The organism is Rhizobacter sp. P2_G4 (assembly GCF_056403575.1).
In genome coordinates, this window is sequence record NZ_JBFUFG010000002.1 from 973,141 (window position 1) to 1,030,811 (window position 57,671).

General features: G+C 66.2%; 49 protein-coding genes and 1 pseudogene (2 of these 50 only partly in view). 21 read left to right on the top strand and 29 right to left on the bottom strand.

Annotated features, from left to right (window positions below; translation table 11 throughout):
• The 23 genes and pseudogenes from AC1DYS_RS10910 to AC1DYS_RS11020 form a co-directional block, all read right to left on the bottom strand.
• On the bottom strand, window positions 1–1,392 hold the start of the coding sequence (locus AC1DYS_RS10910; protein ID WP_477898853.1) for a contractile injection system tape measure protein. It extends 1,716 nt beyond the left edge of the window; only the first 1,392 of its 3,108 coding nucleotides appear in the window; its start codon is at window positions 1,390–1,392; its stop codon lies off the left edge, out of view.
• Window positions 1,389–4,046, bottom strand: a complete 2,658-nt coding sequence (locus AC1DYS_RS10915; protein WP_477898855.1) for a hypothetical protein — start codon at window positions 4,044–4,046, stop codon at window positions 1,389–1,391. Before AC1DYS_RS10915 ends, AC1DYS_RS10910 begins: the two co-directional genes overlap by 4 nt.
• Before the next feature lie 7 nt (window positions 4,047–4,053).
• The gene (locus AC1DYS_RS10920; protein ID WP_477898857.1) at window positions 4,054–4,866 is read right to left on the bottom strand and encodes a hypothetical protein; all 813 of its coding nucleotides are present in this window, start codon (window positions 4,864–4,866) and stop codon (window positions 4,054–4,056) included.
• Window positions 4,863–8,906: a baseplate J/gp47 family protein gene (locus AC1DYS_RS10925; protein WP_477898859.1), complete on the bottom strand. Its 4,044-nt coding sequence runs from the start codon at window positions 8,904–8,906 to the stop codon at window positions 4,863–4,865. Before AC1DYS_RS10925 ends, AC1DYS_RS10920 begins: the two co-directional genes overlap by 4 nt.
• Before the next feature lie 70 nt (window positions 8,907–8,976).
• A complete protein-coding gene (locus AC1DYS_RS10930) occupies window positions 8,977–9,399 on the bottom strand; it encodes a GPW/gp25 family protein (protein ID WP_477898861.1) in 423 nt (140 codons plus the stop codon).
• A gap of 5 nt (window positions 9,400–9,404) precedes the next feature.
• Window positions 9,405–9,704 carry a PAAR domain-containing protein gene (locus AC1DYS_RS10935; protein ID WP_477898863.1) on the bottom strand — a complete coding sequence of 100 codons (300 nt, stop codon included), beginning with the start codon at window positions 9,702–9,704 and terminating at the stop codon, window positions 9,405–9,407.
• 85 nt (window positions 9,705–9,789) lie between these two features.
• Entirely contained in the window at window positions 9,790–11,580 is a 1,791-nt protein-coding gene (vgrG, locus tag AC1DYS_RS10940) for a type VI secretion system tip protein VgrG (protein WP_477898865.1), read from the bottom strand.
• A gap of 9 nt (window positions 11,581–11,589) precedes the next feature.
• The gene (locus tag AC1DYS_RS10945; protein ID WP_477898867.1) at window positions 11,590–12,285 is read right to left on the bottom strand and encodes a CIS tube protein; all 696 of its coding nucleotides are present in this window, start codon (window positions 12,283–12,285) and stop codon (window positions 11,590–11,592) included.
• 33 nt (window positions 12,286–12,318) lie between these two features.
• The gene (locus AC1DYS_RS10950) at window positions 12,319–12,489 is read right to left on the bottom strand and encodes a DUF5908 family protein (protein WP_477898870.1); all 171 of its coding nucleotides are present in this window, start codon (window positions 12,487–12,489) and stop codon (window positions 12,319–12,321) included.
• A 3-nt stretch (window positions 12,490–12,492) separates the two neighbouring features.
• A complete protein-coding gene (locus tag AC1DYS_RS10955; RefSeq protein ID WP_477898872.1) occupies window positions 12,493–12,984 on the bottom strand; it encodes a phage tail protein in 492 nt (163 codons plus the stop codon).
• Window positions 12,956–13,414 (bottom strand): phage tail protein, encoded by a 459-nt coding sequence (locus AC1DYS_RS10960; protein WP_477898874.1) that lies wholly within the window; start codon window positions 13,412–13,414, stop codon window positions 12,956–12,958. Before AC1DYS_RS10960 ends, AC1DYS_RS10955 begins: the two co-directional genes overlap by 29 nt.
• 62 nt (window positions 13,415–13,476) lie before the next feature.
• Window positions 13,477–15,045, bottom strand: coding sequence for a phage tail sheath family protein (locus AC1DYS_RS10965; RefSeq protein WP_477898876.1), 1,569 nt, complete (start codon window positions 15,043–15,045; stop codon window positions 13,477–13,479).
• 22 nt (window positions 15,046–15,067) lie between these two features.
• Window positions 15,068–15,934, bottom strand: a complete 867-nt coding sequence (locus tag AC1DYS_RS10970; protein WP_477898878.1) for a hypothetical protein — start codon at window positions 15,932–15,934, stop codon at window positions 15,068–15,070.
• 7 nt (window positions 15,935–15,941) lie between these two features.
• A complete protein-coding gene (locus AC1DYS_RS10975; protein WP_477898880.1) occupies window positions 15,942–16,517 on the bottom strand; it encodes a Pvc16 family protein in 576 nt (191 codons plus the stop codon).
• Between the two features lie 120 nt (window positions 16,518–16,637).
• On the bottom strand, window positions 16,638–17,081 hold the full coding sequence (locus tag AC1DYS_RS10980) for a response regulator (RefSeq protein WP_477898882.1): 444 nt from the start codon (window positions 17,079–17,081) through the stop codon (window positions 16,638–16,640).
• A gap of 110 nt (window positions 17,082–17,191) precedes the next feature.
• Window positions 17,192–17,923, bottom strand: a complete 732-nt coding sequence (locus tag AC1DYS_RS10985) for a response regulator (RefSeq protein ID WP_477898884.1) — start codon at window positions 17,921–17,923, stop codon at window positions 17,192–17,194.
• A 7-nt stretch (window positions 17,924–17,930) separates the two neighbouring features.
• Window positions 17,931–18,734, bottom strand: coding sequence for a sensor histidine kinase (locus AC1DYS_RS10990; protein ID WP_477898886.1), 804 nt, complete (start codon window positions 18,732–18,734; stop codon window positions 17,931–17,933).
• A gap of 313 nt (window positions 18,735–19,047) precedes the next feature.
• Entirely contained in the window at window positions 19,048–19,248 is a 201-nt protein-coding gene (locus AC1DYS_RS10995; protein ID WP_477898888.1) for a hypothetical protein, read from the bottom strand.
• Window positions 19,249–19,286: 38 nt separating this feature from the next.
• Window positions 19,287–19,442 (bottom strand): annotated as a pseudogene (locus AC1DYS_RS11000) (DUF6088 family protein); the annotation flags it as partial.
• A gap of 707 nt (window positions 19,443–20,149) precedes the next feature.
• A complete protein-coding gene (locus tag AC1DYS_RS11005) occupies window positions 20,150–21,265 on the bottom strand; it encodes a hypothetical protein (RefSeq protein WP_477898890.1) in 1,116 nt (371 codons plus the stop codon).
• Between the two features lie 317 nt (window positions 21,266–21,582).
• Entirely contained in the window at window positions 21,583–22,734 is a 1,152-nt protein-coding gene (locus AC1DYS_RS11010) for a prenyltransferase/squalene oxidase repeat-containing protein (protein ID WP_477898892.1), read from the bottom strand.
• 112 nt (window positions 22,735–22,846) lie between these two features.
• Entirely contained in the window at window positions 22,847–24,514 is a 1,668-nt protein-coding gene (locus AC1DYS_RS11015) for a DUF8696 domain-containing protein (protein WP_477898894.1), read from the bottom strand.
• Between the two features lie 868 nt (window positions 24,515–25,382).
• Window positions 25,383–25,742: a hypothetical protein gene (locus AC1DYS_RS11020; protein WP_477898896.1), complete on the bottom strand. Its 360-nt coding sequence runs from the start codon at window positions 25,740–25,742 to the stop codon at window positions 25,383–25,385.
• Between the two features lie 474 nt (window positions 25,743–26,216).
• Here AC1DYS_RS11020 and AC1DYS_RS11025 point away from each other — a divergent pair, with 474 nt between their 5' ends.
• From AC1DYS_RS11025 to AC1DYS_RS11035, 3 genes are all read left to right on the top strand, one after another.
• Window positions 26,217–26,786 carry a hypothetical protein gene (locus tag AC1DYS_RS11025; protein WP_477898898.1) on the top strand — a complete coding sequence of 190 codons (570 nt, stop codon included), beginning with the start codon at window positions 26,217–26,219 and terminating at the stop codon, window positions 26,784–26,786.
• Complete coding sequence (locus tag AC1DYS_RS11030) at window positions 26,783–28,027, top strand: hypothetical protein (RefSeq protein ID WP_477898900.1); 1,245 nt, start codon at window positions 26,783–26,785, stop codon at window positions 28,025–28,027. Before AC1DYS_RS11025 ends, AC1DYS_RS11030 begins: the two co-directional genes overlap by 4 nt.
• A 272-nt stretch (window positions 28,028–28,299) precedes the next feature.
• Complete coding sequence (locus AC1DYS_RS11035; protein ID WP_477898902.1) at window positions 28,300–29,061, top strand: hypothetical protein; 762 nt, start codon at window positions 28,300–28,302, stop codon at window positions 29,059–29,061.
• A gap of 148 nt (window positions 29,062–29,209) precedes the next feature.
• On the opposite strand, the gene AC1DYS_RS11040 is transcribed toward AC1DYS_RS11035, so the two are convergent.
• Window positions 29,210–30,874, bottom strand: coding sequence for a glycoside hydrolase family 5 protein (locus AC1DYS_RS11040; RefSeq protein WP_477898904.1), 1,665 nt, complete (start codon window positions 30,872–30,874; stop codon window positions 29,210–29,212).
• Between the two features lie 223 nt (window positions 30,875–31,097).
• Complete coding sequence (locus AC1DYS_RS11045) at window positions 31,098–31,568, bottom strand: beta-xylosidase family glycoside hydrolase (RefSeq protein WP_477898906.1); 471 nt, start codon at window positions 31,566–31,568, stop codon at window positions 31,098–31,100.
• A gap of 484 nt (window positions 31,569–32,052) precedes the next feature.
• Here AC1DYS_RS11045 and AC1DYS_RS11050 point away from each other — a divergent pair, with 484 nt between their 5' ends.
• Window positions 32,053–33,000, top strand: coding sequence for a SphA family protein (locus AC1DYS_RS11050; protein WP_477898908.1), 948 nt, complete (start codon window positions 32,053–32,055; stop codon window positions 32,998–33,000).
• A 99-nt stretch (window positions 33,001–33,099) separates the two neighbouring features.
• The gene (locus AC1DYS_RS11055) at window positions 33,100–34,848 is read left to right on the top strand and encodes an amidohydrolase (RefSeq protein WP_477898910.1); all 1,749 of its coding nucleotides are present in this window, start codon (window positions 33,100–33,102) and stop codon (window positions 34,846–34,848) included.
• A gap of 22 nt (window positions 34,849–34,870) precedes the next feature.
• Here AC1DYS_RS11055 and AC1DYS_RS11060 read toward each other — a convergent pair whose 3' ends face one another.
• Both AC1DYS_RS11060 and AC1DYS_RS11065 read right to left on the bottom strand, forming a co-directional pair.
• Window positions 34,871–35,980, bottom strand: a complete 1,110-nt coding sequence (locus AC1DYS_RS11060; protein WP_477898912.1) for a helix-turn-helix transcriptional regulator — start codon at window positions 35,978–35,980, stop codon at window positions 34,871–34,873.
• 56 nt (window positions 35,981–36,036) lie between these two features.
• Complete coding sequence (locus tag AC1DYS_RS11065) at window positions 36,037–37,215, bottom strand: ABC transporter substrate-binding protein (RefSeq protein ID WP_477898914.1); 1,179 nt, start codon at window positions 37,213–37,215, stop codon at window positions 36,037–36,039.
• 303 nt (window positions 37,216–37,518) lie between these two features.
• On the opposite strand from AC1DYS_RS11065, the gene AC1DYS_RS11070 reads away from it, so the two are divergent.
• A complete protein-coding gene (locus tag AC1DYS_RS11070) occupies window positions 37,519–38,958 on the top strand; it encodes an APC family permease (protein ID WP_477898916.1) in 1,440 nt (479 codons plus the stop codon).
• A gap of 416 nt (window positions 38,959–39,374) precedes the next feature.
• Window positions 39,375–40,298, top strand: coding sequence for an IclR family transcriptional regulator (locus AC1DYS_RS11075; RefSeq protein WP_477898918.1), 924 nt, complete (start codon window positions 39,375–39,377; stop codon window positions 40,296–40,298).
• 33 nt (window positions 40,299–40,331) lie between these two features.
• Here the strand turns inward: AC1DYS_RS11075 and AC1DYS_RS11080 are convergent, their stop codons facing one another.
• Window positions 40,332–41,318 carry a Bug family tripartite tricarboxylate transporter substrate binding protein gene (locus AC1DYS_RS11080; protein WP_477898920.1) on the bottom strand — a complete coding sequence of 329 codons (987 nt, stop codon included), beginning with the start codon at window positions 41,316–41,318 and terminating at the stop codon, window positions 40,332–40,334.
• Between the two features lie 190 nt (window positions 41,319–41,508).
• On the opposite strand from AC1DYS_RS11080, the gene AC1DYS_RS11085 reads away from it, so the two are divergent.
• The 10 genes from AC1DYS_RS11085 to AC1DYS_RS11130 are packed head-to-tail and all read left to right on the top strand — an operon-like array spanning window position 41,509 to window position 51,919.
• Window positions 41,509–43,080 carry an acetolactate synthase large subunit gene (locus AC1DYS_RS11085; RefSeq protein WP_477898922.1) on the top strand — a complete coding sequence of 524 codons (1,572 nt, stop codon included), beginning with the start codon at window positions 41,509–41,511 and terminating at the stop codon, window positions 43,078–43,080.
• A 23-nt stretch (window positions 43,081–43,103) separates the two neighbouring features.
• Window positions 43,104–43,913 carry an SDR family NAD(P)-dependent oxidoreductase gene (locus AC1DYS_RS11090; RefSeq protein WP_477898924.1) on the top strand — a complete coding sequence of 270 codons (810 nt, stop codon included), beginning with the start codon at window positions 43,104–43,106 and terminating at the stop codon, window positions 43,911–43,913.
• Between the two features lie 17 nt (window positions 43,914–43,930).
• Window positions 43,931–44,968 carry a WD40/YVTN/BNR-like repeat-containing protein gene (locus tag AC1DYS_RS11095; protein WP_477898926.1) on the top strand — a complete coding sequence of 346 codons (1,038 nt, stop codon included), beginning with the start codon at window positions 43,931–43,933 and terminating at the stop codon, window positions 44,966–44,968.
• A gap of 13 nt (window positions 44,969–44,981) precedes the next feature.
• The gene (locus AC1DYS_RS11100; protein WP_477898928.1) at window positions 44,982–45,485 is read left to right on the top strand and encodes a VOC family protein; all 504 of its coding nucleotides are present in this window, start codon (window positions 44,982–44,984) and stop codon (window positions 45,483–45,485) included.
• Between the two features lie 47 nt (window positions 45,486–45,532).
• Window positions 45,533–46,138, top strand: a complete 606-nt coding sequence (locus AC1DYS_RS11105) for an amino acid synthesis family protein (RefSeq protein WP_477898930.1) — start codon at window positions 45,533–45,535, stop codon at window positions 46,136–46,138.
• Between the two features lie 25 nt (window positions 46,139–46,163).
• Window positions 46,164–47,045: an alpha/beta fold hydrolase gene (locus tag AC1DYS_RS11110; protein ID WP_477898932.1), complete on the top strand. Its 882-nt coding sequence runs from the start codon at window positions 46,164–46,166 to the stop codon at window positions 47,043–47,045.
• Window positions 47,042–48,676 carry a bifunctional 3-(3-hydroxy-phenyl)propionate/3-hydroxycinnamic acid hydroxylase gene (locus AC1DYS_RS11115; protein WP_477898934.1) on the top strand — a complete coding sequence of 545 codons (1,635 nt, stop codon included), beginning with the start codon at window positions 47,042–47,044 and terminating at the stop codon, window positions 48,674–48,676. Before AC1DYS_RS11110 ends, AC1DYS_RS11115 begins: the two co-directional genes overlap by 4 nt.
• Window positions 48,677–48,696: 20 nt before the next feature.
• Window positions 48,697–49,020 (top strand): NIPSNAP family protein, encoded by a 324-nt coding sequence (locus AC1DYS_RS11120; protein ID WP_477898936.1) that lies wholly within the window; start codon window positions 48,697–48,699, stop codon window positions 49,018–49,020.
• Window positions 49,017–50,462 (top strand): NAD-dependent succinate-semialdehyde dehydrogenase, encoded by a 1,446-nt coding sequence (locus AC1DYS_RS11125; RefSeq protein ID WP_477898938.1) that lies wholly within the window; start codon window positions 49,017–49,019, stop codon window positions 50,460–50,462. The genes AC1DYS_RS11120 and AC1DYS_RS11125 overlap by 4 nt, the downstream gene beginning before the upstream one ends.
• 32 nt (window positions 50,463–50,494) lie before the next feature.
• Window positions 50,495–51,919 (top strand): NAD-dependent succinate-semialdehyde dehydrogenase, encoded by a 1,425-nt coding sequence (locus tag AC1DYS_RS11130; protein WP_477899616.1) that lies wholly within the window; start codon window positions 50,495–50,497, stop codon window positions 51,917–51,919.
• 335 nt (window positions 51,920–52,254) lie between these two features.
• On the opposite strand, the gene AC1DYS_RS11135 is transcribed toward AC1DYS_RS11130, so the two are convergent.
• On the bottom strand, window positions 52,255–53,226 hold the full coding sequence (locus tag AC1DYS_RS11135; RefSeq protein WP_477898940.1) for a helix-turn-helix domain-containing protein: 972 nt from the start codon (window positions 53,224–53,226) through the stop codon (window positions 52,255–52,257).
• A 242-nt stretch (window positions 53,227–53,468) separates the two neighbouring features.
• On the opposite strand from AC1DYS_RS11135, the gene AC1DYS_RS11140 reads away from it, so the two are divergent.
• The 4 genes from AC1DYS_RS11140 to AC1DYS_RS11155 form a co-directional block, all read left to right on the top strand.
• Window positions 53,469–54,920: an aldehyde dehydrogenase family protein gene (locus tag AC1DYS_RS11140; RefSeq protein WP_477898942.1), complete on the top strand. Its 1,452-nt coding sequence runs from the start codon at window positions 53,469–53,471 to the stop codon at window positions 54,918–54,920.
• Window positions 54,921–54,935: 15 nt separating this feature from the next.
• On the top strand, window positions 54,936–55,553 hold the full coding sequence (locus AC1DYS_RS11145) for a nitroreductase family protein (protein ID WP_477898944.1): 618 nt from the start codon (window positions 54,936–54,938) through the stop codon (window positions 55,551–55,553).
• A 132-nt stretch (window positions 55,554–55,685) separates the two neighbouring features.
• Window positions 55,686–57,002 carry a DUF1329 domain-containing protein gene (locus tag AC1DYS_RS11150; RefSeq protein WP_477899618.1) on the top strand — a complete coding sequence of 439 codons (1,317 nt, stop codon included), beginning with the start codon at window positions 55,686–55,688 and terminating at the stop codon, window positions 57,000–57,002.
• A 23-nt stretch (window positions 57,003–57,025) separates the two neighbouring features.
• Window positions 57,026–57,671 carry the start of a DUF1302 domain-containing protein gene (locus AC1DYS_RS11155; protein ID WP_477898946.1) on the top strand. It continues 1,004 nt past the right edge of the window, so the window shows 646 of its 1,650 coding nt (coding positions 1–646); its start codon is at window positions 57,026–57,028; its stop codon lies off the right edge, out of view.

The window sequence follows — 57,671 nt, forward strand, 5'->3', positions numbered from 1 at the left end:
CTCGCTGCGCTGCTGCAGCATGTCGTCGAGGTAGTCGGTGGCGTTGAACAAGGCGGGCGCGGGGTGCAGCAGCAGGTGGGACAGCGTGAGCTCCCAGCGCTGCGCTGTCTCGGGCGCGGCCGAGCCCTTGCCCCACAGCGCGGTGCTGGGCAGGGCGGCCAGCAGCAGGCCTTGCTCGGTCGGACCCAGCCACAGGGCCGTCAGCGCCAGCAAGGTGGCAGGCGGCAGGGCCTGGGCCATGCGGCGGCGGGCCTGGGCGCCGCGGCCGAGCAGCAGCAGGGTCTGCCGGGCCCAGGAGGGCTCGGCGCGCAGCAACGCCAGCCAGGGCGCGATGTCATCGTCTGGCGTGTGCGGGTCGAACCAGGCGTGCAGGCGCAACTGCAGGCGTGCCAGCTCGTCGCTGCGCGAACCGGAGTGAACCGTTCGTTCATCCCCTGGCTTGCCGGTCTCGGCCAGCGGGGGTAGTTGCGCGGCCAGGCAGGTGCGCAGCAGCTCATCGCCCAGGGTGGCGGCGGGCGCGGGTGGCGTGCCATCCACGGCACGCCGTGCGACGGCCTGCAAGGCGCGCCAGACGGTGAGCTCTTCATTCGTGCTCGTCGCGACGGCCAGCACCATGGAGTGCAGTGGCTGGCTGCGGTCGACGACGCCGGCGTCGGCCCACAAGGCCGTCAGCAGGCCCTGCCACAGCAGGTGGGGGGGTGGGGACGAAGGCAGGTGGCTCTCACCCCACAGGGCCGCGAAGCCCTGGACCCAGGCCTCTGCCTCGCGTCCCCAGCCGGCGGCCTCGCCCACACCGAGGCTGCGTGCCATTTCCTTGGACAGCCTCGCCAGCCAGGTCGGCGAGAACTGGCGTGCCGCGCGCTGCACCATGGCCGGCGCCTCCGGGTATTTGCGCCAGGCGGCCACCAGCGCCGGGCCGCTGTCGCGCAGCACCTCGTGGGCCAGTTGCTCGATCGGCGAGGCCAGCGCCTGGGCCTGCGGTGCATGCCAGGGCAGGTGACCACGCCGCAAGAAGTACAGCAAGGTCTCGAGCTGCGCTTGCTCCCGGCTGCGGTGCGCCGCAGGCGACGTCGGATCGGGGCCGCCCGCTGCGGCGCCATCCTGCGCCGCCTGCTGTTCCTGCAGCGCCTGCGCCAGGCGCTCGCGCAAGCGGGCTTCCCATTGCTGCTCCAGTTCATCGTGCTCGACGTGGCCGAGGTCGATCTCGAGCGACGGCAGGCACCAGACCTGGCCGGCGCGCGAGAACTGGTCGAACACCTCGTCGATGATCTTCGGCGCCCGCGCACGGGCGAATGCGGCGACGCGGTTGTGTTCTTCGAAGGCGTGCTCGGCCGAGCCGAAGTCGACCTGGAACTCCAGGTTTTCGATGCAGTGCGCGCCAGCGTGTGTCATGAGAGGGGCCACACCGTGCTCAGGCACTCGATCACGGCGCAGGCCGCCTGGTTCAGCCGGTCGACGGTGCCCGCCGCGGCACGCGATTCGTCGAGCTCCGATCCGGCGGCCTTGCAAAGCGCGATGCGCGCGTCGAGCCATTCGGCGTAGCAGTTCTCGAAGTGGCCCATCTGCTCATGCCCCAGCCACAGGCAGCGCGCCGCCACGTGGGCGGGGCAGTTGATCTGCACCGTTTCTTCGGCGAGCCGCTGAAAGTTGGGCTGGACGAAGCGCGCCGTCCAGGCCGGGAAGACGGCGGTCAGGCGCAGCGGGTAGAAGTCGGCCCTCAGGCCACTCAATCTGGCGTGCGTCGGGCTGTCACCGACGGGGCGCAGCAGCACGTGCTCGACCACGTGCAGGCCTTCGCTCTCCTGGCTCAGGTGCATCAGAAAGCGGCGCATGCTGTCGGCCGCACGCGCTGCGGCCTCGACGCTGGCGAAGTGGCCGAGCGGCCACCAGCGGCCGGTCTCGTCGGGGCCGAGCACGAGCTGTTGCGGGCCTTGCGGAGCGGGTGTGCCGGCGTGATCGTGCGGCGCTCCCAGCAGGCGGTAGCGGTCGCGGTAGAGGCCGCAGCGCAGCACCGCTTCGCTGAGGGACTCGCCGCGCAGCGGCTGCATCGCCGACAGGTCGGCGCGCAGCTCGTCTTGCGTGAGCTTCCGTCGGTGCGGCCGCAGTGCCTGCGTCTCGCCCACGTGGCGGACGGCGCCGAGCACGCTGTCATCGCCCACGGTGCGCAGCACGCGCCTTTGCTGGCTGAACGCCAGCAGGAGCGAGCGGGTGTGCGCGTGCCGAAGGCCCAGCAGGTGGCTGACGCGCCGTTGCAGGCCGGTGCCGCTGCCGAGCTTGTTCCACGAGGGCTTTGCATAGTCGAGCCCGGCTCCTCGCTCGCGGGTGAGGCTGACGATGTCCTTGAGAAACGCCGCCTTGTTGTCGAGCAGCGCGGTGTCGAGTTCGGCCGGGCTCAGGTAGTCGCAGAACTGGCGCATCGAGTTCTGGGAATAGGTCTCGCCTTGCAGCGCCAGCAGGTGGTCCAGTGCGCGCGACTTGCGCTCGGCCTGCGGGTCGCGTGTCCCGTAGACCTTGGCCTGCACCTGTGCACGCACCGTGTCGGCATCGAGGTTGGCATCCAGGCTGGCGGTTGGCGCGCCGGCGCGCGGCAGGTAGAGCGCGTCGAGTCCCGGGATCGTGCTGCTGTCGAGCATGTTCCACCAGTAGCTCGGGCCGCGCATGTCGTTGGCAGAAAACAGGTCGCGCAGGTGCTCGATCTGCGCGGCGCTGTGGGCCATGACCTGCTCGAACAGCGCCAGATAGGTTTGCAGCTGGCGCACCTGGGCTCGCTCCTGAGGCGTGGCCGACGCGGGCAGGCCGTGCCGGCCCAGGCCATAGACCTCGGGCAGGTCGTTCTGCAGCGAGAAGTAGCGCTGCATGTCGCGGTACTGGCCCATGGGCATCGGTACCGACTCGCTGGCCGCTGCCTCGCGGCGTCGCGTGCGGCCGGCGGCGTACAGGTCGGCCAAGCGATGGGCCAGGTCGACCGGCGAGACCGTGATTTCGGCGCCGCGCCGGCGCAGCTTCACCTGGCGCTGCAGCAGTTCGGCCACGGCCTCGGGCGCGCGCACGTCGGCCGTGAGGCCGGGTACCCGCAGGCGCAGCGCCCAGGTGTCGCCACGCCAGCGCAGCGCGCTGCTGTACGCGCTCTCGCCATCGCGCTGCAGGCTGAGCGAGCGCACGTCGTGCACGCCTTCCACGCCCTTGGCCAGCGCGGTCAGGTCGCTCACGAACAGCAACTCGCCGGCCGGTCCGTCGCCCTGGGCCACGAAGCCTCGTTCCGCGACCGGCCCGGTGTAGATCTGCTCCAGCGTTTCGCCGCGCGCCATCAGTGCCCCCAGGCTGTAGAAGACCAGGCCTTGCGCCATGTGGCGGGCGCAACGTGCATAGATGTCGGCGAGCACGTCGACCGCGTCGCGCGGGCCGGAGAGCTCCACGTCGAGCTGCAGGTTGCACAGGGCGTCGTCGATCAGACTGACGCGGGCGTCGATGTCTTCGCACAGGGTGCGCCGCGCGCGGTAGGCGGCGCGGGCATCGGCCACGCGCGTGTCCGGTCCGCTGGTCACGCCTTGCGAGAGCTTCAGCTGCAGCCGGTACAGGCCGCGCCGATCGCCCAGGGCCACGCCAGCGGAATCGGCAGACGGACCGGCGGCGAGCGTGGCGTCGTCCAGGCCCGGCACCTGGTCGAGCAGCACGCGGCGATAGTCCGCTGCGCTGGTGGCGCGGCAGGGAAAGGCCTGGTCCGGCGGGTGAAGCGACCGGCCGGAAAAATCGATCTGCGCTGCGCCGGGCGCCTGCAGGTGGTCGGCCACCGGGAAGTCGGCGCGGTAGACCAGGTCGGTGAGCGCATAGCAGAGCGCCTCGAGCAGGGTAACGCCGGGGTCATGCAGGTTGTAGTCGGTCCACGTGCCGCCCGACAGGGCCTGCGACAGGCGCAGGCCTTCAGCGCGCAGGCTCTCGAAGCTGAGCTCGGAGTCGGCCGCGCTGCCGCGTGCGGCCCGCCGTCTGCGCGGAATGACGGCGGGCATCACGGTGCCGCCCTCGCGGTCGATGCACTGGCTGGACAAGAGAGCGTCATGGCTCGGTCCCTTGCGTGGTGTCGTCGAACCAGAGCCGCGTGACGAGCACCTTGATCAGAGCGCTCTTGCCACGATCGTCCTTGCCATAGTCGCAGCCCGTCTTGATCCGCAGGCGGTAGGCAGCGTTCTTGCCACTCGAGCCTTCCCAGCGCAGCTGCAGCTTGTCGCAGCGGCGGCCGTAGTAGGCATGGTGCGGTGTGATGCGCTTCCTGCGCGAGAAGAAGTCGAGCCAGCCGGCGGTGGGGTTGTAGGTGTTGAGCGCGATCGCATGCATCAGGGCGAAGCGGCCCTCGCCGGGGTGGCCCGCACCGGCCATCACTTCGAAGCCCTGGCAACCGCTCAGGGTGTCGGTGATGTCCTGCCATTCGCCATTGGCCAGGATCGGCACCGCTTCCATGGGCTGGTAGGTGCCGCGGCGGCCGGTCGATGCCACCACGCCTTCCACGTCGAGCGTGTGTTTCGGGGTGCCGGTGTTCACGCCCACGCGGGGGGGCTGGGCACCGAGCGCCAGCACAGGGGGACGCCCGCGCGCGGCGGAGGCGCTCCCCGGCTGGACGTGCAGCATGTCCTGGCCGCCGCCATAGCTCACCGACCACAGCGCCGACTTGGGCCGCTGGTCGCGGTAGAAGCTCATCAGCGCGTCGTGGCCAATGGGCGTGGAGATCTCGACGCCGTTCTCGGCCGACTTGCGGAACCCCTCATCGCTCATGTTGAGCATGGAGTCGATGAGGTCACCGAAGTGGTAGCGCGTGGGCAGCTTGCCGTCGCCGAAGTAGTTGCGCAGCGTCTCGCGGTTGCGGATGGTCATGACCCGGCCCCGCCCACGATGAAGGTGCCGCTGACGCCCAGGCGGGCTATGCCGGTCACTTCGGGCCGTTCGTCGCTGCTGCTGTCCACCGCCCTCAGCATGTGCTCGCGCATGGGCAGCGCAATGCTCCAGGGCGAGCGCGGCCGCACCCGGGTGGCGAGTTCGGCCTGGCCGCGTGCGGTATCGCTCAGGGTGTAGATGCGCTCGTCGCTTTGCGCCACATGCAGCAGTGAGAGCTGGGTGACGAATTCCACGCAGTCGAGCGAACGCACGTGGGCTTCGATGTCCTCGCAGCGCACCGTCCAGTCGAAGCTCGGTTGGCAGCCGCCGTCACGCCAGGGTGAGATGTAGTCGGTGAGAGCCTGGTTGATGCGCCGCAGCGCCTGCCCGGCCTGCGCGCCGCGGGCCAGCTTGACGGTGCAGCGCACCTGGATGCGCTCGTACACGGCGTTGCGCACCTGCAGCTGCGCGAACGGCGACGACAGGCCGCGCAGGTACTCCTGGATGCGCGCCAGTTCCACGGCATTGAGGTGCGGCTCGGCGGTGGCCGACAGCACCGGCGCCTCGCGCTCGGTCGCGGCTCGGGCCACCGGCGGGGCCGGCACCACCACCACCAGCACGTCGCCCGGACTGGCTTGCGTCGTTCGCGTGGAGAGGTGCGGAAAGCACTTGACCTTGAGCACCGACGGAAAGCGCTCCAGCACCAGGCGTTCGTAGTCCCAGGGCGTGCAGGCGCGCTGCTTGTGCTGCAACCGTTCGCCGACGCGGATGCGCATCTGCCGCCGGTCTTCGGCCGCGCGCATGCCGAATGAAGGGCCGATCTGCATGACCCCGGCCAGGCCGAACACCGTGACCGACGGCTCCTTCACGCTGCCGGCCAGCAGCGGCTCGGCGTTGAACACCGTGCTGCCGTCGATGACGCGGCTGGCGCGCAGGGCCTGCGTGCGCACTCCGTACAAGCCGGCAAAGCTGTCGAAGCCGCCGTCCACCGACAGGCGAAGCCAGTACCAGTCCGCCGACAGGATGGTGTTGTTGCGGTCGATCTGGGCCGGCACGTCGAGTGTGACGATGCCCGAGGTGAGGAAGCCGCAGGTGGTGTCGGCCATCACCTGCAAGGGAGTGAGCGCGCTCCACTGGTTGGACGCGAGATAGGCCCAGGTGGTCTGCGGACGCGGCTCGCCGTCGAGCGACTCCACCGCGGCTTCGTCTCTCAGGTGGAAGTGCAGTGTGAGCACCCCCGACAGCTCCTCGGCGGCCAGGCCGATGTAGAGGTTGCCGTCGTGCTGGAAGCGAGGCCAGAGATTGGGGCTGGCGCCCGCCTCGCCGGGGTAGATGCGCGAGATGCCGTAGGGGTGCAGGTGCAGCACCTGCTCGGCGTCGCTGCCGTCGTCGGTGTTGTTGCGCTCGCGGCCCAGCACGATGTGGCTCTGGGCTTCGTAGTCGAGCGTCAGCCGCTCGACCAGAGGGGTGTACGGCGCCAGAGGCAGAAGCAGGGGGCGCTTGCGGCGGCGAAGGGTGTTGGCCGATACCGCCTCCGTGAGCAGGCCAGGGTAGGCGGCATGGCCAAACCCGATGGCCGGGCTGTCGAGCTGGATGCGGTAGAAGCCATTGCGCGCGCCGAGCTGGAAGTCAAGTGGCTCCAGCGTGGCCCGCCCGTGGGCGCGCAGGGCCGGCTCGCCGATCACCCAGCGGGCTTGCGAGCGCAGCCGGCCGCCGGCGTCGGCCGTCTCGAACAGGGCCACGCTGCCCCGGCTGCCGGCCTCGTGCCAGAGACCGTCTCGCAAGATGCTGGGCGTGACGGTGAACGAAGCGTTGCCGATCTCGGCGTCGTAGCCGGCGTAGTAGCGGCCGAAGCCGCCTTCTGCGACGGGCAGGCCCGACCACTCGACGTTCACGCTCAGGCGAGTGACGTTCTTGCGTGCGATCTCCGGGGCGCCGAACACGCAGTACGAGGCGGTGCTGGGTAGCGGGCCGAAGGGCATGAAGGGCTTGGACGGGTCCAGCCGCCCGAGGTTGTTGTGCATCACCACATCGCGCAGGCCTTGCACGCGCACCGTCAGCGCCACCTCGGCGAGCAGCGTCTCTTCGAGCAGCGAATAGGGGTACAGGCGTCCTTGCGGGCGCAGCTGGATGCGCAGCACCGGCTGTTCGGTGGGCCAGCCGGCACCGTGCACCGTGACGCTGCAGCCCACCACGGGCGGGTCCTGCGGGCGCAGGCGCAAGACGATGCCCACGCCCGCGAAGGGGGTGGCGCGAGTGGCGGTGTCATCGGCGGTGACGAAGAAATCGTTCACCGGCATCCAGCCGGACGAGGTGGTGAGGCTGAAGCTGAAGATGCTGTTGAACAGCTGGCCGAAGATCAGCGCGCGCTCGGGCCGGTTCGGTCCCTGCAGCAGGCAGCGCGGATCGCCGGCCACCGGTGCCGGGCGGTCGCTCTCGTCGAGCAGGCGGCTGGCGGTTTCGCGCAGGGCCTGCAGGCTGCCGTCCGAGAGCCAGTCGGTGCGCGCGAGCAGCCAGCGCGAGAAGAGCTTGCCCAGTCGCGCGAAGAACAGCGTGCGGGTCGGCGCGCGCACCGTCAGCTCGACCAGGAAGAGCTCGTAGTAACCGGCCGCCCGAGGGCTCGTTACGGTGCGTTCCAGCGCTTGCCGGGTCAGGCGCAGCGCGGTGGCGTTGATGTCGCTCAGTTCCATGTCGCTGAGCAGCCCCGGTGCCAGCAAGAGGTAGCGCTTGAAGAGTGCGGGCAGCCTGCGGCGGATGGATCGGGCTTCGCTGCCGACGAGGTCGGCCAGGTGCTGCAGCCGGCGGTCGGACTCGACCGCATGGCCGAGTTCGAGCGTGAGCTCGATTTCTCGCTGGCCTTCTTGCAAGGCGAGGAGCGGCGAGGCGATGGCCAGGCCGAACTCGGCGTCCTTGTGCACGCCGTCGGAGCTGCTTTGCGTGCTGCCGCCGAACAGCGGCCAGTGGGGCAAGGGCGCATCGGCCTGCGGTGCGGCGGCCGCCGGCCACGGCAGGCGGGCCGCCTCGGCGCGGGTCACGTAGCCGAACTCGCGCTCGGGCGAGATGAGGCTGTCGCGGCTGAGCTTGAGTGTGATCAGCGCGGCCACCTGGCAGTCGGTGACGAGCAGGCTCTCGTCGGCACGGAATTCGATGGGCCGGCCCTGTGCGTCCTTGCCGGCGAGGAACGGGGTGCCGCGCGCAATCACCACCTCGCGCTTGGCCCGCGGGTTGCGCTCGCAGATCAGGTGGACGGCATCGGGCACGGCCGGCAGCGGCCGCATGCGCAGGCATTCGTCGTAGTAGAAATCCGCGTGGCGGTCGGTGAAGCGGTTGACGCGCTTTTGCACCGCCTGGTGCAGTTGCAGGAAGGCCATCAAGAGCCCGGCAGCCGGTGCATGGGCCTGGCTGGTCAGCGATTCCGGCAGCAGCTCGCGCGCCAGGTCCTGCACCCGCTCGATGGCACTCACGAACGAGAAGAAGCGGCGGCGCAGCATTTCGCGGTCGCTGCGGTGGGCCGAAGCCTCGTGCAGGGACTGCTGCCCGAACCAGGCAGGGTCGAAGCGCTTCCTGGCGTGATCGATGCGCTGCGCCTCCCATGGATGGGCGCCGAAGCGTTCCAGCACCCACTGCAGGTCGTCACCCAAGGGCTGCGCGAGCAGGTGCTCGATGCGCGCGCACAGTCGGCGGCCGGCGGGGTGCTCGCTCATCTTCAGGGACTTGAGCCAGCCGTCGATCCGCTTCGCGAGGGCCATCACGTGCTCCGCCAGCACCGTCAGCGGGGCGCCATCGGCGTCGCGCACGAAGTCGGCTTGGGTCTCGCGCAGGTCGGTGGCGATGATGCGCGCCATGACCAGGGCCTCGTCCCCGTCGAACAGCTCGCCCCAGTTGCCCATCTCGTTGTGCGCGTGGTCGATGAAGCGCAGGTGCGAGGCCAGCCCGCTGCTCATGGCCACCAGCGTTTCGAAGCCGAGTTCGTCCGCCCGGAAGTAGCCTTCGCCCAGGGCAGTCGGGAAGCGCTCGCGCTGCTCGCAGCCGTCGCTCATGGGGGCACTCTGCGCACGTCGGGTTGTCCCGCCGAGGGGCAATGAGCCTTTTCGGGGAGGAGGGCGGCGCTCATTCGGGCAGCCTCAGGTTGGTACCTTCACGCAGGTACAGCGGGTAGACCATGTTGGTTCGCGTGTTGGTGGTGCGCACCGTGTAGTCGAGCTTCAGGCGCAGCACGCCATTCAGGGCGTCGGTCCAGTCGATGTCGATCTCGTGCAGGGTGATGCGCACTTCGAAGAAGAGCACGGCCTTGGTGACGATGTCCTTGATCTCGGTGATCGTGCTGTCGTTGACGGTCTCGAACACCATGCGCTTGATGCCGCAGCCGTAGGCCGGCTGCATAACGCGCTCGCCCGGGACGGTGCCGAGCAGGATGCGCAGGCTCTGCTCGATGTCCTGCACCTGCGACACCAGCAGCGCTTCCTTGCTGCGCCAGTCGAAGCTCGGCGGGAAGGCCCAGCCGGTGCCCAGGAACTGAGTCTCGGTGGTCATGCCTGCTAGCCCCCGATCATCACCGTGGGAAAGCCCATGACGATGCTGCCGCCATGCGCCGTGGTGTCGCCCACGCGGGCTGCCGGCTTGCCGCCGATCATCACCGTGGCCGAGCCCTTGACGATGGCGTCGGGCGGGCCCACACACACCGCGTTGTCGCCCAGCACCGCAGCCGGCAGCTTGCCGATGAGCACGGTGGGCACGCCGGGGCCGATCACCGGCCCGCCCACGTGCGGGATCGGTGGCAGGCCCGGCGTGACCATCGGGCAGGCGTGCATGTCGGTGAGGCGGGCGGCGGGGGGCATGGGGTTGTCGTGACGGAAGGATTGCCAGAAGTGAAGTGCCTTCAGGAGGCCCCGGTGAACGATGAAGTTGTCTTGACCATTTGAGTCAATTGATCATCACCATGGCCCCCTTGACCACGGTCTGCCCGGCTGCCGACAACTCCGCACTCGCGTTGCCCTTGGCCGTGAACCCCACCTGCGCTTCGCTGCTGATGTTGAGACCGGCGCTCTTCACGTCGGCCTTCGACGTGATGCTGATGGCGTTGACCGCATCGAGCGTGATGCCGCCCTTGGCCGTGAGCTTGATGTCTTTGGGGCTGTCGAGCGTGATGCCGCCGGGGTTGAGTTCGATCTTGTTGTTGTTCTGGTCCTGCAGCAGGATCGACTTGCCGTCGTCGCTGATCACGATCTTGTTGGTGCCCGGTGTGGTGATGGTGATCACCTTCTTGTCTTCGTCGAACTCGATCTTCGACTTGCAGCGCGTCACGATGGCCTTGGTGTTGTTCTCGGCGGCCAGCGAATAAGGCGGTACCTGCTTGCTGCTGTAGAGGCTGCCCAGGATCACGGGGTGCGAGGGGTCGTTGTTGAAGTAGCCCAGCACGACCTCGTCGCCCACCTCGGGCAGGAAGAAGGCGCCGAAGCCGTTGGAGCCATGGAACTGCAGCAGCCGCGCCCACACGCCTTCGGTTTCGGCCTGCATGACGGGCACCGCCACCTGGATGCGCTGCTCGCTTTCGGGGTCACCATCGAGCTTCAGCACCACGCCCACTTGCAGGCCCTCGACGGCCGGCAGCAGGCCGCCGGCGCCGGGTGCCGCGACATCGGGCTGCTCGGTGAACCATTGGGGTGACAGGCCGAACTGCACTTCGGTGACCCAGTCGCCGTCGCCGATCGTGTGCGTGACGCCGCTCGCGAACACGTTGCCGCTGAAGCGCTTGCCCACGCCTTCGAGTTCGATGATGCCGCCGACCTCTGCCTTGGCACTGCCCTGAAAGCTCATGCGGCCGCGCATGCGGGCCAGACCCGATTTGAGCTGCTGCGCCTTGGCCCACTGGGTGAGCGTCTCCTTGGTGGTGGGGGCCGCGGTTTGCAGGCGGTACGACGCCAGGCCGATCACCTCGGCCAGCGTGGCCGATGTCAGGTCGCCTTGTTCGTTGAGGGTTGCGGGGCTGGCCTCGGCGCCGGTGATGGCGGCCTGGGTCTTCATGTCCCACGACACCGCCTTGGCCGAGGTGTACTGGGTGCGTGCGTCGAGTTCGGCGTGGAACTCCATCAGGTCCTTGCCATAGGTGACCTTCAGCACGGCCGCCGCGTCGGTGGCCGGTGCCTTGACAGCCACCTTGCCGTCGGTTGCGATCACCAGCAGGCCATTGGCGTCGGCGCGCGAGAGCATGAAGTCCCAGTCGCTGCAGTAGTACTGGACCAGCTCCTTGTGCTGCTCGGTGGTGGCCTCGACGTCGGCCGTGAGGCCGGCATTTCCGATGAGCGTGCCGATGACGTCGCTGTCGAGCTTGTCGACGTAGTTGGCATTCTTGCGGCCGACCGTCATCTTGACGGCCTTGTCGCGGCACTCGACCACCAGGCGGGCGTCGTTCTGGCCGGTGATCTGCACCGCGTGCTTGACGACGATGCCCTCGAAGATGGGCGCTTCGTCGTCGCCATAGCCGGCATTGATCTTGATGGCGGCGCCGGGCTTGAAGTCATTGGTGTCGCTGACCGGGAATTCCTTGTTGGGCATGTCGCCATCGACGATGACGAGCCGTGCCGTCGGCACGCGGTTGATCGCGCGCGTGACGGTGATCGACATGATCTGCACCGATTCGGGCAGCGCCGTGCCCTCGCTGAACAGGGTGACCCGGACGACGCCCTCGGCATCCAGCTCGGGAGAGTTGGCCATGGCTGTTGTCTACCCCAGCGGCGGAAAGTGCAGCTTGCCGCCGGGCTTGAGCTTGCGGAAATCGCTGAGCTGGTTGAAGCGCGCCACGTCGAGGTAGTAGCCGGGGTCGCCGTAGATGCGGTTGCACAGCAGGGGCAGGGTGTCGCCGTCGCGCACCACGACGAGGTGGGTGAGGTCGGGCGACGACAGGTTGGAGACCAGCTCGGTCTCGCGCTTGCTCATGGCGCCGATGAACGACAGATCGATCTTGGCGCGCAGCGGCGCACCGCTGGGCTTGAACAAGGTGTAGTGGGTCGACATGTTCTGCATGCGGCCGAAGAAGATCAGCGTGCCCCACAGCAGGCGCACGCGGCCTGGCTCGTGCTGGTTGCCGTCGTACTGGTAGACCACCTTGTTCAGCTTGTCCAGGTAGCCCTTCACGTCGAGCCGCGCTTCACCCGCTGGCAAGGGCACGACGCCGGTGCCGTCGAGCACCAGCGAGAAGGCGAGCGTCTCGACATCGGCGGCGCTGAACTTCGGGTCGAGGGCCGGCTGGCCCTGGGCCATCTTCTTGTCGTAGACGATGCCGCGGGTGTGCTTCACGTCGGCAGGGTTGAGCAAGACGGTGAAGGCCACCGAAGTGTCAAGTGAGGTGGTGCCGGATTCGCTCACGTTGTAGCGAACCAGGGTCATGCGCGTTTTCTCGCCGGCGGTGGAATCAGGCATGCAGTGCGCTCGCGGTCATCGTTGTCATGGTGTTCACCGTTCTCTCGCGCTCTGCAGCTGCTGCGCCAGCCAGGCCTTGCACTCGGTGAGGATCTCTTCCTTCGCCAGGGCGAGTGCCTGCTCGGCCCGTTCGGCCGGCACGGGCGCGGCGGGCGCGGTGTTCACCTGCGACTTGATCAAGAGCTGCCTCACTTCGATCGTCATGCTTCATACCTCCCGCTTGGAATACGCGTAGCTCAGCTCGATCTTTTCCACCGCGACCTCGTTCTTGGTGGCGTTGAAGGCTTCGACCTCCAGCTTGACCGGAAAGGCATTGGCGAAGGACCAGACGCGCAGCGGGCTGCCCAGCCCGTCAAGCAGGAACAGGTGGATCTGCTTGGGGAAGAGCGGGCGGTTCAGCCCACCCTCGAGCGCGGCCTGGCACCACATCAGCAGACGCGAGCTGTTGGGCGCGATACCGCGCTTGAGCACGAGCTTCGGGTTCTTCACGGCTTTGGGCAATGCCAGCACGTAGCGGTTTTCGCCGCCCTCGACCACCGACTCGGTTTCCATCTCGGGCGCGATGCCGCTCACCTCGCGAAACGAGCTGTCGGCGTCCTTCGGCTGGGTGCCGAAGGTCACGGTGAAATAGAACGCTGCGGGCGGGTCTTCGGGCCGGGTCCACAGCACATCAGGCATTGGCGATGGTGAGGCCTTCATGTGCGATCACGATGGTCTCGACCGCCACTTCATTGCCGACGGACTTGAGGTCGGTGCCGGTGATCTTGGTCGGCCAGGCATTGGCCAGCGTCCAGACCATGGTCGGTGCCCCGGCCTCGTCGAGCAGGCTGATGGTCACCGGCTTTCTCTTGACGGTGTTCATCTTGATCTCGTTGAACCAGTCCCAGAACTTGTTGTCGGACTTGAAGACGCCTTTCTTCATCGTGACGTCGCTGTACTTCTTGATGCCCGGCATCTTGATGACGGAGAACGACGGGCTGTCGCCGTGCCGGTATTCGAGGGGCTGCGATTCCACGTCGAGGCCGGAGACCTCCTGGAACGACATCACGGCTGCGTCCCACTTCACTTCGAAGCGAAACTTCGGGATGGGCCATACCGTGGTCGATTGTGCTGAGCCATCGTCTGCCATTGCTTACTCCACCTGTTGATTGAGAGGGTGCGGGCGGGGCGCGTCAGCCCCGCCGCGCGGCTTCAGGACTTCTGCATCTGCTGCTGGAAGGTGATCTCGATGAACTCGGCCGGGCGGCTGATCGCCACCAGCACGGTCACGCGCAGGATGCCTTCGAGGACGTCTTCGGGCGTCATGGTTTCGCCCAGGCCCACGTGCACGCTGAAGGCGTCGTCGGGCACCGCGCCAGCCAGGCCGCCGCGCTTCCAGATGCCGGTCAGGAAGTTCTGGATCATGCTCTTGATGGTGACCCAGGTGTTGGCCACATTGGGCTCGAAGACCATGGCCTTGGCGGCCAGGCGACATGACTCCTCGAGCATGATCATGGTGCGGCGCACGCTGATGTAACGCCAGTCGAGGCTGTTGCCGTCGAGCGTGCGCGCGCCCCACACCAGCACGCCTTCGCCGATGAAGGAACGGATGGCGTTGATCGACTTGCCCTGCGTGGTGACGTTGAGGTCTTCCTGGTCTTCGGCCGAGAGGTTGACGGCCGGCGAGATCACGCCGTTGAGGCTCACGTTGGCGGGCGCCTTCCAGACGCCACGCGAGTTGTCGACCATGGTGTAGATGCCGGCCATGGCGGGGCTGGGCGGCAGCAGGTTGAGCTTGTTCTTCAGCTCGTCCATCATGGTGTTGAACATGGGGCTGAGCGCGGCGAGGCTCTTGTTGAGCAACACCATCTGCAGGCGTGCCGTCTCGGGCTTGTCCTTGTCGGCCGACTTGGTGTCTTCGGCGATCCAGGCCTCCTTGGTCTTCGTCACGTCCTGCACCGCCTGCCATTGCGCCTTCGTCTTGGCATTGGCGTTCTCAGGGAGGGCATCGGGCAACGACAGTTCGCTCTTGAGCAGCGTTTGCAGCTGGTCGAGGTTCTTGATGTTGCGGTAGCTCAGCTCGTTGTCTTGCACTACCGAGGTGTTGAGCCAGGGGTAGTAGGCGGCGGCGTAGTCGAGGTAGTTGATGCCGAGGTCGCCGCGGAAGGCGCCGATGCACTCGACCGGGGGCTTGTAGCCTTCCCAGACGTCGAGCACCGCCACTCGGCTCTTCATCGTGCCGCAATGCGCCAGGGCGGCCTGCTGCACGCTGATGCAGGCGGGCTGCTTGAGCAGCATGCAGTCGGGGATCACCACCATCGTGGGCTCCTGCTCCTTGATGAGCGTGGCGATGCCGTCGCTCAGCTTGGTGGCGTCGATCTCGGTCGCCTCGTAGTTGCCCACCGACACCACGTAGCAGGGGCCGCCGCCGTTCTGGAAGAACTGGCGCATGCCGTAGTACAGCAGGAAGCGGCCGCCGTCCTTCGCTACCGCCTGGCTCAGCGTGTACTCCGCCGTGCCGAGCTTGAAGGCCGTGGGTTCGGTGGCGGGCGAGGCCTGCGGATTGATGTCGAAGAGCGGCGACGGACCGTAGCCGAAGTGCAGGTGGAACTGTGCCAGCGAGGTGATGCGCCAAGGCTTGTTCAGCAGGTCCTTGCCCTGGTAGTCGGCGATCTCGGTGTATCCGATGAAAGCCGGCACGGCGGTCGCGACTTCGACCACCGAATTGGGGAACGCATTCTTCTCAACGATATAGACACCCGGTGTCTTCATCTGACCCATGACGGCCTCCTGTGGTTAACGGCTAGCGGTGCACATAGATTTCCGAGACCCAGGTGGGCACGCCGCCCAGGGTTTCGCGGTGGATCAGCGACGGCGAAGCCACCGGCAAGCGCTTGACGAGCACCTTGTCGGCGCCTCCGTCGCGGCGTCGCAGCTGGAACCGCTGAGACGATCGGTCTTGCAGTGCGATGGGCGCGCGGGAACGCACCGCGAGCACGTTCTGCCCATCGGGAAGGTGCTCGCCCACAGCCGCATCGAACTCGCAAGACTCCCCGAGGTCGACCACCTGCACGTCGTCGGGGGCGACGGCGAGATCGCCGAACAAGTAGTACTTCCACACCGTGGCCCGGGCCTGCAAGCGGCAGTAGTAGCGCTTGGCTTGCTGCGCCGTTTGCGGCACGTCGGCGGGGCAGACACGGATGGAGATGACGAAATGCGGCTGCGCATGGCGCTCCCGCTGCGACATTGCCCTGGCCGCACGCGCTGAGGTCAGACGGCGCATGTCGGCAGCTCCGGCACTGGCCGCTGCATGCAGCCTCCATCGACCCGTGGCATCCAGGGCGGCTCGCCGGCTGTCGAGCAAGAGAATCGACTGCGAAGAACCGAACACGCCTTCGGTGTAGTTGGCAAACGCGGCATCGCTTGCGTGCGCGAGGAAGTGCAGGAAGAAGGGTTCGATCGAATCGCCTGCACGCTGGCGCAAGGCTTCGGTGCCGGACGCGTCGAAGAGAACCAGCACGCCTCGGTCGGTGGTGCGCAGCATGCAGCCGCTGCGATCCAGCAGCTGCGCCGACTTGGCGGAAGGCGCGATGCGCAGGCCACGGCACATGTCGTTCGGAAAGTAGGAGTGCTCTACCTCGAGGCTGAACAGCGGCAGGTACGTACCCATGGCCGGCCTATGCAGAAACGCCCGCCTGGGGCTGTGACACGTAGGGAGCCTGCCCGCTCAACTGGCCCGAGTCGATGGCGACCATGCGCATGCGATAGAGCACCGACGGCATGTACTTGCCGCCCAGGATGCCCCACAGGTTGCTCAGGTCGGAGATGCCGAGGTTTTCGATGTCGAGCATCAGCTTGTCGATGCGGGGGTCGAGTTCGGGCGTGTTCTGGTGGTCGAACACCGGTCGGCTTTGAAAGAAGCCGATGGTGTGCGAGATGAACTTGAGTGCCTCGGGATAGTTGGTGCCGCTGAAGGTGGCCGCGAACATCAGCATCAGGTTCAGGTGCACCGGTGCCTGGCTCAGGCCGGCCCGGCCCATGTTCGCGTGGCTCAGCGCCGAGGGCCGGTAGGGCAGGGTGTCCTTCTCGAGGTTGACCAGGAACAGCGCCAGCTTGTTGGAGACCTGCGAGACCAGGTTGCCATCGGGTTCGGTGAGGTTGGACACCACCACCAGGTCTTCACCGACCTTGAAGCTGCGCCGCAGCGATTGGTTGAGTTGCCCCGCAATGCCCGTGATGGCGGCAGCGATCAAGCGAGACCCCCGAGACGCGACATGCCCGCTGCGTAAACACCCATGGCCAGGAACTCCGTGCAAGCCCGGGCACCAATGCCCAGTCGAAGCCACGATAGCGGCCGAGGCGGTCGGCGTTAATCAGCAGAATGCTGAGATTCGGTTGCCTGAAGTCTGAACGCTGCGCAGTGCCGCACTGAGATACGTGCTGCCGGATGCGACGAGTTGAATGGCACACACCAGCTCGGCCAGCGGATCGTCCTTGAGCATGTAGCCGCGGCAGCGTGCCGCAGCTGCGGCATCTACCAGCGGAAGCTCGTCGTACCAGGACAGCATGAGGATGCGAAGCGTGGGCCGCAGATCGAAGAGCGCCCGCGCGACCTGAAGGCCGCTGAGGTCGCGCATGTCCATGTCGAGCAGCAGCACGTCGGGCGGGTTCTCGTCACAGGACCCGAGGGCCTCGAGCACTCCGCGGCCGCTGTCGGCTTCCATCACCACCGACAAGCCGGGCTGTCGGTCCAGCAGCACCTTGAGAGAGCTGCGAAACGCGGCATGGTCGTCGGCGAGAACGATGCGAATGGTCATGTCGCTGCGCGGCGGGCGATGGACCGCGCATCTTCACTCCATGCAGCGCGCCGCGGCCATCAGCAATTAGCTGAAAGCCGCGTAGGCAAAACCTTACTTCAGATTGGCCATCAATCCGAATGCAGTCTCGCCGTGGCTGCCTTGGCTCGCTTGGTGGATTGATCCTGCACTGGCATGTGGGCGCGGCAGGGCGCATCCAGCGAACTCAAGCCCTCGCGTATGGCGTAGCGGGTGAGTTCGGCGATGCCCTCGATGTGCAGCTTGTGGAGCACGTTCTCTCGGTGAGTCGCGATCGTCTTGGCGCTGAGGTGCAGCTGCTCGGCGATCTGGCTGGTGGAGTGTCCTTCGGAGAAGAGCTGCACGATCTCGCGCTCGCGCGCAGTCAACTGCGAAAAGGCGCTTGCCGCCGGCGCGGTGCCGCGGGTGCGATAGCCTTCCACGAAGACACCGATGAGGCTGGGGCTCAGGTAGCTCTGCCGTGCCACGACCTTGCGGATGGCCAGGGCCAGTTCCTCGAACGACGAGTCCTTGAGCACATAGCCGGCTGCGCCAGCGTCGATGCCGGCCAGCACCATGCGGTCGTCGTCGTGCACGGACAGGCACAGCACCTGCACCGAAGGTGCCTCGGCACGCACGCGGCGTATGGCCTCGAGACCGTTCATGCCGGGCATGGCGAGGTCGGTCACCAGGACATCGGGCAGCAGCTGGCAGGCCAGTTGAATCGCGCCTTGTCCATCGTGGGCTTCGCCGACGAGTTCGAAACCGGGCTCCTTGCGTAGCAGGGCGCCGAGACAGTCGCGCATGATGCGGTGGTCGTCGGCCAGGACAATGCGTATGGTCATGTGCGGCTCATTGCTGGATGGGCAATTGAAGGGAAGTGGGGCGGTATCTGCGCTCGTCGAGCTCGAGCGTCACGGTGGCCGTGGTACCGCGCCCGGGAGAGGATTCGATGGCCAGCTGCCCGCCAATGGCTTGCATCTGTGCCTCGGCGCTTACCAGGCCGAAGCCGCCTTCGCGGCTGAAGTGATGGGGCGCCTCGCGGGCATCGAAGCCCACGCCATCGTCTTTTACGCTGATGTGCAAGCCGCTGTCACCACGGCCGAGCACGATCCACAGGTTGGCGGCCTGGGCGTGCTTCTGTGCGTTCAACGCCAGCTCGCGCACCGTGCGCAGCAAGACGGAGAGCACGGCCTTCGCCAACGCCACGTCTTTCAGGTCGCAGCTGAGGTGAACCAGCATCTTTGAGCTGCGTTGCAGCCGCTGGGCGAGGCTTTGCAGGGCGGCCTCCAGTCCGAGCTGATGCAGCACAGGCGAGTGCAGCTCGAAGGTGGCGGTTCGGGTGGCTTGAGCTGCCTGGGTCAACAGCATGCGCAGGTCTTCGAGCACGGCGGCCTGGTGGGTATCGGGTGCCAGGCTTTGACCGAGTTCACCGAGTCGAAGCTGGGCCATCGCCAGCAACTGGCCGATTTCGTCATGGAGGAGGTGCGCGATGCGCTGCCGTTCGCGTGCCTCGGCAACGGTGAGTTCATAGGCAAGCGTTTGCAGCCGGCGCGTCGTGGCGCCGCTGTCGGCCTGAAGCGAGGAGGGGGATACGTTCGGCGCGAAGGTCCGCGGCTCGGCCACAAGCGGGGCGCCGCTCTTTGGTTTTCGCATGAGTCCCCTCGACCGATGTGCCCGTTATTGGGTCACCACGGTAACGTGCGGTCTGGATTTGCGTCAACCTGTAAGCCTTGACAGATGACGCAGGTCATCTTTGAAGTGGTCGAGTCAAAGGTCGCAAGGGTTGTCGGACTTGCGCCGCTTGTTGAGTACGGCGTTGTTCGTCAAGCTGATGCTTGTGTGGTGGTTGCGTTCACCTTGTCTCCGCGAGGTTCTTGCCTTCTCGAGGAGATGCAGAGGGCGCCCGGCGCGTTCTGTCGCCGTCAGCAGTGCTTCGCGCCGATCCTCACGCGAAAGCGAGTAGAAATCAGGCATGTGTCACCAGCGTGCTGACCTGCTTGGCGAGCCAGGTAGGCAGCCGAGCGCGCGGGTTGGCGACGGCCTGCAGTTCCGACGCCGGAAGCTTGCGCTTGGGCTGGCCGAGTGCCGCCTCCGGGCCCGAAGGTCCCACCCAGGCCAGAGACCGGATGACTTCGCCAGCGGCTGCCCCGGGTAGAGCAGCTGCCAAGGCGGCGCATGGCGCAGCTCGACCGTTTGCGAGCCGAACTTGAGCTTGCGGCTGCGACCCGACGTCAGGAAGACCTGGCGCACCGCAACCTGCGTGGTCAAGCCCATCGCGTTGGCAGCTGCCGCCCCGGTGCTGACGACGGTTTCGCCTTGCTGGCAGGCCCATTCCTGGACCACCTTGCCGACCTCTGGTGCCCGCTTTCCGAACTTGCCCCGGACCGGCGCGACATAGACGCCGCGTCCCGCGTGTTGTAGAGCGTTGGAGTATGTTTAGCTATCGGCATCGATGGCGGTCGACGCACCGGTCGTTGGTGAGCGGCAGGAACTGGCCGGTTGTAACTTCCCAATCGGTCGAGCGCCAGAGGCGACCTCCCTACGGCGTCGTGCACTTGGAGGACACTGCTGAGGCGGTCCCTGCTTTGCAGCGCGCAACTGTGTCGTCAACGCCTCCGCTTGCGCCCCCGGACTTGCCCGGCTTCAATGCGACGGCGCCAGATGCCGCGCGATTGAGCGGTATCGCCACCTGTGGCGTCGCAGCACTCTGTTGGCCGCCATCGGAGGGTCGTGCGTCTTGGAGGACTCTTGTCGTAGGGTTTGTGGGTGCCGTGCTATTCGCCGTGGCGGAAGCTGGCATCGGGGGTCGTGACGGTTGCTGTTGAGCTTGAGCACCCGTCCAAACCCCCAGCAAAAGAACGGAAATCCCAAAGGCATGTCGCATGCGTCACCTCCAGCTTGGCTAGGTGACATGCTCTCTCGAAATAAGAGCCGCTCCCGTAGGAGCGGCTCTTGAGTGCGTGTCGGCCACCGCCTTCATAGGCCGCTTGGGGGCTTGACGACCGCGCGTGCTCGTTGGGGCCCGCCTTGATGCAGAGATGCCTTCAACTCTCCCATCTACCTTGGCATCACCTCGTGGCCGCCGTCGCCACCCAAGGCTGAGACGGCTTGTTGCCCATCAGCAGCACTAAGCTGAAAGTGGCACGGCCCGCCGCCACAGGGTTTACCAAGAAGTCCATGGGCACAGACGCCGCTTGCATCAGGCCGCTGCCCGCTCTCGGCTGACCCTCACCATAAATGGGTTCGCCGCTGGCGACGCAGTGCAAACCGTCTTTGGCCCGATGGCCATCGATCGCCTCGACTCCTTCCACATTGATTCGAACCAGCTGGACGCCGCGTCCCGCTGCGAGCAGGGCGCGCATGGGGACGAGACTGGGGTCACTCAGCAACGCAGTCGTCGCCAACAGGCTCATCGTTCGGAACGCCTCGCGCGAATTGCAGATGCCGGCTTTGGTGACGACCGGGTGAACGTCCGAGCCACAGAACTGATTCCAGATCTTGACCTCGCTGCTCTCCCAGCCGTTGCTCTCCAAAGGAAAGCACCCAGCTTGGGCGCGCGGCCTGAGCACGTTGCGATCGAATCCACCTCCTGCCTCGTACTTGATCCATTCGACAGGGAGATTCATCATCACTTCGACCAGCGAAACCCGCCGCAGGGCCGTCTCGAATGAAGGCGTCTTCAGAAGCCAGAAGGCGTCGAACGAGCCGCCATCGGTCATCGACCGCACCCGCATGCAGTGGAGTGCTTTTGCGTAAGAGGTCGTGGAGGCCGATGCGGCGGCTCCAACTTCCGTTTTCAGCGCACGGTCAGCCAGCGTCGAGAGTTCGGCCATCGAGGCCGCGTCGCCCACGGCTGCGCGAGCAGCCATGCCGTTGAGGTTCTCCCGCTGGCTCTGCACGTTGTCTTCGATGAACTTCGCGTCGGCGGGCGACTTCGCCATAGCGCGGGCCAGCGCGTGTCCAGTGCTTTCGACATCCGTCAGGATCAAGTTCGCATCCACACCACCGCTCTTCGCCATTCGTGCGGCACGACCCATCAGTGCGACATCGGAAAGATTTGGCATGTAGGCCAGATTGAGTAATGCGTAGACGTCGGGCCGCTGACGTCGCAAAGCCGCCATCTCTGCGAATGTCATGCGTCGGCCGCGGGTGGATTGGATTTTGGCCACGTTGATCATGGACATCTGCGCCCCCTGGGCCAGGGTGTCGACATACCAGCCTTGCGGTGGGCGATCGAAGGGCTCCAGCAGCGTGGGCGCTACCAACTCCGCGACCCTGTCCGTGTCACAAGATGCCGTCAAAGGGGGCGGCGCTTGAGGCCTCGGCGGCGGCATCTGAGTAGGCGGTTTTTGTGAACCGCCAGCCAGGCCCTTGATTTTGTCGCATATGTCGCTGGTGCAGCTGGGTCCGTTTGCGCAACCGTGCAGTGCGCCCATCAGTCCAAGACAGCCAAGGAGAAATCGAATGCGCGGGGAAATGAATTGCATAAAACGGCTCCCGCTCACTTGAGGCTGAATTGCAGGCCGTATAGCAGTTCGGCTCGTGTCCAGGAATCCTTCTGCCGGTCACCGGCGATAACGCCTGGGTCGGACACAGCATGATCGATCCACCTAAGCGCCCGCGCGCGGCTGATCAACCCGCCATTCTCGTAGGCATCAACGGTTGCCGCGAGCGTCCAAGGCAGTATGACCTGCTCTGAGTTGTCGTGTATTTCGCCAAGCGGCGTTTGCGTCACCACATAGGCGTGCTCAACGGCGCTCGCCTCGGGTACAGGCGGCAGATTCTGGAGCCATTCGTCGTCGAGCGTAGCCAGGGACGTCGTGCCCAGAAGATGAAGTGCATGCAGCACCATGCCCGAGATACTGCCCGACACCGTGCTTCCGGCCAAGGCCGGATATGCACGCCAACGTGCACCCGGCTCGCGCACGCGCAGTAGCCAAGCACGGCCACGGTCAATCGCCGCGTCAATCAATGCTTGTTCTGCCGTGTCAGCGAGTTGGTGCTGCGCATGCAGGCCGATCAACGCCCACGCCGTCGTATACGTGGACGCATACTCCAACGTCTTCACGCCCTCGAACATTGGCCAGCTGCCCTGGGCGTGCTGCTGCTGAAGTAGAAATCCGATCTCTGCAGCCGACGCCTTAGTCGCTTGGCTCGCCATCGCGGCGAGCACGAAACCTGAAATGAATACGCTGGCCGGGTCGCCGGGTCGGTCGGGCAACTCTGGCCAGCATGCACACGGCTGCTTCGCTTGCGCCCGCGCGTAGCGCGCCAGGTCAAACTCCCGGGTAGGTCCGACGAAGTTCGCAAGTACCCAGACGTTCTCCGCCGCAGTCCATACCGATGGTTTTGGGTCGCGTGCATGCAGGTCCGCTGCAACGATCACGCTAAGCCGCTCGACCGTTTCGCGCTGGCGCGACATGTCATGTAGGTGCAGCCGACCCGCTGTCCCAAATTCGACCCGCGGGAGGTACATGGCCAGTTCCACCCATGGCTGGAGCATCGACCAGAACGTGATTGACGCGATGATGCCGACTGCGATTCCCACTGCGCCGAGCCGCATCCACCAAGAAGCAGCGAGAAGCCGCAACCAGAATGGATTCAGCAGTGAATCCAGCAGCTCCGTGAGCTTCTTCTTGAAATAGTCAAGCATGTCCGTCCCTCTTTCAATGCCCCGCGCTGGTGAATCGACGGCTGCCGCATGCTTCGCCGCTGCCCCAAGTCGACCCGATGCATTTGTCGAGACGCGGCAGCGGCCGTCGAGATCAGGGCGCTCGTGTGCAGCAGTCGGGAATCGTGGACGTCACACCGGCCGGCGTGATCTTGCGTATTTCGTAAGGCGACTGTTGCGACCCGTAGTTGAAGTCCATGTACAGGTTGGCATCGGCGTCCACCGCAATGCTGTTGGGCGCGTTGCCCGTCATCAAGGTCGTGACGACTCCGGCTTGCGTCACCTTGCGGACAGCGCTGTTGTTCGTGTCCCCCACCCAGAGAACGCCGTTGCCGTCCACGGCCACTGCGCCGGGGAACTTGAACTGTGCGAGGTTTCCGGTGCCGTCGAGGAAGCCGACGATCTGGCCCCCGGCCAGCGTGGTCACGACGCCGGTCGCGGTAACCTTGCGGATGGCGTGATGACCCGTGTCCGCGACGAAGACGTTGCCCGCTACGTCGACCGCCACACTCTTAGGCCCACTGAACGAAGCGGCTGCACCCGTGCCGTCGACCGGAGCGGCCGAACCTGGGCCGCCACCGGCCAGGGTGGTCACCACGCCCGCGGGCGTGATTTTGCGAATCCTGTTGTTGCTGACGTCGGCCACGTAGAGGTTGTCGGCGCCATCGATGGCGATGCCCACCGGATTCCAGAAGCTCGCCTGGGTGCCGGTGCCATCTACGTATCCTCCGGCAGTGTTGCCGCCCGCGAAGGTGGTAACCACCCCTGCCGGAGTGATCTTGCGAATGGTCGACACGGCGGAGTCCGCGACGAACACGTTGCCCTGCGAATCGACCGCCAGGCCGAAGGGGTACACAAAGCTAGCACCCGATCCGGTGCCGTTGACCAAGGCCTTGGTGTTGTTGCCGGCCAGCGTCGTGACGTTGCCACTGATGTCGACCTTCCGCATGCCGTAGAACGCTCCCGTCCTGAACGTGCTGAGGATGCCGATCGAATCGGGCACCACGCTCGCGTACAGGTTGCCGGCACTGTCCCGGGCGACGCTGGACACCAAACCGCCGATGCCCGGGTTGTAGACCGTCAGCTTGGAAGAACGACTGGTCGCGCTGCCTGCGCTGTTGGTCGCCACCACGCGAAAGAAGGTTCCGTTGTCGACCAGTGCTGTCGGAGCGCTCGTGTAGCTGGCCACCGTGGCGCCACCGATGTCGGAGAAGGTGATCCCGCCGTCCGTGCTCCGCTGCCATTGATAGTTAGGGGTAGGCGCGCCCGTCGCGTGCGCCGAGAACACAGCCGGCTCGGGTGCCAGGACGCTGAGGTCCGCCACATCCTGGTTGAACGCCGGCGCCACCGCGGTGGAGGCCACCGTCAGCAATGCACTTCCGCTGAGCACGCTGCCAGAGGCGTTGCTCACAAGGACCTTGAACGACTTGCCGTTGTCACTCGCCGTCGTCGCCGGCGTCGTGAAACTCGCGCCGGTGGCGCCTGCGATGTTGCTGTACACGCCGCCCGCTGCGCTCTGCTGCCATTGGTACGTCGGTGCAGGCGTGCCCGTCGCTACTACGGTGAAGGTGGCGGTCTGCGGCACAACGACGCTGGCTGACGCTGGTTGCGACGTGATGGCGGGGACGACGCCCGTCGTCGACCCACCGCCCCCGGTTGCGTCGTCGCCGCCACCGCCGCAAGCCGTGATTGCAACGATGGCTATGAAGAACGAGGCCGCGACTGCGAGGCGCTGGCGGGCGAGATTCAGACCGGATTTCATAGGGGTTCCCAAGGAAGCCGTTGTGCGGCTCCTCGGGGATTGTGGGCGCCGGGCCCCGCGGTGGCATCGTTAGAAAGGAGGAGGGCGTACGGGGATCGCGTTCCGGCGACTGCCGCAACTCGGCCAGGCGCAGCCTCGGCCGTATTGCTGCGCTCCAGGTGTCCTGCAGCTTGCTTCCGAGCTTCAGCCTCCAAAGTTCAGCGGACATAGCCAACCCATTGCGGGCCTCAGCCGCGCGAGCGACGGCCGCCAATCAGCGACACCCGAATCCCCGAATCGGTCGTCGATGAGTTCTGCGGAGGTTCCTTAGCTAGCGGACCCGGATCGTGATGGTCCCCAACTGCGTGAGCTGCCCGCCGAAGTTGAGGCCGCTGATTTCGACCTGCTGCGAGAGGTCGATCCTGTCGTTCTTCCCAATCTGAACGTTGTGCGATGTACGCCGAATATTGCAGGCCGCATCACCAATGCGACCGCCATCCGGGCTGCTGGCCGAGGGCACGTTAGATCGTACCGGTGCTGAACACGACCTGGAGTCCCCATCGATCTCGCATCTCCGTTCAGAGGCCCAGATCTGCACATCCTTGACGCCTTGGCCGTCCTGGACGCTGGCTACGATGCATCACGATGCCGCTGCGAGTCGCTGCGACTGACTGTGTGCCGCCCGGCGAGTGCGAGAGACTGTCTTGCCGTCAGGCATCACGAAATCCACAGACACCGACGGCGGACTGCTGTCCGATGCCGCGATCACGACCTTCTCTCCGCCGAGGCCGCAGCTTGAGGGCGTTGCGCATCCTACCAGGAGGACCGCCAACGCCATGCATCCGCCCGTCGCCAACAAATTCGCCATGGCTTTCTCCTTCCTCATTTTTCATGTGTCGCATTCACACGCATTCACCCGCATTCCGCGACGAATCCCGCGCCGGGTCACCGCCGACCGATCGGCGTAGGCGAGTCGGGTCACCCGAGTCCTCGAACTCTCCTTCTCGAGCACGCCGCTCTTCGTCAGGGTCGAGAGTTGCCTAGAGAAGGTCGGCTCCCGGCTTTTCAGTGCATCCGCCATCATCGAAGCCTCGCTGGCGACGAGTATCCAAGCGCAGGTGCTGCCTGGCACGGCATCAGCATGCGCCGCCAGAATCGTTCGCGAGGTCGGGATCACTTCTGAGGAAGAGATGTAGAGGGAAGCAACTTCATCCATGAGCTCTTGCAGCCTCTCGAAACGATTCGGCATGTCGCCCACATTCGGGATGCTTCCGTCCACACGGATGCAGTGTCACGCCATGGCCTGACCGCCACATCGGCTGTTTTGATGAAGCGTCCGCACACGACTAACGTCTATTCGTTTCGCCTGAGATGCTTTCAACGCTCCTCTTTCCAACGTCTGCGTGCCGATAGGCCGATGCTTGCTGCAATCGAAGCGCCGATGGCAGTTGCTGTCCCGCGGTTTGACATCCCCGAAGGTTCGCCAATTTGCTTGCCGCAAAGTTGACGTCCCCGAGCGACAGGAACTGGTCGGGACGTTGAGCCCACTTCCATGCGGGGAAGCTGCCGGGCCTCTTCCATCGCGGCGTCGCTCAACGCGGTCACATCGTCTCAAGCATCCCCTTGGCGTCGCCCCGTCGCGTACGGCCGAATGGGCCATAAACGTTGCTTGCTAGGGACCGTCTCGCGCAGCAGAATCGAAGCAACGGGCAAGGAGGGCGACGTGGGAAGCGCAGACGAGAATGCATGGCTGAAGTCGCCGCTGAAGCGTCTGTTCCCGAAGCGATGGCGACGAATCTACGTGATTCTTGGCATCATCGGGGGGGCCGCCGTGGCGGCGTCCAAGTTGCCCGAACTCTTGTCAAAAGGGCGTGGTGCACTTACTCCCGACGTCGAGTTCGTGACGGTAATGCCTTCGCCCGAAGCGGTGGGAATCTACGAGATCGCCGTACGCAATCGGACAGAGCTTCCGGTTGTCATCACGGGCATAGGCGTGGAGGTCCTTGCCGTTCGACCGTCTGACGCGAAGTCATCTGGCAATGCGACACTGCCCGTTCAAGACAACTTCGATGTCGGACTGCCGACCAAACCCGGCGAACGCGTCGTCATCGATCGCGTGCCGACGTCACTCCCTGCTAAGGACGTTGAGCGTATCCGAGTTCGCTTCTCTGCGGTGGCGATTGGCAAGGAGGCATGGACGGATTTCGACGTGCGCCTGACGCTTCGAAACGGTGAGCAAGTCGTTGCAGATAGCAAACCGCTCTCGGTCAGAGTCTTTCCGAGGGTTCGTTGAAAGTTCATGCCGCGATCGCGATTTCATTTCTCGCTCTGATAGCCGGGTCGGGCGGCAGCTCGCTCTCGAACGCGCCAGGCTCCTTCTTGTCGGACTTCAATCCTACTTTTGCCCGCTTGGAGGAAGTACAGCGAGCGGCAAACCAGTGTTCGAGCGGGGAGGGATGGAAAGATGGAATCCGTATCTGGTGGGAGACTTGGAGTCTTGACCAATCTTGCGGAGCACAGCCCGACGACTGGCGTTGCTTGCGAACTCGACCTGCTTTCGAGAACGCACTGCGCAGTGTTCCCAAGACGCGTTGCGAGTCCCGTCTGAATCATCTTTCGAGTGAGCTTTTCGAGCGAGATCTCGAAGCGCTCTATCGCGAAGAGTTGCCGGAGAAAATTTGGCCAGTGGTCGGCAGCCTGAGAACGGGTCAAGCGAATCTTGTGGCCGTGCAGTTCGATATGCCGGCAGGTCGATTGATTTTGGTCGATCCAAATCTACGTGTATTTCATAGAGAGATTGTTCGGCTGGTTCTCGACCTGATTGCCATGAACGCTGGCAGCGATGGCGTCGAGCTCAAGCTCGACCCGCTGCGTCTCGTCGACCAGCTTTCGGCGCACCCCGAGAGACTTGAGTACTTCAAATGGCTCATATCAAGCGCTGCCACAGGCAAACCTCTACCGCAGGGGCCAGGCACAGCGACTTTGCCGAAACGATCTGACGACGACGCCGAGAGGACGGCCATCCATGCGGAGTTGGTGGACATGCTTTCCGACGAGGGAATCAATTTCCTGATAGCGCACGAGTACGCGCATTCGTTCTTGGGCCACCAGGTGCTCGATCTCGCCGAGTTCTTGCGCGCTCCAACCAGTCGTCAGAACGTCGAGCAGTTCTCGAACCAGTTTCGCAACGAGCTATTTGCCGATGACGTCGGCTTCAAGATGTGGATCCGGGTGCTTTCGAAGCACCGCTATCGCTCCGGCACCGCGGCGATAGTGTCAGTCGCCCCAGAGATCATGATGGTGTCGCTACGCCTCATTGAGCTGGAGCGCGCTCGGCTCGGGGTCGTCGGAACAGGAAGTCATCCACCGGTTCAAGTACGCCGTTGGAGACTGCGTGAGCGCATGAAGATCCTTGGTCTTCCGGATGGCACGGAGTTTTATAGCGTGTCTTTCCTGGTCGCCGCAATCACGATGTGGACCAAGGTAAATGGATTGTCGATGGAAGACATGGAGCGCATCGTCAAGGAGAGCTGAAAATCGTCCGTGCGCAATTGCGAAGGCGAACAGACTCCCGACCTTCAATTCACCAGATGGCCTAGAGGTCTTGGTGACCTCATTGAATGCGACCGGGTCGTGTGCGTTAGGGTCGAGCGCGTTGCGCCCGATCCACCGACGATGATCCTGCCTTCGCGTCGACCTGGACGCTCTGCTGGCAAGCTGCTGTCGGGCGCGACTTCCTCGTCGATCCCTCGCTGCACTGGCGGATCCGGCAGCGCCTGATCAGTGCGCATGAACGTGTGGGACGCGTGCTGATCGACTACCTGGTGCTGCCGGGAGAGATCCACACCGTGACGCAGGTTCCTGCAGGCGACTCGGTCGGAAACGTGGCGCGTGCCTTCGGCAACGTGCTGTCTCGATGGGTCCGCGAAATGCAGCCTGTGCGCAGCCCTGTGCTGGCCGGCCCGTACCGGGCGCAGCCGCTGTCCTCGGTCGACGGCCTGCGCGAGGAAGCGCGCATGCTGGGCTGGCGGCCGGTGTACCTTGGCCTGTGCTCGACGCCGACGCCGTGCGCAACGCGCCGTGTGGGCAATGCGATGCGCCGCCGACCCAGCGACGAAGAATGGCGGGCGTGGGAGTTGGCGCGCGGGCTGCAGATGGCGACGGGCAGCGTGGGGCCGCGGCCAACCATGGCCAGAGCGGTGCACGGCCCGGCTGCGGCACTGGTAGCTGCGGGCAGGACGTATGACGTGGATGGCGCGTTGGCCCTGCTCGCGGGCTGGGTGGCGGCCAGAATCAAGACCTCGGACGTGCTGGACCTGCACGGGGGATCGAGCGCCATGGACGCGCGTGGTCGGGCGCTGGTTGCTTGCCTGGCCGTGGACCATCGCCTGTGCTCGGCGTCGTCCGTTGCGAGGTACTTCCGCAAGGCGAAGGCGACGCTCAGCGAACAGATGGCGGCTTGTCGAGCGCGAGCGGCTGACCGACGCATCCTGGAGACGCCGGTGCGGAGGATCCTGGAGGAGGCGGCAGCGCTCCGTGCCGTGGGAAAGTCAAAGCCGGATCCCTAGGCACGACGTCAGCCACATGCTCCTGTCCCAACGCGCGCACGTCAGCGTCGGCTGCCGCGGCAACGTGCCCGCGCGAGTCCGGAATCGGCCAAGGAATTCAAACGGAAGGCCCGCCATGCGGCGGACCTTCGGACACCCTCACAGGGAATTACAGACCCGAAATCGGACCGATCTCGGAAGTGCCAAGCATGGCGCCCAGCATGTTCCAGTCCAGGACCTCACCGGTCGTCTCGTGGAAGAGGTCGTGTTGGATTACCCAGCCGGTGCCACTGAACCCAAGGCTGGCGATCTTGTTCTGCACGTACTTGTTCCAGTGCGTGCTTGACCGGTAGTTCTGGTCCTTGTATGAGCCGGTCAGGCCGAGGCTCGCCGGCTTTACCCCCGCGCGATATTCGCCGATCAGCACGGGGATGCCCCGGTCCGTGAAATACTTCATCTTGGCGAGCTGAATATCAATGAGGCTTTCGTCGCTCCCCGCCTTGACATTGCGATTCGTGAACTGGTTGCTCACCTTATAGTTGTATCCCCAGAAGGCGCTCCAAGTCCCCCACGATTCATCTTTTTCCATCAAGGTGAAATCAAAGGGGTCATAGAGGTGCACTTCGACCATCCGCTTGTTCGCCGGGTCCGAAGGTAGATTCTTTCCCCAGTTGATCGTGTTATCGATATTGGTGTTCGGCCCTTGGACGATCAGCCAGCGAACGGCGTTGCCGCCGCCGTTGGCGCGCATCGCGTTGACCCAGTTCTGCTGGTATTGGTAGAGCACATCGGTCTTCGCCTGGGTTGGCGCGTCAGGTTCGTTGGCGACAGCGAAGGCCAATTTGTCGCTGTCGTACCATTTGAAGGTGTTCGCAACCTGAGTCCACATGTTGATCAACTTGGCGTTGATCGCAGGGTCGTAGGAGTTGAAGCCGTTGCGTTCGAACCAGCCAAGGTCATAGTGGTCGTTGATGACGACGTACAGGCCATCGGCGAGGGCCCAGTCGACCGTCTGCTTGACCTGGGCCATGAACGCGGGATTGATCGTTCCGTTGGTGGAATTGAAATCCCACGCAACCGGAATGCGCAGGGTCTTGAACCCCCTATCCCTTATGGAGTCGATCAGCGCCTTGGTCGGCGGCGTATACCCCCAGAAGGAATCAAAGGTGTTTCCCAGGTTGATGCCGGGATTCGGCATCACTTGGGTCTGCGCGCTGGGCACGGTGATCACGAACTCCTGGGTGGTCTTGGCGCCGCAGGTGTTGGTGTAGGTGGCGGTGGTCGTGCAGCTGGCAGCGGGCGTGATGGTCTGCTGGCGTGCCGAGCCTGATGTGCTGCAGCCGCTCCAGGCCCACGAGCCGCCGGTCAYGGGCTGCGGGCCGAGGATGGCCGAGTTGCCAGCAGTGACGGTGGCAGATGAAGTCTGAATCCAGGAGCCGTTGGCGCTGATGTAGGGCGTGATGGCCGTCGGCGTGCAGGCCGTGCCGCGCGTGGCGCTGGCCGAGCCGGAGTTGTAGCTGCCCGCGTTGGTCGTGAACTTGACCCAGTACCAGTACGGCGTGCCGGTGTTGGCCGAGCCGTCGGCGTAGCTCCGGGCGCTGCTGCCCGGCACGGCGACGCGGGTCCGGCCCGCAGGGTTGGCGTCGATGTCGCGGTAGACCTCCAGTGACGTGACGGTGCCGCTGACGGTCCAACTGAGCTGGTTGTTGTTGGCCGTGCTGCTGGCTGTGAGGCAGACGGTGGCGCCGCCGCCGCTGCCGCAGCTTTGCGCCTGCGCGAGGCTGCCTGCGCTTGCTCCGAAGGCAAGCAGCAGTGCTGGTATCAAGGTTCTCATGTTCTACCTTTCAAGGTTGAAAGCGCTCGGCCGGTTGTCTCCTCCGGACTCGAGCGTTATGGAAGGACGCAGCTCAGTACATGGGCTTACATCCCGACAACTCCGATGGATTGGAGTGGCAACTCCAGCACCAAGCCTTGCGGGCCGGGCTTTGCGGAGAACGGTGCCGGCACGACGGCCTGCGGCTGCTGGAATGTGTTGTGGGTGAGGCGCACGGCGAAGGTCAGCGCGAACCACCGCCCGGCTCGATCCGGTAGTAGTCAAAGTCCACCCGGCCGCCGGCGGTCTTCGTCGAATAGAAGAAGAGGCCGAAGCGATAACCCATGAAATGCTTTGGGTAGGAATAGGTTAGGCGCGAGGGACGTCCGATGGGAGTCCAGGACTTGCCGTCGAGGCTGTAGAAGAAGCGGGCGACCTCAGGCGCGGGCTCAAATTCGCTTTCGACCTTGAGGTGAACGGTTTTGCCAGCGAGGGGAATGGAGGTGATCTCCTCGGGCTTGTCGGAATCGGCGCTCACCATGACGAGAGATCTGACGCCGTCGACCATCTTGACGCCGACAAAACCGTACTGTTTCTGGAAGACCGTGAGGCCGGCCACATCGCTGTCTTTCATGCCGCTCACATCGATGCTTGTCGTGGCGGTCGTTGAGGGCTTGACGTGGCGATGCTCATCACGGCGCAGGCAATGGCTCAAGCCCCAGCGGCGAGGGAGAGAAATTTGGACATGGTGGTTATCGCAGCTGATGTTGCGCTAAATCACTGTCGCGATGATAGTTCGAGCGATGAACCAACTTTGACAAGGAAAACACCTACTTCTGCGTCGTCCGTGAGGCACGACGCACGACGGCCCGCACCTTCAGGCGACGGCCAGGCGCGTCCGTCGTGACCCGGCCAGCGTCTCGGACGACGATCTCGGTGGGCAGGTCGAGGTTGAATGGCCCGGGATACGGATCGCCCCCGTCGGAGCGCCTCGATGCGCTGTACCAGCACCTCTACGGCCTGCCGACCCATCGACACATCTCGTCAAGCGGCTGGCAGGGCGAACCGGGATCAAAGCGTTCGGACGCTACAGATCATGGACCGTCGCCGCCATGGTTAGCCCGTATCCCAAACGGGACCTGCGCAATGCGCACCGCCTCTCTAAGCTGAACGCTCCAACCATCAGAGGAGATGAGGCGATGAAGAGGAAGACGAAGACGAAGACGATGTCTATCGTGGCGCAGACCGCCACTGCCGCGATGGGGCTCGCCGCCCTGACATCGGCCCATGCGGTGGAGAACGGTTCGCCGGTGGTGCCGCCTGGCGTGTACGACTTCGGCGCCGGCATGCTTCCACCTCCGACGGAGCTGGGTGCGGTCGGCCTGCGCGTTGCTGGCGCCCGCGCGAAGCAGGCACGCGATGGCAGCGGCAACCGTTCCCCGGCCGTTCCGGACCTGGAGGTCACCTCCTACTCCCTTGCCCTCATCAAGATGACGAACGTGACGCTCTGGGGTGCCAAGTACGGGTGGGGCGCCGTGGTGCCGTACCTCGACATGTCGCTGGACCTGACGGTGCCCACGCCGGGCGGGCCGCTCGTTTTGTCTGGTCGCAATCGCAGCGTCGGTGATGTCTCGCTCATGCCGGTCTTGCTGCAATGGGTGCCGTCGCCGGGCTTGTTCACGAACTTCCAGCTCGCCGTGCAGGCGCCCACTGGCTCCTACGACAAGAACCGCCTCATCAACGCAGGCACCAACTACTGGAGCGTGATTCCGAGCTTCGGCATCACGTCGATCAGCCCGGGCGGCTTCGAGGTCTCGTCGAACTTTCAGGTGACGTTGAATGGCCGAAACAGGGACACCGACTACCGCTCGGGCAGCGAGTACCAGCAGGATTTCGCGGTGGGCCAGCACATCGGCCCGTGGACGATCGGCCTCGGGGGCTACTACCACCACCAGTTGAACGACGACTCCGCACCGGGGTTGCTCGACGGCAACCGCAAGCGGTTGGCGGCACTGGGCCCTGCCGTCAACTTCTTTGAGGCCGGCTCGGGCCTGCCGGCCGTCTGGGCACATGTCTACAAGGAGTTCGCGGCGCGCAACACGGCCCAGGGGACGCACTTCGCGGTCCGCGCTGCCTGGTCGTTTTGATTGCTCCCGGCCGCATGACCGCTGGAGACGGAAGTCCGGCGGTCTGCCCGGTTCTCAACGTGGCCGACGCTCGCGCGTGGCAAGACAGGAGAGTTGTTCATGGGAAGAAGATTCGTTCATTGGGCCCGCTGGAGTTGTGCCCTGTTGTCGTCGGTGGCGTTCGCCGCGCAGGCGGCCGAACCTGCGGATCTGGTGCTGCGGCACGGCAAGGTCTATCGGGTGTCTGCGACCGGCCCAGCCTGGGCCAGCGCGGTGGCCATTCGGGGCGGCAAATTCGTCGCGGTCGGGCAAGACCGCGACATCACGCCTTACATCGGGCCGGCCACGCAGGTCGTCGATCTGCAGGGGCGCATGGCCATGCCGGGCTTCTTGGATGCACACATTCACCCGGTCGACGCCGCGTATGAACAGATGTTCCATTGCGGGCTGCCCCCGACGGCCGGCCTGCCGCAGTTGCTCGCGACCGTGAAGGACTGCGCCGCCCGCGCTGCGCCCGGCGACTGGATCGTCGCCGCGGCGTATGCCAGTGCGATCTCTCCCGAGTTGGAGAAGCGAGAAAACCTCCGGCGGCTCGACGAGGCCAGTGGGGGACACCCGGTGGTGATCCGCGACGACAGCTACCACAACCGCTGGGTCAACAGCGAAGTGCTGCGCCTGGCCGGCATCCAGGCCGGATCCACGCCGCCGCCTGGGGGCACCTACGTGTTTGAAGGGGGTGAGCCCACCGGCCTCCTCAAGGAATTCCCCGCCTTCGACAGGGTTCAACAATTGATCCCGCCGCGCAAGCCGGAGCGGCTTCTCCAAGCTGCGCAGAGCGTGATGAAGACGCTGAACGCGCTGGGCATCACGTCCGTCCAGCCGGCGATGGTCAATCGGACCGAGCTGGACGTGTGGCACCGGGCCGATCAGCTGCCCGGTGGCCTCTCGCTCCGCGTGGTGGCCACACTCGCAGGAGCCAAGGGCTCCACCGATGAAGAGCCGGGAGGGCTGGCTTTGTACGAGGCGGGTCAGACGATGCGCAGCGAGCTTATGCGCCCGGACTTCGTCAAGTTCTTCGTCGATGGCGTGCCCATGGCTCACACATCGGCCATGCTCGATCCCTATGTGCCGGACAAGGAGCATGGCCACGACTTCAGAGGGAAGGCCCACTACACAGTGGCTGAACTGACCGATCAGATTGCCGTGCTGGACAAGCGCGGCATCGGCGTGAAGCTGCACGCCGCGGGAGATGCTGCCGTTCGTCTGGCACTCGACGCGATTGAAGAGGTGCGCAAGCGAAACGGCCCGAACGGGCCGCGCCACCAGATCGCCCACGTCAACTGGGTTGCTGCGGCTGACATGCCGCGCTTCAAGAAGCTCGATGTCACGGCGGAGATGTCACCGGCGGTGTGGTTCCCGACACCGGTCACGCCCGTGCTCGAGCGAGTCCTCGGCCGTGCGCGGACCGCCGCCACCAATCCGATGAAAAGCCTGCTGAACGCTGCTGCGCCCCTCGCGATCGGATCGGACTGGCCTGCCGCGGGCCCGAACCCCGATCCGTGGATCGGCATCGAAGGCGCAGTGACGCGCCGCGATCCGTCCGGCATGGTGCCCGGGGTCTTGGGCCCCAGCGAGCGCATCCCGCTGGCGACGGTGCTGCGCATCCATACCCGTGACAACGCGCAGGCCATGGGACTCGGCGCGGTCACGGGCAGCATCGAGGTCGGGAAAGCGGCTGATCTGATCGTCCTGAGCCAGAACCCGTTCCGCGTGCCGGTTGGCCAGGTGCATCGGACCAAGGTGCTTCGAACTTATCTGCAGGGCCGGCTCGTTTACGATGGGCTCATGGAAAAGAGACAGCAGCCCTGAGCCCGGGCAGGCCACCAGACGGTCAGGCCTGCGTCGCCGAAAGCGCGCCCAGTACATGGGTGGCCGCGGAGCTCAGGGCGAGGCGTACCAGGTCGACCTGGCGCGACGTGCAGGTCTTGATCAGCACCTGCTTGAGCTGGTTGCGTGCCGTTCCGGTCGAAATGCCACGCCGGGCGGCGTACTCGTCGAGGGTCTTGCCCTGCACCAGCGCGGCGACGAGCGATGCCTCCGCTGGCGTGACCCTCAACAGGTTGCACCAGGCCTGGACGGGCACGTCGACCATTGACCTGGCACTGGTGATGGCGATCAGCACGGCCGGCAATTCGTCGCCGGATTCCCCGTGCGAGCGCATCGCCAGGTGAAGCACGACGCTCTCGTTCTCGACAGCCAGGTACCGGGTGGTTCCCCTCTCGGCACGCGCGGTGGCCGCGATCTCGTCACGCAAGCGTGCCGCTTGAGGCTGACGACTCGCGCGCAGCACCCCGTCGCTCATCGTCAGCCCGAGCTGGTCGTCGATGAGCCCGTGGGCGCTGTGGTTCATCCATTGCACGCGGCCCGCAGCGTCGCAGAGAAGCACGCCACAGCGCAGCGTGTCCACGCATTTGCGCATTCGTTGCGTGTCGGCCTGCGCAGACTGAAGCTCGCGGCCGAGTTCCCAAGCCTGTCCGAAGTGCGGTGCGAGCCCTTCCAGCTGGGTCGCATCGGTGCGACCGAAGTCGCGCGGGTGTTCCACTGCGCGGTGAAGCGCGATGCCGAATGCCCAGTTTTTGGATTGCATCCGCAGCATCCCCATGAACGCGCCGAGCCCGTTCTGCGCAAGCTGGGCGCGCATGGACTCGAGCGCCGGTTCGCCACGCTCGAAGATGTCTTCGTCGCCGACCGCGCGATCCGCGGCACCGAGCATGCGGCCGCGGTCGATGCGCGGGCTGCAGACCTGGTCCAACCGGGCCTCGAGCGAGGTGCGCCGCGAAGTCCAGCTGTCGCTCATCTGCCAGACGACGCGAACGTCGTCACGATCGAACCGGAACGCCTGCACGACAACGGAGCGGGCTTGGAGGTCTTCGCACAGGTGGTCGAGCACCCGAACCCATCCCTGCGGATCTCTCGCACAACGATAGAGGTCCAGAAGCATTTCGTAAGGGCAGGGTGTGGGTCTGTCACGCTCGCTGACTGCCGGTGGTCCCAGGCTCAGTACCGCAAGCGTCCGCCGAATGTGACGACTCCGATGTCCAGGAAATCCAGGCCCACGTGATCGTTCTTGGAAAACGTGGCCTTGAGGCCTCCCAGGTCGAACGGACCGCGCTGCTCCAGCGCGTTGCGCAGCCCAGCTGCTGTCACGGGCCGTGGTGTCACGCGCACCGCCTCGACCAGAAGCTTTGCGGCCAGGAAGCCTTCCAACGACAAGGTCCCCAGGCGCGCCCCTTTGGGTGCGTACTGTTTCATCTCGGTCTGGTAGTCCCACACGGCGGGCATCGTGCCGCTGAAAGGGTTCGGCACAACCTGGGTGACCGTCACGCCGCGCGCAGCCGCTTCCCCTGCGTGATCGAACAGCCTTCCTGATTCGTTGTAGGAGGCGCCATAGACCGGAATTGGTTTTCCTCGGGAGCGCAGTGCCTTGAGCAGACTTGCAGCTTCCTCCACAGGCAACATGGTCACGATCGCCTCCGCATTTGCCATCGAGATTCGCTCGAACGGTTTGTCGAGTTGCCCGCTACCAGCTGCGACCGCTACGCGCTCAACCACCTCGATGGCCGGAGACTGGGCTGCCGTCTGTTCGAAGTAGCGCACCTCACCCATGGTGGCGCTGTCGTCCCAGTGGATCAAAGCCACCTTGCGAAGCCCGACGATCCGAAGCTGCTGCGCGAGCTTTGCGTACTCTTTGTCCTCGCCTTGCGTGAGGTGAAAGACATGCGACCTCAAGGGAGCGCGTAGCTGCGCAGCAGCAGGAGAGGTCCCCAAGAGCGGTATGCCGATCCGGCCAAAGATGTTTGCATCATTCGCTGCAGCAACCGTCTCTGGTCCGATGAGATACATGAACACCAGAGGATTCAACGTGGCAGCGGCCGACTCGATCTTCTTGAGGGCTTCTTGAGGGTTGGCAGAGTCATCCAGCGAGACGAGTCGAAATGTGTCGCCATTCACGCCGCCACGCGCATTGACCTGGTCGAGGTGAACCTGCATCCCGATGCGAATCTCGTTGGTGTAGTGCGCCAACTCTCCCTTCAGTGGAGCGACCTGGACCACTGTGAGCTCGGCGGCCGAGGCGCTCCTGGACGGCCCGAGACACAGCGCCGCGCATGTAGTCAGGATCAACCGGCGGTGCCGAGGCCTGCCGCAGGGATTGAAGAGGTTCAGAAAGTAGCCCATGCATCGTCTTCCTTGGATGGGTGCATAGCACCCAAAAGGAATGCTGGTGCAGGTCAGACGCTTCGGTTAGCCCGTATCGGCACGTCGAACCGGTGCCAGCCCAACGGCTCGGCCAGAAGCAGTTGCCCGCCTGCCGTGTCTGGGGCGTGGCCGGGTCAGGAGTCCGTGGAGGCACAGTTGCGGGGCATGGGCAGTCTGTTGCACCGCCTGCCGATTTGGGATCACGCTGCGCCCGACGCGCCCATACAGTTGAGGCGCAAGAGAGCAACGTTGCCAACCTCAGCCCCATCTGACGAGAGCCCCATGACGAACAGCGCCGACCTTGGCAGGCATCAACTTCGCAGGAATTCGCTGGGGCTCATCTCGGTGACCTTCATGGTGATCTCGGCCGCAGCGCCGCTGACCGGCGTGGCGGGCGCGGTGCCAATTGCCTTCCTGCTCGGCAACGGCACCGGCGTGCCCGCGACCTTCATGTTCATGACGCTCGTGATGCTGGCCTTTTCCGTGGGCTACGTGGCCATGTCGCGCCACGTGCGCAATGCCGGCGCCTTCTATGCCTATGCCGCGCGCGGTCTGGGGGGGCTCTGGGGCGGCGCTTCGGCCTTCATCGCGCTCGCGGCCTACAACGCCTTGCAGTTCGGCCTCATCGGCTTGCTCGGCGGTGTCGCTTCGGGCGTGTTCTCGGGGCTTGGCCTGGCACTGCCGTGGTGGGCCTGGAGCTTCATGGCCGTCTTGCTCGTGGGCGTGCTGGGCTACCGGCAGGTGGACCTCTCGGCCAAGGTGCTCGTGGTCCTTGTGGTGCTGGAGTACCTCATCGTGTTCGTGGTCGACTTCGCGATCCTCGGCGCAGGTGGGGCCAGCGGCCTGTCGGTGAACCTGTTCGATCCGTCGGCTCTTTTCTCCGGGTCGCTCACGGCCGCCGTACTGTTCTGCCTGGGCTCTTTCATGGGCTTCGAGGCCACGACCATCTATGCCGAGGAAGCGCGCGACCCTGACAAGACCATCCCGCGGGCCACCTTCCTGTCGGTGTTGCTGATCGGTGGGTTCTTCGTCTTCACCACCTGGCTGATGATCGCGGGCGTGGGCGCCAATGAGCTGATCCCGTCGCTGAAGTCGCTTAGCGACCCGACCAGTTTCTTCTTCGAACTGGCCGGCCGCTACGTGGGCGGGCCGGTGCCCACCGTCGCCGGCGTGCTGCTGGTCTCCAGCCTCTTCGCGGCCGTGTCGGCCTTCCACAACTACATCGCCCGTTACAGCTATGTGGCCGGACGTGAAGGCCTGCTGCCTGCCGCATGCGGCCGCACTCACGGTGTCTTCGAGAGTCCGCACGTCGGATCAGTGATCCAGACCGTGGGCGCGTTGGGCGTGGTCGCGCTTTTCGCCGCGCTCGGCCTGGACCCGGTGCTCAACTTGTTCACCTGGATCTCGCAGATCGGTGTGCTGGGTGTCCTCGGCATGATGGCCATCACCTCCATGTCGGTGGTCGTCTTCTTCCGCCGGGAGGGCGGTGGGTCGATGATAAAGACGCTCGTGCTTCCAAGCGTCTCCGGCCTGATCATGGCTGCGCTGTTCGTCTACGTCTTCCTGCACTTCGGCGACCTGACGGGCACCCAGGGCGGCGTGCTGGGTGTGCTTCTGCCTTCCTTGATTCCGGCGGCCGGCATCGTCGGATGGGCGGTGGCGGCGCGTCTGAGGGCGGGGCGCCCTAGTGCCTTTGCGAGCATGGGTGCGAGCCGCGTCTGACACTACGACTCGCCACGGCGTGCCGGCTCCCGAATGCAGGTGGGAGCCTTCCTGAGCGACTGAGGTGGATCACTTCCTCGGTAGCGCGACCGGCGATTTGCATTCGACTTCGTTTATTCCCGATTGAACGGGAATGCAGCCATGCGAGACTGGTGAACATGCCTTGTGCTGGTGCGACATTGTCCGCGTCAGGATGGAAACACCAGACCACGTGAGAGGCGCATCCGATAAACAATGGAGCGCGGTGGGTCGCCATGGATGCGATCGTCGTCGTTCGCCTTGACCGATTTGTCGCGGCGGTCGCCTCGCCGGAGCATCTCGAGCACGTCATGGCGACGCTCGCGGAGCAGATCACGCGGCCCTGAAGTCGCTCCTGATCTCCTAACATACGGGATTCACAACGAACGGTTGACGATGTGTCCAGCCTGACCCGCATGCTCTCGGTGCTCGATCTGTTCTCGCGCGATCACACGACGTTGACCGCCGAACAGATTGCCGACTCACTGTCGCTGACCCGAACCACCTGCTACCGATACACCAGGGAGCTGACCCAGGCGGGTCTCCTGGTGAGCCACGGCGGGCTGTTCATGCTGGGTCCCCGCATCATCGAGCTCGACTACCGCATGCTTGGCTCGGACCCGCTCATCAACGCGGGCGGGCCGGTGGTCAGCGCGATGGCCGACGCCTTGGGCGCGACCGGTCTGCTGACGGCGAGCTACGACGACCACGTCGTCAACGTCTTCGCGCACACCGGTTCGCCGCGCCCGCTGCCGCTGTCGTTCGGACGCGGCACGACCATGCCGATGTTCCGGTCGTCCACCTCCAAGGTCCTGCTGGCCATGATGAGCCGGGGCCGGCTGCGGCGCCTCTGGGAGCGGCATGAACACGACCCCGATTGCCTGGCGATCGGCGCCGACTGGAAGGTCTTCTGGCGAATGCTGCAGGAGATCCGCCAACTGGGTTACGCAGCGTCCTATGGCGAACTCAACACCGAACTGGCCGGCATCTCGGCGCCGGTCACCTTCAGCAGCGGCGAGGTGGCGGGTTGCATGTCGCTGATCTTCCTGCGTGAGGACTTCGATCGCTTCGATGTCCAGTTGCTGGGCGCGCGCCTGGGTGTCGCCGCGGTTGACGTTTCGCGACAACTGATCCCTTTTGAAGAGCAGCCTCTGCCGGCCTCCCGCAAGCGTGCGGTCAAGGCATCACGCCCTGCGAATCGCCCTCGGGCGAAGAAGGCACCGGCCACGCCCGCGAAAGCGTCGAGCCGATCGGGTCGGGGCGGGCGTGCGGCGCCGCGCCCGGTCCGGGCGGTCAGGTCGAAGGCGGCGAGGGCGGGCTGAGTTGTGCCGCGCGGCCGGCGCCCACGCATGCCGCTACTGGACTGAAATCTTGTGGTCGCTGATCAGCTTGCCGATGCGCGTGGCGTCGGCCCCGATCACGCGTTCCAGCTCCTCGGGACTGGTGGCGTAGGGCTTGAGGCCGCGGCGCACCGTTGCCGCACGGACTTCTGGATCCACCAGCACGCGCTTGAGCGCGTCATTCATCTTGGCGATGATGCCGGGCGGTGTGCCGGTGCGGGCGAGCATGACGTAGGACGTCGAGATCAGCAGGTCGTCGCCGGCCACCTCCTTGATGGTCGGCACGTTGGGCTCGGATTCGGTGCGCGCCGGGGCGCCTACCGCCAGCAGCTTGAACTTGCCCGCGGCCACGTGTTGCTTGAGCGCTTCGACACCGCCTGAGGACACCGCGACATCGCCTGCCAGCATGGCCGGGATGACTTCAGCGAAGGCCTTGTACGGAACGTGCAGCATGGACGTGCCGGTGCCATCCTGCAGCAGCACCATGTTCAGGTGCATGATGCTGCCGACGCCGCCGCTGCCGAACGCCACCTTGCCGGGATTGGCCTTCAGGTAGGCCACGAACGATCGGTAGTCGCTGACCGGCAGCGCCGACGAGACCACCAGGTACAGGCTCACGTCGGCGATGTTGCTGACCGGCGTGAGGTCCTTGCGCGGGTCGTAGCTCAGCTTGTAGAGCAGCGGGTTCACCGACACCGTCAGCCGGTCCACCAGCAGGAAGGTGTAGCCATCGGCCGGCGCGCGCACGACCATTTCGCTGCCGATGCTGCCGTTCACGCCGGGCTTGTTGTCCACCACATAACTCGCAGGCAGTTCCTTGGCCAATTTCTCGGTGACCAGGCGCGCCATGATGTCCGGGCCGGTGCCGGGGGGATAGGGCACGACGAGGCGGATCGGCCGTGCCGCCCAGTCGCCGGGCTGGGCCGATGCCGTGCCGCAAGTGCAGCAGGTTGCGAGGCAGACCCACAGCAGTTGGGCCAATCGAAGGTGCAGTGCGGACATGGGGGAACTCGCTTTCATCGGGTGGGGCGGACGTGTCTTCTTCCACGAAGCGGAAACGCAACTCTGATGCCAATCGCTCGCCCCGCGCATGGAACAGCCGGGGCCACGACATGCCGATCTCGGCTAATTGTCAGTACACGAATCCCGTTTAATGGGAATAACATGATTCCCGCGATGTACGATTTGATCCATGCGAACTAACCCCATCTCCGAGGACCGACCATCCGGCGCTGTGGTCGCCCTTCAGGCCGCCTCGTCGGCTGGCGTCAGCGTCTGTTTCGCCAACCCCGGCACGACGGAGATGCCTCTGGTCGGCGCACTCGACCAGGTGCCCGGCGTGCATGCCGTGCTCGGCTTGTTCGAGGGTGTCTGCACCGGCGCGGCAGACGGGTACGGTCGCATGACCGGTCGCCCGGCGGCGACTCTGCTGCACCTCGGGCCGGGCCTCGCCAACGGGCTGGCCAACCTTCACAACGCGCGGCGCGCGCGCACGCCGATCCTGAACATCGTCGGTGACCACGCCAGCTGGCACCTCAAGTACGACGCCCCGCTGACCTCGGACATCGAGTCACTTGCGCGCCCCATGTCGGGCTGGTACCGCTCGGTGGCGGGTGCCGAGCGCCTCTGGCAGGACACGGTCGACGGTGTCATGGCTTCGATGGCGGCGCCGGGTTGCGTGGCGACGCTGGTGCTGCCGGTGGATTTCCAGCAGCTGCCCGCGCCGCAGCAGATCAAGCGCACTGCGGTTGCCTTGCCGGCACCCACGTTCGACCCCGCGCGGGTCGCCGTGGTGCTGCAGGCGCTGCGCGACCGGGCCAAGGTGGTGTTCCTGCTGGGCGACCGGGCGCTGAGCCAGCGCGGCCACGTCGCAGCGGGGCGCATCGCCGCGGCCACCGGCGCGCGGCTGTACAGCGAGACCTTTCCTGCCCGGACCGAGCGCGGCGGCGGCCTGCCGGACATCGACCGGCTGCCCTACTTCCCCGAGGCCGCCCTGGCGGTGCTGAAGGATGCGGTGGTTGTGCTGGCTGGCGCGATCGCGCCGGTGGCGTACTTCGGCTACGAAGGGCTGCCGAGCGAACTGGCGCCACCGGAGTCGCTCGTCACGCTGGCAGTGCCGGGCGAGGCTGCCGACGAAGCGCTGGAGCGACTGGCCGAACTGCTCGATGCCCCGGCGCTGCCGGCGGCGCTTGCGCGTCAGCCTTACAGCGTGCCGGACGGTCCACTCATCCCGCAGGCCATCGGGCGCCTGCTGTCCAATGCGCTGCCGCACGACGCCATCGTGTCGGTCGAGGGCGGCACTTGCGGCTACCCCTTCGTCACCGCGTCGGCGCAGGCCGAGCACCACACCATCCTGACCAATACCGGTGGCGCCATCGGGCAGGGCCTGCCCGTCGCGCTCGGCGCCGCGGTGGCCTGCCCGGACCGGCGCGTGTTTGCGCTGCAGTCCGACGGCAGCGCGCAGTACACGATCCAGTCGCTGTGGACGATGGCGCGAGAGCGCCTGCCGGTGGTCATGCTGATCACCTCCAACCGCCGCTACGGGATCCTGCAGACGGAACTCGGGCGCAGCGGAATCCAGCCCGGCCCGCAGGCGCAGCGCCTGACCCTGCTCGACGACCCGCCGTTCGACTGGGTCGCGCTGGCGCAGGGTTATGGCGTGCCGGCCGTGACCGCAAGCACCAGCGAACAGCTGCGCATGGCGCTGGATCAAGCGATCGCGCACACGCACGGCCCCTTTCTGATCGAGATGCGCCTGGCCTGAGGCCAATTCAACGACGAGGACATATGGACCTTCAACTCAAGGGCAAAGTCGCCTTCATCACCGGCGGCAGCATGGGCATCGGCAAGGCCGCTGCGCTGGAACTGGCGCGTGAAGGCGTGCACGTGGCGATCGCTGCGCGCCGACTGCCGATCCTGGATGAGGCTGCAGCCGAGCTGCGCGCGGCGCTGGCCGAGGTGCCCGGCGCCGGCCGGGTGCTGCCGGTGACGGTGGACACCACGGACATGCAGTCCGTCAGCGCCGCGATGGCCAAGACGGCAGAGGCCTTCGGCCGCATCGACATCCTGGTCAACGGTGCCGCCCACCCGGGCGGCCTGGTGCGCAGCGAACTCGACGAGGCCGATCCGCAGGGCCTGCTGCAGGACATCGACATCAAGGTGGTGGGCTACTTCCGCTGCGCCAAGGCCGTGGCGCCGCACATGCGCAAGCACCGCTACGGCCGCATCATCAACATCGGCGGCCTCACCGGGCGCGGCAGCAAGCAGCTCTCGGGCATGCGCAACGTGGCCATCGTGCACATGACCAAGACGCTGTCGGACCAGCTCGGCCCCGACGGCATCACCGTCAACACCATCCACCCGGGCGTGGTGGAGACGCCGCACATTCACGAGCTGTACGAGAAGGAAGCGAAGAAGCAGGGGCTGAGCGCGGCCGAGGTCGAGGCCAACTACGTGAAGGTCACGCCGATCCGGCGCGTGCTCCAGCCTGAAGAGATGGGCTGGATCATCGCCTTCCTCGCATCGCCTCGATCCGGCTCGATCACCGGCGAGTCGCTGGGCTGCGACGGCGGCCTGACGCGCGGCATCTTCCTCTGAACAAATTGGGAAAGAGCATGGACTTCACCATCATGGTGGCCACCGCCGGCCAAGGCATCCTGCGCAGCAACGACGACGGCAGCACGTGGCACCGACTGGGCCTGAAGGAAGCGATCGAGTTCGACGGCGTGGTGCGTGCGCTCGCCGTTGACCCGTCGCGGCCCGAACGGGTGTACGCCGGCGCCGACTGCGGCCTGTGCATCAGCGACGACGGCGGCGCGCACTGGCGCCGCGCCGCGGGCGACATCGTCGGTCTCACGGTGTGGTCGATCGCGATCGACCCGAACGACCCACGCGTGCTGTATGCCGGCACCGGGGCACCGTCGCGCTCGGCGTTGTTCAAGTCGACCGACGCCGGCGAGAGCTGGGCGCGGCTTCCGCCGGAGATGCCCGAGTTCTGCCAGGGCGTGAACCGCCCGCGCATGCTGACGATCTGCGTCAACCCCGACGACAGCCAGGACGTCTGGTTCGGCGTGGAGGAGGGTGGCTGCTGGCGCAGCCGCGACGGCGGCCAGAATTTCGTGCGACTGGACGACCCGCACCAATCCATTCGCAGCTCCGATATCCACGCCATCAGCATCCTGCCGGCCACGGCGAGCGCGCCATGCACCTTCATCGTGCTGACGGTCAATGCCGTGCACGTGAGCCAGGACGGCGCGCAGACCTGGGACTGGCGGCTCTCGAAGCAGCGTTTCGACGGTCTCTACTACACCCGCACCGTGATGCCGCTGCCGCAATCGCCGGATGCGCTGCTGATGGCCATCGGCGATGGCACGCCCGGCTTCAAAACGCGCCTGATGCGCTCCACCGACCGTGGCTACCACTGGACCGAGACGCAGCTGGAGACCGTGCCCAACTCCACCTTCTGGGCCCTGGGCAGCCACGCCGCCGATCCGGCCCTGGTCTACGCCGGCACCAAGTACGGCGACCTGTTCCGCTCGCGCGATGGAGGCCTCAGCTGGCGGAAGGAATGGCGCGAGTTTCCCGAGATCACGGCCGTGACCTGGACGCCGATGAAGGCACCGCTGGTGTCGCACGCGCAGTCCATCCAATGACATCGGAGACCCCATGACACCCCAGACCCCGATCCCGCCGCTGGCGCCCGGACAGAAGCTGCCCACGCCGCGTGTGCTGCGCACCCACGTTGCGCTGTACGTGCACGACCCCGAGGTCTCGGGCCGCTGGTATGGCGAGGTGCTGGGCATGGAGGTGGTCGCCAGCGAGCCGCGCTGGACCTTCATGTCCTTCGGACAAAAGCACCACGACGTCGCGCTCATCAAGGCGCAGACGCCGGCCGAGCTGGGCACGATCGGCCTGCAGCACTACGGCTTCGAGATCGACGGCGACCTCGACGAGCTGCGCCGCCTGTACGGCATGTTGCTGCGCCGCGGCGTGCCGATCGTGAAGATCACCGACCACAAGGCCGGCATCGGCGTGTACTTCACCGACCCCGACGGCAACCGGCTCGAGTTCTTCTGCGAAACCGAGAAGGACGACGCGAAGGCCAAGAAGCTGATGACCCAGTACAACGCCGCCAGCGACCCCTTCCACCTCGAGCCGCTGTTCGACTGACGTTCGACGGCCATTCGACTGACCCCGAGTCCATCCCGGAACACACCATGACGAAGTCACCCAACTTCCACGGCTACCACATCCGCAAGTGGTACCTGCAGATCGAGGACACGCTGGCCGGCGAGACCGGCCAGGCCGCCGACGGCGCGCCCTTGCGCAAGATCGTCGTCGCCGCGGCGATCCACAACCCTTACGCCGGGCGCTACGAGCCGGACCTGTCGGCATTCATCGAGCCATCGCCCAAGCTGGGCGCAGAGTTCGGCCGCCGCATCCGCGAAGCAGCCGCAGGGCAGGCCATCGAGAGCTACGGCAAGGCCTGCCTCGTGGGCATCGACGGCGAATACGAACACGGCAACGCACTGCTCACCAACCCGGCGGCCAACCCGATCCGCGACGCACTCGGCGGTGGCAAGTCCTGGGTGCCCTCCACCGGCAAGCGCGGCGGGCCCGGCACCGTGATCGACGTGCCGCTGGCGCACAAGGATGCGCTGTACGTGCGCTCGCACTACGACACGGTGAGCGCGACGTTCAACGACGCGCCCAACCGCGACGAGCTGCTGCTCGTCTGGGCCTTCGCCACGCGGGGCCGCCTCAACGCGAGGCTGGGTGGCCTGAAGGCCAGTGACATCAAGGGCCAGGACGGCCTGATCTGAACCTTCGCGCCACGGGAGCACGAGCATGGCCACGCACGCACGAGAAGGTTGGATCTACAGCGAAGGGCTGCGGCTGCGCTACGTCGAATGGGGTGCTGCGGATGCACCGGCCATCATCGCGTTGCACGGCCTGCGCAGCTTCGCCTACACCTGGGAGCCCGTGGCGCTGCCGCTGGCCGACCGCTTTCGCATCATCGCGCTGGACCAGCGCGGCCGCGGCGAGAGTGACTGGGACCCGCAGCACCGCTACTACACCGAGCATTACGTGCGCGACCTCGATGCCCTGGTCGACCACCTGGGTCTCGCGCGCTTCGTTCTGCTCGGCCATTCAATGGGCGGTTCGAACGCATTCGTCTATGCCGGCGGGCACCCTGATCGCCTGGCGGGCCTGGTGATCGAGGACATGGGGCCGGGCGCCTCGGCCGGTGGTGTGGGTGCCGAGCGCATCCGGCGCGAGCTGCTCGCCACACCTGCGCAATTCGCCTCTTGGGACGAGGCTGCCGCGTTCTGGCGCAGCCAGCGGCCCAACGTGCCGGATGCGGCCATCGCGGCGCGTGTGCAGCACTCGATGAAGCGGGCCGATGATGGCACCGTCGTCTGGCGCCACGATGCCGAGGGCATCACCGCGGCGCGACTGGCTGCCACGCCGCAGCAACTGGTCGACCTGTGGCCGCATGTCGAGTCGCTGCGCCTGCCGACTCTGCTGCTGCACGGTGCGCGATCTGACTTCCTGACCGCCGAGACGGCGCGTGCGATGGTGCTGCGAAATCCGATGATCCGGCTCGTGGACGTGCCCGACGCCAGCCACTACGTGCACGACGACAACCTCGCCGGCTTCGAAGCCGTGCTGCACGCCTACCTGGCCGACCCTGAACTGGCCGGCTGGGCCGGCCGCCGCGCGCGATGAGCGGGACCACGGCGCCGCGCGCGAACGTCGCCATCGTCGGCGGCGGCCCCAACGGCATCGCACTGGCCAACCTGCTGGGCGCCTACGGCGTGCAAACGGTGGTGATCGAACGCGAACGCGAGATCGTCGAGTACCCCCGCGCCGTGGGCATGGACGACGAAGCGCTGCGCCTGTTCCAGGCCGTGGGGCTGGCCGAGCCGCTGCTCGAAAACATGATCCCGAACGTGCCGCTGCGCATGTTCCGCACCGACGGCCGCTGCTTCGCCGACATCCGTGCCTCGACCAGAGAGTTCGGCTGGTGGCGCCGCAACATCTTCATGCAGCAGATCGCCGAGAAGACGCTGCGTGGCGGGCTGGCGCGCTACCCGAACGTGGAGCTGCGCCTTGGCGAGGAGGTCACCGGCCTCGCGCAAGACGAGACCGGCGTGACGCTGCAGGTGCGCGATGCCGCTGGCCAGCCCGCCGTGCTGCGCTGCGACTACTGCGTGGCCGCCGACGGCGGGCGCAGTCGCCTGCGCGAAATGCTGGGTGTGAAGCTGCTGGGCAAGACGCACTCCATCAAGTGGCTCGTCGTCGACGTGCGCAACGCGCCGCTGGATGCACCCTACACCGCGCTGAACTGCGACCCGCGCCGGCCCAACGTGTGCATCTACCTGCCGTTTGGCTATCGGCGCTGGGAGTTCATGGTCTTCGCGCACGAGGACGAGCAGGCCATCGCCTCGCCCGACTCCGTGCGCCGGCTGCTTGCGCCCTACGTGACGGACCCGCAGGCGGTGGAGATCGTGCGCGCGCGCACCTACACCCACCACTCGCGCGTGGCCGACCGCTTCGTCGTCGGCCGCGTCGCGCTGGTCGGCGATGCGGCCCACCTGTCGCCGCCGTGGATCGGCCAGGGCCTGAACGCCGGCCTGCGCGACGTGGGCAACCTCGCGTGGAAGCTGGCCGGCATCGTGCAAGGCCGCCTGCAGCCGTCGGTGCTGCAGAGCTACCACGAGGAGCGTTACCGCCACGCCAAGGCCATGATCGACCTGGCCGACGTCTTCGGCGCGATGCTGATGCCCACCAGCCGCCTGAAAGCCTGGCTGCGCGACCGCTTCTTCTCCGCCGTGCGGCTGATGCCCGGCGTGAAGAACTACGTGCTGCAGATGCGCTTCAAGCCCATGCCGAAGTACGAGCAGGGCGTGATCGTGAAGCAGCCGGGCTCGCCGATGGTGGGCCGCATGCTGATCCAGCCCGACGTCGAAGACGCGCGCGGTACACGCCGCAAGCTCGACGACGTGCTGGGCCCGTGGTTCGCGGTGATCGGCTGGCAAACTGACCCGCAGGCAGCGCTCAGCGACGTCGACCGCGCCCGCTGGCAGGCGCTGGGCGCGCGCTTCGTGCGCATCGACCGCGCCCGCTGCGGCAGTGCGCCGGGTGTGAGAGAGAGTTCCATGCACGGCACCACCTGCGTCGAAGACGTGGACAACCACTTCTCCGACTGGATCCATGCCCACCCGGGCAACGTGCTCGTGCTGCGCCCGGACCGCTACATCGCGGCCCAGTGCGGCGCCGCCGACCTGGCCGAGGTGACGCGCCAGTTCAGCGCCTTCACCTGTGAGCCGCCGCGCGACGAGCGCCTGGCGGCCTGAGACCGAGACCGAGGCCCGCCATGTTCGTCGAACAACGCATCTATTCACTCGTGCCCGGCGGCACGGCCGAGTACATCTTGATCTACGAAGAGTGTGGCCGCGCCGCGCAGGAACGGATCCTCGGCAACATGCTCGGCTACTACACGCGCGACATCGGCGAACTCAACCAGCTGGTGTACTTCTGGTCCTTCGACTCGATGGACGAGCGCACCCGCCGCCGCACCGAGCTGATGGGCGACGCCGAGTTCAAGATCTTCCGCGGCAAGATCCGCCACCTCGTGGTGAAGCAGGAGAACACGCTCCTGCTCCCCGCAGTGGCTCCGAAGAAGGAGGCCACGCGATGACCGCTGCCCAAGCTTACGAAACCCTCATCCAGTACATCGACGGCGAGTTCATCGGCGTCGGCAACGGGCCCTCGCAGCCGGTGTTGAACCCGGCCGACGGCAGCGTGCTCGGTCAGCTGCCGCGCGGCAACCGCGATGACGTGACCCGCGCGATCGCCGCGGCCGAGCGGGCCTTTCGGAGCTGGCGCCACGAGTCGCCGCTGAAGCGCTCGGAGATCCTGCGCCGCGTCGCGGCGCTGATGCGTGAGCGCGCCGAGGCCATCGGCCGCAACATCACGCTTGACCAGGGCAAGCCGCTGGCCGAGGCCATCGGCGAGGTCAACGGCACGGCCGAACACGCCGAGTGGCATGCGGAGGAAGGCCGCCGCATCTACGGCCGCGTGATCCCGCCGCGCCTGCCCGAGGTGCGCCAGATGGTGCTGCGCGAACCCATCGGCGTGTGCGCCGCGTTTGCGCCGTGGAACTTTCCGTTCAACCAGGCGCTGCGCAAGATCGTCGCCGCGCTGGCCAGCGGCTGCACGCTGGTCCTCAAGGGCCCCGCCGATGCACCCAGTGCGGTGTGCGCGCTCGCGCGTCTGTTTCACGACGCCGGCTTGCCGCCGGGCTGCCTGAACGTGGTGTGGGGCGCAGCCGACGAGATCTCGCGCCAGCTCATCGAGTCGCCGGTCGTGCGCATGATCTCGTTCACCGGTTCGGTGCCGGTGGGCAAGCAGCTCGCGGCGCTGGCTGGCCAGCACATGAAGCGCATGACGATGGAGCTGGGCGGCCACGCGCCGGTGATCGTCTGCGCCGATGCCGACGTGGACCGCGCGGCCGACCTGCTGGCCCCGTACAAGTTCCGCAACGCCGGCCAGGTGTGCATCTCGCCGACGCGCTTCCTGGTACAGCGGCCGGTGCTCGAGCGCTTCACCGCGCGCTTTCTCGAGCGCGTGCGTGCGGTTCGCGTCGGCTCGGGCCTCGAGCCGGGCATCACGATGGGCCCGGTGGCCAGCGGGCGGCGCCTGGCCGAGATGCAGGCCTTCGCCGACGACGTGCGCGCCACCGGCGGCGAACTGCTCACCGGCGGCCAGCGCATCGGCGAACGCGGCAACTTCTTCGAGCCAACCGTGGTGCTGAACCCGAGGCCCGGCAGCAAGCTGATGTGCGAGGAGCCCTTCGGCCCGCTGGCGGGGATCGTGCCCTTCGACGACCTCGACGAGGCGATCGCCACCGCCAACAGCCTGCCCTTCGGGCTGGCGGCCTACGGCTTCACGAGCTCCAACCGCGACTCGCACCGACTGGCCACCTTGCTGGAGGCCGGCATGGTGAACATCAACCACTTCGGCATGGCACCGTCCGAGATTCCGTTCGGCGGCATCAAGGACAGCGGCTTCGGCAGCGAAGGCGGCACCGAGACTTTCGACACCTACCTCGTCACCAAGTTCGTGACGCAGATGAACTGAGTAAATCCGTGACACAGACCTTCACCTTGTTGATGGCGCAGTGCTGGCTCGATGGCCGCTGGGTCGATGCGGCCGACGGCGCGACCATTCCCGTTCACAACCCCGCCAACGGTGAACTGGTGGGTGTCGTGCCCAAGTGCGGCGCCGACGAGACGCGCCAGGCGATCGCCGCCGCCGAGCGCGCGCTCGGCCCGTGGCGCGACCGCTCCGCCGACGAACGCGCACGGCTGTTGCGGCGCTGGGCCGACCTGGTGATGGGGCAGCAGGAGGAGCTCGCGCTCATCATGACGCTGGAGCAGGGCAAGCCGCTGGGCGAAGCGCGTGGCGAGATCGCCTATGCCGCGTCGTACATCGAGTGGTTTGCCGAGGAAGCGCGGCGCGTGTACGGCGACGTCATTCCGTCGCCCTGGGCCGACCGGCAACTCATTGCCGTGAAGGAGCCGGTAGGCGTGTGCGCGGCCGTGACGCCGTGGAACTTCCCGGCTGCGATGATCACGCGCAAGGTGGCGCCTGCGCTGGCGGCCGGTTGCACCATCATCGTCAAGCCGGCGTCGCAGACGCCGTTGTCGGCATTGGCGCTGGCCAAGCTGGCCGAGCAAGCGGGCATTCCGGGTGGCGTGTTTCAGGTGATCACCGGCAGCGCCGCAGCCATCGGCAGCGAACTCACCCGCAGCCCGGTGGTGCGCAAGCTCTCGTTCACCGGCTCCACCGAGGTGGGCCGCACGCTGGCTGCGCAATGTGCACCCACGCTGAAGAAACTCTCGCTCGAACTGGGCGGCAACGCGCCCTTCATCGTGTTCGACGATGCCGACCTGGACGCAGCGGTGCAAGGTGTCATCGCGTCGAAGTACCGCAACACCGGCCAGACCTGCGTGTGCACCAACCGCATCCTGGTGCAGGACGCCGTGGCCGATGCCTTCGCCGAGAAGCTGGCCGTCGCGGTCAAGGCACTCAAGGTCGGTGACGGCACCGAGCCCGGCGTGGTCCAAGGCCCGCTGATCGACGCCGCGGCGCTGGCCAAGGTCGAGGAACTGGTGGCCGACGCGCTGGCCCAGGGCGCGCGCCTGCTCACCGGCGGTCGGCGCCACGCGCTCGGCGGCACGTTCTACGAGCCCACGCTCCTGGCCGACGTGAGCCCGCAGGCGAAGCTCGCGCGCGAGGAGATCTTCGGCCCGGTGGCGCCGCTGTTCCGCTTCAAGTCCGAAGAGGAGGCGGTGCGCATGGCCAACGACACCGAGTTTGGCCTTGCTGCGTACTTCTACAGCCGCGACCTGGCACGAGCGTGGCGCGTGTCGCGCCGGCTCGAGTACGGCATGGTGGGCATCAACAGCGGCATCATCAGCACGGCAGTGGCCCCCTTCGGTGGCGTCAAGCAGAGCGGCTACGGGCGCGAAGGCTCGCGCCACGGCATCGACGAATACCTGCAGCTGAAATACCTGTGCATGGGGATCACATGATGCGGCGCCATCCGAGACTGGCTCGCAGCGTTCGTGGAAGACGACGTCGCCGCTCGCTGAGCTTGATGACCGCACTCGTCGCCAGCGCGTTCTTTCCGGCCGCGACGCAAGCCTACCTGACCCGGGCGATCACGCTCGTCGTCTCGTTCGAACCCGGCGGCTCGACGGACCTCTCCACCGGGGCGTGCGCACCGCCGGTGGTACGCCGGACGAGTTCCGGCACAGGCTCACTCAGGAGTCGCAACGCTGGCGTCGGGTGGTGCGGGACGCCCACATGAACTGAAATAGGGCTGGCCCGAGCCGCGCTGCCGCGGCTCGGGGGATCAGCCATTCCCTCAGGCTGCGTTGGCCCAGGCCCTGGCTGCGCCGGCACGGCGGGTCTGCGAGGGCAGCTCGCCGAACAGCGTGTGGTAATCGGACGCGAAATGGCTCAGGTGAAAGAAGCCCCAGCGGCTGGCTGCGTCGCCGATGGAGGTTTCGCTGGCGTGCGTGCCGAGCAGTTCGCGCCGCACGCCGTTCAGTCGGATGCAGCGGATGTAGTTCACCGGCGTGGTCTGCGTGACGGCGCGAAAACTGTTCTGCACGGTGCGGCGGCTGATGCGCAGGCGGTCGCACAGTTCGATGACCGAAGGCGGCGCCTGGCGCTCCGAGAGTGTCATCTGGTGGCACTTCTCCACGATGTAGCTGCCCGGCGAACTGGTGAGCCGCTGACTGCGGTCGAAGCCGGGGTCGGCGAGCAGGCAGGTCAGTTCCTCCAGCAGGTCGCGCTCGAGTTCGTCTTCGGCCTGCCCCGCCGCGGCACCGCCGTTGACGTCGTCTACCGATCGGGTGAGCAGGCAGAGCAGGCGCTCGCGGCACTGGGCCAGGCGGCGCTCGGGCACGCGCAGCACCGGCTGGCGCAGCCACTGCCTGAATTCACCGCTCCAGGGCGAGTTCTCCAACTCCCTCTCGAAGGTCTCGCGGTCGAAAGTGATCGACAGCATGTCCAGGCCCTGCGGCATGTGGAACAGGAATTCGTCACCGCCGTTGAGGATGAAGATGCTGCGGTCGTCGGCCTCGCGGCCCTGCAGGCGCGCGGTGCCCGGCAGCGATAGCGGTAGCGCGAAGCACACGCGGTCGCGCGGTGCCTGCCCGTGCTGGACCAGGCGCTGGTTGATCCGCTCCCGGAAGAACTGGAATCGCTTTCCGTTGATCTGGCACAGCGAGCTGCACGCCAGTCCGGGCGATAGCTGGCTGTAGGTCTGCTCCCATTCGTGCACCGACGCTGCATGAAGGTGCACATCTTCGAAATGTTCGACTTTGAGCATCATGATGGTGATATCCGCAAATCCCGCATATGCGGATTGCAAGAATTGTGCAACGGTCGATCCTCAGGGGGATGCGAGGAAACCCGCCCCGTTGGCACCTGGCCGCGGACCTGCTGATTTGGGCTAACGGCGCAGGGGCTTGCGGATCTGAAATGGCGTCCGGGCCGAGCGACTCTTCGCACCGAGGCATCCCTCGATCACGGGAAGCGACGTTCGCCCAGATCCCATTTTTCAGGACAGGCATGAATCACTCTCTCCAACACTTCATCGAAGGCGCGGCGGTCGAATCGTCCGACGGTGCCCGCATGGCGCTGGTCAACCCGGTCAACGAAGCGCAGTACGGCACCGCAGCGCGCGGCACCGCAGCCGACGTGGATCGCGCCGCCAAGGCGGCCCGCCAACAGCTCAAGCGCGGTGTCTGGAGCAAGCTCACCGGCGCGCAGCGCGGTCTGCTGCTGCATCGGCTGGCCGACCTGGTGCTGCGCGACACCGAGCGCCTGGCCGACATGGACGCGCAAGCCATCGGCCGCTCGCCGATGGAGCCGCGGATGATGGACGTGCCGAATGCGGTGGCGAACCTGCGCGCTGCGGCCGGGTGGGCGAACGCGCTGGAAGGGCGCACCATCCCCAACGGCGGCTACATGGGCATGCCGACGCTGTCGTACACGCTGCGCGAGCCGATCGGCGTGGTCGGCGCGATCGTGCCGTGGAACTCCCCTCTGATGATCACCACCTGGAAGCTGGCCGCGCTGCTGGCGGCAGGCTGCACGGTGGTGATCAAGCCCTCCGAGGAAACGCCGCAGTCGGCGCTGCACCTGGCCGCGCTGTGCCAGGAGGCTGGCATCCCGGATGGCGTGGTCAACGTGGTGACCGGCCTGGGCGAAGTGGTGGGACGCGCGTTGTGCGAGCACCCGCTGGTCGACAAGATCAGTTTCACCGGCAGCCCCGAAGCCGGCCGCGAGATTCAGCGGATCGCCGGCCCGCTGTTCAAGCGCGTGGCGCTGGAGCTGGGTGGCAAGAGCCCGCAGATCGTCTTCGACGACGCCTCGTTCGACGACGCACTGCGAGGCTGCGCAGCGGGCATCTTCGTCAACCAGGGCCAGGTCTGCGCGGCGGGCTCGCGCATTCTTGTGCAGAAGGGCATCGCGCAGCGTTTTGCTGCTGCGCTGGCCGAAGCGGCACGTTCGGTGAAGGTGGGCGACCCCACGCAGCCGGGAGTGCAGATGGGCCCGCTGGCCAAGAAGGCGCAGCAGGAGCGCGTCAACCGCTACATCGAGGCCGGCATCCGCGAAGGCGCGCAACTGCTGGCAGGCGGCGTGGCTGCGCCGGCCAAGGGTTACTTCGTCCAGCCGACCATTTTTGCCGGCGCGAACAACGCGATGACCATCGCGCGCGAAGAGATCTTCGGGCCGGTCGGAACCATCATCGAGTTCGAGACCGACGAGCAGGCTGTCGAATTGGCCAACGACTCGCGCTACGGCCTGGCGGCCACGGTGTGGACGTCCAGCGTGACGCGTGCGCACAAGGTGGCGCATGCGCTGGAGGTTGGCGCGGTGGGCGTGAACTGCTGGAGCCCGCTGGACGCCAATCTGCCCTGGGGTGGGCTCAAGACCAGCGGCATCGGCCGCGAGGGCGGGATCTCCGGTGCGTTGGCCTACACCGAAGAGAAGGTCATCACGCTGCTTCTGCCCTGAGCCCCGGACCCCGAGATGACCCATCCCACCCTGAACCTGATCGTTGAACGCACTTCGATCAACCGCTTCGATCCGTCGCACGCGATCGACGACGCGACGATCCAAGAACTCGTGTGCTACGCCAGCCAGGCGCCCAGCGCCTACAACTTCCAGAACTGGCGCTTCGTCGCCGTGCGCACGCCGGCGCAGAAGTCGCGCCTGTGCGTCATGGCCTACGGGCAGAAGAAGGTGGAGGAGGCCTCTGTCACCTTCATCGTCTGCGGGCGGCTGAACCCCCACCTCGCCCTGGGCGAAGCGTGGCAGCCCTTCGTCAATGCCGGGCACGCCGATGCTGCGACGGTCGACGCGGTGGTCGGCAGCGCGACCCGCGGCTATGCCGACAACACGCAGATGCAGCGCGACGAAGCCATCCGGTCGGCCTCGCTCGCCGCGATGACGCTGATGCTGGCGGCGCAGGCGATGGGACTGGTCAGCGGGCCAATGATCGGCTTCGACCCTGACCAGGTCCGCACCGGCTTCGATCTCGGCCCCGACGAGATTCCCGCGCTGCTTGTCACCGTCGGCCGTCCTGTTCCCGGCAACTGGCCGCGCAAGCCGCGGCGCCCGGTGCCGGACGTGCTCGACATCGTCTAGCGACACCCCCAACCCCACCTGCTTCGCACCTCGGAGATCCATCACATGCCACACCGTGCTTCCCAACGCTCGAGCGTCCGCCGCTTCCGGCGATTCGGCGCCTTCCTCATCGGCCTGTGCGCGAGCGCGCAGATGGCCGCTGCGGCCGACGTCTCGCAGCTCGACAAGCTGACCCCTTCGGGCGCGACAAAGGAAGGCACGAGCGATGGCAGCATCCCGGCCTGGGAGGGCGCCGTCGCCCCGCTGCCCGGCTACGAGTGGGGCAAGCTGCGCCGCGACCACTGGAAGTACAAGGACGACAAGCCGCTCTACAGCATCGATGCCGCATCGGTTGACAAGTACGCCGACAAGCTCTCGGCCGGACAGCTCTCGGTGCTCAAGCAGGTCAAGGGCTATCGCATGGACGTCTATCCGTCGCGGCGCACCTGCGGCGTGCCGGACTTCGTGGCGGCGAACACGCGCAAGAACGTGGGCACCGCCAAATTGTCGGCCGACGGCTGGAGCCTGAAGGAAGCCACCGTTCCCGGCTACCCGTTCCCTGTGCCGTCCAACGGTGTGGTGGCGATGTGGAACGCCAAGCTGCGCTACCGCGGCGTGGGCATCGACTTCAAGAAGACGATCACGGCCGTCTCGCCACGCCGCGGCAGCACGGAGTGGATTCGTGCCGACTCGGAGCAGACGCTGTTCATCCCCACCGGCGCCAAGGGCTCGCACGCGCTGTCGTCGTATCCGCCGGTGGAGTTCTATGTGTACTTCGGCTACAGCGCACCCACCGCGCTGGCGGGCCAGGCCCTGGCGATCACGCAGTACATCGACCAGGCCGAGAACGAGACCTTCTACTACTTCCCCGGCCAGCGCCGTGTGCGCCGCATGCCGACGTACTCGCACGACTCGCCGCAGATCGGCATGGAGAACCAGTACACGCTGGACGAGCCGAACGTCTTCAATGGCGCTCTCGACCGCTTCGACTGGAAGCTGGTGGGCAAGAAGGAACTGATCGTTCCCTACAACAACTTCGGCGGGCACGACTTCAAGGCCAGGTTCGAAGACGTCGCTGGCCCCGATTTCATCGCGCCCAGCCACCGCCGATACGAGGCGCACCGCGTGTGGGTGGTCGAGGCGACCGTCAAGGCCGGCATGCGGCACTCCGCGCCCAAGCGCACGATCTACCTCGACGAAGACAGCTGGGCGCCGGTGATGATGGACGACTTCGACGGCCAGGGAAAACTCGCCAAGCTGCGCGAGGGCTTCACGATCCCGGTGTTCGAGACCGGTACCTGCGACGTCATGGCGATGGTCCAGTACAACGTGGCCGAAGGGCGCTACGTGTTCGACTCGCACACGGTCGGAACAGGCGCCGACATCCGCTGGGCGACCGAGCCGAACGGCTCTCGCTACAAGGCCGGTTTCTACACCGCCGACAACCTGCGTTCCATCAGCGAGCGCTGATCACTTCGAGCGGAGACCAGCAAATGAACAAGACTTCAGGCCTTGCCCTCAAGGCAACGGTCGTGGCCCTCGGTGCGCTCGCCGGCACCGCCGCCCAGGCCCTCACGTTCGAGTTCGAAGGGGGGCGCGGCAACTTCGATTCGACCCTCACCACAGGTACGGGCATCCGCATGAAGGACCCGGACTGCAACCTGGTGGTCTCAGGCGCCAGCGGCACAGGCGCGCCGGCAGGCTGCCTCGCGCCAACTTCCGCGCTGGGCGACCAGGGCAACCTGAACTACGGCAAAGGCGACCGTTTCACCACCTACCTCAAGGGCAGCCACGAACTGCTGCTGAAGATGCCGAGCGAGGTCACCTTCCTCGGGCGCGTGAACTGGGTCAGGGACTTCTCGTCCACCTCGACCACCGGCCATCTCAGCGCCACGACGCCGCCGACGCTCACCGATGGCCTGGCCGACGATGCGCGCAAGGACCTGCGCTTCAAGGCGCGCGTGCTCGACCTGTGGGTCAGCAAGGGCTTCCAGGTGGGTGACCAGCAGGGCCGCGTGCGTGTGGGCAACCAGGTCATCAGCTGGGGCGAAAGCCTGTTCCTGCCGGGTGGCATCAACAGCACCAACGCGATCGACGTGATGCGCCTGTCGCAGCCGGGCACGCAACTCAAGGAGGTGT

Coding starts and splice junctions, on each gene's coding strand:
- AC1DYS_RS10920 (WP_477898857.1), bottom strand. CDS start 4,866: ATGACCATCCGCAACCGCGAGACGCTGCGCAACTACTTCGGCGACGGC.
- AC1DYS_RS10925 (WP_477898859.1), bottom strand. CDS start 8,906: ATGAGCGACGGCTGCGAGCAGCGCGAGCGCTTCCCGACTGCCCTGGGC.
- AC1DYS_RS10930 (WP_477898861.1), bottom strand. CDS start 9,399: ATGACCACCGAGACTCAGTTCCTGGGCACCGGCTGGGCCTTCCCGCCG.
- AC1DYS_RS10935 (WP_477898863.1), bottom strand. CDS start 9,704: ATGCCCCCCGCCGCCCGCCTCACCGACATGCACGCCTGCCCGATGGTC.
- vgrG (WP_477898865.1), bottom strand. CDS start 11,580: ATGGCCAACTCTCCCGAGCTGGATGCCGAGGGCGTCGTCCGGGTCACC.
- AC1DYS_RS10945 (WP_477898867.1), bottom strand. CDS start 12,285: ATGCCTGATTCCACCGCCGGCGAGAAAACGCGCATGACCCTGGTTCGC.
- AC1DYS_RS10950 (WP_477898870.1), bottom strand. CDS start 12,489: ATGACGATCGAAGTGAGGCAGCTCTTGATCAAGTCGCAGGTGAACACC.
- AC1DYS_RS10955 (WP_477898872.1), bottom strand. CDS start 12,984: ATGAAGGCCTCACCATCGCCAATGCCTGATGTGCTGTGGACCCGGCCC.
- AC1DYS_RS10960 (WP_477898874.1), bottom strand. CDS start 13,414: ATGGCAGACGATGGCTCAGCACAATCGACCACGGTATGGCCCATCCCG.
- AC1DYS_RS10965 (WP_477898876.1), bottom strand. CDS start 15,045: ATGGGTCAGATGAAGACACCGGGTGTCTATATCGTTGAGAAGAATGCG.
- AC1DYS_RS10970 (WP_477898878.1), bottom strand. CDS start 15,934: ATGGGTACGTACCTGCCGCTGTTCAGCCTCGAGGTAGAGCACTCCTAC.
- AC1DYS_RS10980 (WP_477898882.1), bottom strand. CDS start 17,081: ATGACCATTCGCATCGTTCTCGCCGACGACCATGCCGCGTTTCGCAGC.
- AC1DYS_RS10985 (WP_477898884.1), bottom strand. CDS start 17,923: ATGACCATACGCATTGTCCTGGCCGACGACCACCGCATCATGCGCGAC.
- AC1DYS_RS10990 (WP_477898886.1), bottom strand. CDS start 18,734: ATGCGAAAACCAAAGAGCGGCGCCCCGCTTGTGGCCGAGCCGCGGACC.
- AC1DYS_RS11005 (WP_477898890.1), bottom strand. CDS start 21,265: ATGTCCATGATCAACGTGGCCAAAATCCAATCCACCCGCGGCCGACGC.
- AC1DYS_RS11010 (WP_477898892.1), bottom strand. CDS start 22,734: ATGCTTGACTATTTCAAGAAGAAGCTCACGGAGCTGCTGGATTCACTG.
- AC1DYS_RS11015 (WP_477898894.1), bottom strand. CDS start 24,514: ATGAAATCCGGTCTGAATCTCGCCCGCCAGCGCCTCGCAGTCGCGGCC.
- AC1DYS_RS11020 (WP_477898896.1), bottom strand. CDS start 25,742: ATGCCGAATCGTTTCGAGAGGCTGCAAGAGCTCATGGATGAAGTTGCT.
- AC1DYS_RS11050 (WP_477898908.1), top strand. CDS start 32,053: ATGAAGAGGAAGACGAAGACGAAGACGATGTCTATCGTGGCGCAGACC.
- AC1DYS_RS11055 (WP_477898910.1), top strand. CDS start 33,100: ATGGGAAGAAGATTCGTTCATTGGGCCCGCTGGAGTTGTGCCCTGTTG.
- AC1DYS_RS11060 (WP_477898912.1), bottom strand. CDS start 35,980: ATGCTTCTGGACCTCTATCGTTGTGCGAGAGATCCGCAGGGATGGGTT.
- AC1DYS_RS11065 (WP_477898914.1), bottom strand. CDS start 37,215: ATGGGCTACTTTCTGAACCTCTTCAATCCCTGCGGCAGGCCTCGGCAC.
- AC1DYS_RS11070 (WP_477898916.1), top strand. CDS start 37,519: ATGACGAACAGCGCCGACCTTGGCAGGCATCAACTTCGCAGGAATTCG.
- AC1DYS_RS11080 (WP_477898920.1), bottom strand. CDS start 41,318: ATGTCCGCACTGCACCTTCGATTGGCCCAACTGCTGTGGGTCTGCCTC.
- AC1DYS_RS11085 (WP_477898922.1), top strand. CDS start 41,509: ATGCGAACTAACCCCATCTCCGAGGACCGACCATCCGGCGCTGTGGTC.
- AC1DYS_RS11090 (WP_477898924.1), top strand. CDS start 43,104: ATGGACCTTCAACTCAAGGGCAAAGTCGCCTTCATCACCGGCGGCAGC.
- AC1DYS_RS11095 (WP_477898926.1), top strand. CDS start 43,931: ATGGACTTCACCATCATGGTGGCCACCGCCGGCCAAGGCATCCTGCGC.
- AC1DYS_RS11100 (WP_477898928.1), top strand. CDS start 44,982: ATGACACCCCAGACCCCGATCCCGCCGCTGGCGCCCGGACAGAAGCTG.
- AC1DYS_RS11105 (WP_477898930.1), top strand. CDS start 45,533: ATGACGAAGTCACCCAACTTCCACGGCTACCACATCCGCAAGTGGTAC.
- AC1DYS_RS11110 (WP_477898932.1), top strand. CDS start 46,164: ATGGCCACGCACGCACGAGAAGGTTGGATCTACAGCGAAGGGCTGCGG.
- AC1DYS_RS11115 (WP_477898934.1), top strand. CDS start 47,042: ATGAGCGGGACCACGGCGCCGCGCGCGAACGTCGCCATCGTCGGCGGC.
- AC1DYS_RS11120 (WP_477898936.1), top strand. CDS start 48,697: ATGTTCGTCGAACAACGCATCTATTCACTCGTGCCCGGCGGCACGGCC.
- AC1DYS_RS11125 (WP_477898938.1), top strand. CDS start 49,017: ATGACCGCTGCCCAAGCTTACGAAACCCTCATCCAGTACATCGACGGC.
- AC1DYS_RS11130 (WP_477899616.1), top strand. CDS start 50,495: ATGGCGCAGTGCTGGCTCGATGGCCGCTGGGTCGATGCGGCCGACGGC.
- AC1DYS_RS11135 (WP_477898940.1), bottom strand. CDS start 53,226: ATGCTCAAAGTCGAACATTTCGAAGATGTGCACCTTCATGCAGCGTCG.
- AC1DYS_RS11140 (WP_477898942.1), top strand. CDS start 53,469: ATGAATCACTCTCTCCAACACTTCATCGAAGGCGCGGCGGTCGAATCG.
- AC1DYS_RS11145 (WP_477898944.1), top strand. CDS start 54,936: ATGACCCATCCCACCCTGAACCTGATCGTTGAACGCACTTCGATCAAC.
- AC1DYS_RS11150 (WP_477899618.1), top strand. CDS start 55,686: ATGGCCGCTGCGGCCGACGTCTCGCAGCTCGACAAGCTGACCCCTTCG.